We start from the raw sequence: 57,167 nt of genomic DNA, 5'->3' as shown, positions 1-57,167 counted from the left end.
CTGCAGCGCGTCGGCCTGCAACTCAATTGGCTGCGCCAGCGCCTGTCGAATCTGGAGGAAGACAAGTCGCGTTTCCTGCGCCACATCTCGCACGAACTCAAGACCCCGCTGGCGGCGCTGCGCGAAGGCGTTGCCCTGCTGGAAGATGGCGTGGCCGGCGCGTTATCGCCCAATCAGCGCGAAATCGCCGGTATACTGAATCAAAACACGGCGGCGCTGCAGTCGCAGATTGAAGCGCTGCTGCGCTACAACGAAGCCACGTTCGACGCCCACCATCTGCACCTGGAGGCGACCGACCTGTCGGCGCTGCTGGCGCAAGCGATCGACAGCCAGCGCCTGCAATGGCAGGCGGCCAAGCTCACCGTCAACACCGAAGGCACCGCACGGCCGATCATGGTCGACGCCGACAAGATGGCCGTGGCGATCGGCAACCTGCTGTCGAACGCCGTGCGCTTCAGTCCCCAGGGCGGCGTAATCAGTTTCAGGCTCGAAGAACGCAACGACCGGCTGCTGATCGAGTGCGCCGACCAGGGACCTGGCGTGGCGCCGAACGACACGGCGCGCATCTTCGAACCGTTTTACCAGGGCCAACGCCAGCCGCCCGGCGCGCGCCGTGGCAACGGCATCGGCCTGTCGATCGTGCAGGAATACATCGCGGCGCACCATGGCATGTTGCAGTTGCTGCCCACCGAACGGGGTGCCCGCTTCCGAATTGAATTACCTTATTGAAGTCCTGATTGTGAATATGATGCCTTACGCAAAATACTTGTTATCCCGGGCGCCGGCGCACATGCTGTGCGCCCTGCTCAGCCTGACCCTGGCGGCCTGCACCCAGGTCCAGCCCAAGCCGGCGCCGGTGCCGCAGCCGCCACCGCCACCGGTGGTGGTGGAACTGGCGCCACCACCGCAACCGCTCGACGAGATCGGCCCGCTGCTCAATTATCACCAATCGCTGCGGCGCATGAGCCAGGGCGAGCTGCTCAAGGAGCTTAGCGGCCTGACCCAGCAATCGCGCAGCCCGCGTCTGTCGATGCAAATGGGAATGGTGTTGATGCTCACGCGCGGCAGCGGCGACCTGGCGCGCGCGCAGACGCTGTTCGACGCCGTCGGCAATTCCACCGATAGCGAGGCGGCGGCCTTCAAACCGCTGGCGCTGGTACTTTCGAGCAATTGCGCCGAAGCGCGCCGGCTGGCCGAACACGCCGACCGGCTGGCGGCGCAGCAAAAGGAGAGCCAGCGCCGCATCGAGCAGCTCAACGACATGGTGGAGGGCTTGAAAAACATCGAGCGCACCCTGCCGGTCCGCCCGGCCGCCAGCGCGCCGCAGGGGATCATCAAATGAGCGCGGCCGACGACCAACTGGCCGCCGCCGGCGCCGCCCGCAATCCGGCCGGCAAGGGCGCACACTTATTAGTGGTGGACGACGACGCCGACCTGCTGCGCTTGCTATCGATGCGCCTGACCGCCAACGGCTACCGTGTCACCGGCGTGGGCAGCGCCGAGGCGGCGCTGGCGCGCATGTCGATCGAGCTGCCTCGTCTGGTCATCAGCGACATCCGCCTGCCGGACCGCGACGGCATGTCGCTGTTCCAGGAGATCCGCCACAACTACCCGGCCCTGCCCGTCATCCTGCTGACCGCCCACGGCACCATTCCGGACGCGATCGAGGCCACCACCCTGGGCGCGTACGCCTACCTGACCAAGCCGTTCGACGCCAAGCTGTTGCTCGACCGCATCGCCCAGGCCCTGAGCCTGTCGGCGCCGGCCACCAGCCCGTCGACCGGCGACGAGGCCTGGCGGGCCGGGCTGATCAGCCGCAGCCAGTGCATGGACGAACTGCTGGCCGAGGCAAGGCTGGTGGCCGCGTCCGACGCCAGCATCCTGATCCGTGGCGAAAGCGGCACCGGCAAGGAGTTGCTGGCCAACGCCATCCACCGCGCCAGCCGCCGCGCCAAGGCGCCCTTCATCGCCGTCAATTGCGGCGCGATTCCCGAGGCGCTGCTCGAATCGGAGCTGTTCGGCCACGTCAAGGGCGCCTACACCGGCGCCGTCAACGCCCGCGAGGGCCTGGTGCAGGCGGCCGACGGCGGCACGCTATTCCTCGACGAGATCGGCGATATGCCGCTCTTGCTGCAAGTTAAGCTGTTGCGCGTGCTGCAAGAGCGCGTGGTGCGCCAACTGGGCTCGGACATCCCCCGACCGGTGGACGTGCGCATCCTGTCGGCCACCCACCGCGACCTCGACACGGCGATGCTGGAAGGCCAGTTCCGCGAGGACTTGTACTACCGGCTCAACGTCATCACGTTGACCTTGCCGCCGCTATCGCAGCGGCGCGAGGACATCACGCCGATGGCCACGCAGTTCCTGCACACCCTGGCGGCCAAGTACGGCAAGACGGTGCGCGGCTACGCCCCTGACGCGCTGGAGGCGCTGACCACGGCCTCGTGGCCGGGCAATGTGCGGCAACTATATAACGTTGTCGAACACGTATGCGCGCTGGCGACCGCGCCGCTGATTCCGCTGTCTCTCGTGCAGCGGGCGCTGCGCGTGCCGTCGCTGGAGGTGCTCAGCTACACGGAAGCCAAGCAACGCTTTGAGCGCAACTACCTGGTCCAGCTGCTCAAATTGACCGACGGCAATGTGGCCGATGCCGCCCGCCTGGCCGAACGCAACCGGACCGAGTTCTACCGCCTGCTGCAGAAATACGACCTCGACGCCAGCCTTTTCCGCACCGACCCCACCCTTGTCGCCGCTGAGCGACAAGACGATTCCCTTAAAAATCAATGAGTTAGCAAATGGCGGCAATAGCCTGTCGCCATTTCCCGACAAATTCCCTGGAATATGGACGGAAACATCACGATTTGACAATTCTTTTTAAGTAACTCATCCGTAAGCTCATGATTTTAAACGGATTAAATGAGCTGGCACGGCGATTGCTAAGGATAGGGTAACGTCACTGACGTTTCACCTTAACTTGTAAAGGAAAAATCATGATGACTACCAATCTGATCGCCCGCCTGATGGTTGCAGCAACCCTCACCGCTGCCGCCGCTACTGGTACCGCATTCGCTGCGGGTCAGCAAGAAGGTGCTATGGCTGGAGCCGCCAAGACCGGCACCGCCACCAATGACGATGCGATCACCAGCAAGATCAAAGCTTCCCTGGCCGATCAAAAACAAATTGGCGTGACCACCACCGACGGTGTGGTCGTGCTGAGCGGCGCCGTGCCGAGCACTGAAGTTGGCACCAAAGCCATTCAGGTAGCTTCCGCAGTGCCTGGCGTTAAAGAAGTAAAAAGCGAACTGACCGTCGCTTCGAAGTAAGCAGCACCGTAACGATTACGCAGTAATGTGTATCCGCAGTAAAAACCTTGCAGTAGAGTAACCGTAGTACCGTAACACCACCCTAGTAACTGACCCTTTTCCGGGTAGCGTGCGTAGACGCTACCCGGACTTTTTTTGCCTGCAGAGTTGCTAGATAATCAATATTTACCGATTATCCGGCCGCCCCCGCTCCTGTTACTCAGCTCAGGTTTTCGAGGCGAATCTTGGTCACGCTGCCGCACACGGTCGACAGCCCTTCCATCTTGGCGATCGCCGCCGTCACGTTCTTTTCCTGCGTCTGGTGCGTCAGGAAAATGATGTCGGTCTTGGTTTCGCCGTCGGCCGGTTCCTTTTGCAGCATGGCGTCGATCGAGATCGTCGCGTCCGCCAGGATGCGGGTCAGGTCGGCCAGCACGCCAGGCTGGTCGCTGACGTTCATGCGCAGATAGTAGCTGGTGGTGATTTCCGACATCGGCAAAATCTCGATATCGGTCATCGCGTTCGGCTGGAACGCCAAATGGGGCACGCGGTGCTCCGGATCGGCCGTGGCCAGGCGGGTGATGTCGACCAGGTCGGCGATCACGGCCGAGGCGGTCGGTTCGGCGCCGGCGCCTTTGCCATAGTACAAGGTGGCGCCGACGGCGTCGCCCTGCACCAGCACGGCGTTCATCGCGCCTTCGACGTTGGCGATCAGGCGCTTGCTCGGGATCAGCGTCGGATGCACGCGCAGCTCCACGCCTTCCACGCCGTTGACCTTGGCGCGCTTGGCAATGCCCAGCAGTTTGATGCGGTAGCCCAGTTGCTCGGCGTAGCGGATGTCGATCGCGTTGAGCTTGGAGATGCCCTCGACGTGCGCCTTGTCGAACTGAACCGGAATGCCGAAGGCGATCGCCGACATGATGGTGGCCTTGTGCGCCGCGTCCACGCCCTCGATGTCGAAGGTCGGGTCGGCTTCGGCGTAGCCCAGTTCCTGCGCCTGCTTGAGCACCGTGGCGAAGTCCAGGCCCTTGTCGCGCATTTCGGAGAGGATGAAGTTGGTGGTGCCGTTGATGATGCCGGCCAGCCATTCGATGCGGTTGGCGGTCAGGCCTTCGCGCAACGCCTTGATGATCGGAATGCCGCCGGCCACCGCCGCCTCGAACGCGACCATGACACCCTTTTGTTGCGCGGCCGCGAAGATCTCGTTGCCATGCACGGCCAGCAAGGCCTTGTTGGCGGTGACCACGTGCTTGCCGTTGGCGATGGCTTGCAACACCAGCGCCTTCGCTTCGTCGTAGCCGCCGATAAGCTCGACGACGATGTCGATTTCGGGATCGTTGACGATGTCGAACGGGCTGGCGACCACTTTGACCTTGCCGCCGGTGCGCTCCTTGGCGCGCTCGAGGTTGCGGGCCGAGACGGCCACCACTTCGATGCCGCGGCCGGCGCGCCGGCGGATTTCTTCCTGGTTGCGTTCCAACACATTGAACGTTCCGGAGCCGACGTTGCCGACGCCTAACAAGCCTACTTTGATGGGTTTCATATTATCGTTTCTATTGATCTGCGGTTCGGTGGAGCGTGGAGGCTAGAAGCTGGCGCCGTGGCGTTTGCGGTAGCCTTCCATGAATTTGGCGATGCGGCCAAAGGCCTCCGTCATATCGTCCGAGTTCGGCAGGAACACGACGCGGAAGTGATCCGGCGCGATCCAGTTGAAGCCGCTGCCCTGGACGATCAACACTTTCGTTTCTGCCAGCAATTCGTAAGCGAACTGCTGGTCGTCCGCAATCGGATAGATTTTCGGATCGAGACGCGGGAACATGTACAGCGCCGCTTTCGGCTTGACACAAGTGACGCCCGGAATATCGGTCAGCAGCTTGTAGGCCAGATCGCGTTGCTTTAACAGGCGCCCGCCCGGTCCCACCAGGTCTTGTATCGACTGGTAGCCGCCGAGCGCAGTCTGGATCGCAAACTGCCCCGGTGCGTTGGCGCACAAGCGCATCGAGGCCAGCATGTTGAGGCCCTCGATATAGTCTTTCGCATGGGATTTTTCGCCCGACACCACCATCCAGCCGGAACGGTAGCCGCAGGCGCGGTAATTCTTCGACAGGCCGTTGAAGGTGACGAACAGCACGTCGTCCGCCAGCGAGGCGATCGAGACGTGCTCGGCCTCGTCGTAGAGCACCTTGTCGTAAATCTCGTCGGCGTAGATGATCAGCTGGTGCTGGCGCGCCACGTCGATGATCTGTTGCAGCAGCTCCACCGGATACAGCGCGCCGGTCGGGTTGTTCGGGTTGATGACGACAATAGCGCGCGTGTTCGAAGTGATTTTGCGGCGGATGTCTTCAATGTCCGGATACCATTCCTGCTGCTCGTCGCAGATGTAGTGCACCGGCGTGCCGCCGGACAGGCTGACGGCGGCGGTCCACAGCGGATAGTCGGGCGCCGGCACCAGCACTTCGTCGCCGGTGTTGAGCAGCGCGTTCATCGACATGACGATCAGTTCCGACGCGCCGTTGCCGAGGTAAATGTCGTCGATCGACACGCCGGCGATGTTCTTGCCCTGCGTGTAATGCATGACCGCCTTGCGTGGCGCGAACATGCCTTTGGAATCGGTGTAGCCGGCTGCGTTGGACAGGTTGATCTTCATATCCTGGACGATCTCGTCCGGGGGATCGAAACCGAACACGGCCAGGTTGCCGATATTGAGCTTCGTGATCTTGTGGCCTTCCTCCTCCATTTTCCGGGCTTTTTCCGGCACCGGGCCGCGGATTTCGTAGCAGACTTCCGCCAGTTTGTTCGATTTTTGAATCGGTCGCAAAATAAAATCCTGTCTTGGTGAGGCAAACCGCTGTGGCCTGCCAAAAACACGTTGGCGGCCTGTGCTGCAATGCGAAAAGAACCATTCTGCCGAAAGCCACCCGTTTAATCAACCTCTGGCAGGGCTAAACGGCGAAGCGCCCCTTGAAAAAGGCTACAATGTCACCCATACCACGTTATTCCGCGCACCACGTAGACATCTGCGGCCCCGGCCCCGTTGCCCACACGAACGCCATCAAACAGCAAATACCATGAAGCTCCACGCAAGCGATACCAAAAAGTACCAAACCGTCACCGGCTACGATGAGACCGGCGTCGAGATCAACGCCGAGCGCTACAACTACAGCCTGATCGTGTTGCCCGAAACCGAGCCGCGCGCCTGGCCCGCGCCGACCTTCGAATCGATCACCGCCGAGCACTTCGACATCATCGGCGCCGATTCGCCGGACGTTGTCATCCTCGGCACCGGCGCCAAGCAGCGCTTCATCCACCCGCGCCTGACGGCCGCGCTGACGATGCGCCGCATCGGCGTCGAATGCATGGACAGCCAGGCCGCCTGCCGCACCTACAACATCCTGATGGGCGAAGGCCGCAAAGTCACGCTGGCGCTAATCATCGACAACACCGGCAAGGCGGACGCCTGAGCCGGCTGACGGCACAAGGGGCACGGCGATGAACGACCACCCCTACGACGACCCGAACGACCACGACCGCCGGCAACGCGCGGTCGTCTTCGCGCACCAGAACCTCGGCGTGCGCTGCCTGAAGGTGTTGCTGGCCGGCGGCGTCGATGTCGCGCTGGTGGTCACCCACGATGACGACCCTGGCGGCGACCACGACGGCGAATCGGTGCGCTCGCTGTGCCGCGAAGAACGCCTGCCCTGCATCGCCCCCGACGACGCCGAATCGCCCGCGCTGCTGGAACAGGTGCGCGACGCCATGCCCGACCTGCTGTTCAACTTTGACTATCGACACGCGCTATCGGCCGATCTGCTGGCGGTGGCGCCGACCTACAACATGCACGGCTCGCTGCTGCCGGAGTTCCGGGGCGGCGCGCCGGTCGCGTGCGCGGTGCTGCAGGGCGCCACCGTCACCGGCGCCAGCCTGCACGAGCTCACGGCCGAGCCGGACGCAGGCGCCGTGGTCTCGCAGGTGGAGGTCCCCATCCTGCCCGACGACACCGCCTTCGAAGTGGCCGTCAAGGTCACCGTGGCGGCCGAACAAACCTTGTGGCGCGTGCTGCCGTCGCTGCTCGACGGCACCGCGCCGCGCCTTCGCGTCGACGGCCGACCAGGCTCTGGTCCGGACGGACATGCCCGCGCGCCCACGCTCGAGGACGGCCGCATCGACTGGCGCCAGCCGGCGCGGCAGGTCTACAACCTGCACCGCGCCGCCGCGCCGCCCTACGGTGGCGCGTTCACCGACGTCGCCGGCGTGCGTTACGTGATCGAGCGCGCGCGGCTGTCCGGCAATTTCGGCAACGTCGTCGCCCTCGGTTTGCCACCGGGCTTGACCGTAGTGGATAATTGCATCTTTGGCGTGTGCGGCGACGGCCGCATGCTGACGATTTCCAGCCTGACCGCCGACGGCGCGCCCGTCACGGCCGAGCAACTGCAAACGCGGCTGCGGGCGCGGCCCTAGGACGCGTGTCACCGCCAAGATTTACTTTGTGCGCCGTCTTGAAGCGTGAAAACCCGCCCTCATATTGTCGATGTCCATCTCCAGGAGAAAACCAGTGGCTGATAGCCAACCCGTTGTTACCGACTTTTCCGCCCCCATGACCGGCGGCCAGACTTTCCAGCTGTCGGGCCGGCCAGCGCGCCATACCGTGCTGTTTTTCTACCCGAAGGACAATACTCCCGGCTGCACCACCGAGAACATCGCCTTCCGCGATCTGTACGAGCAATTCCAGGCCGCCGGCACCGAGATCTACGGCATCAGCCGCGATTCGCTGCGCTCGCACGAAAGCTTCAAGGCCAAGCTGGGCCTGCCTTTCGAGCTCATTTCCGATCCCGACGAGGCGGTCTGCGCGCAGTTCAACGTCATGAAAATGAAGCAAATGTACGGCAAGACCGTCCGCGGCGTAGAGCGCAGCACGTTTGTCATTGACGCTAACGGCCAATTGGTGAAAGAATGGCGAGGCGTGAAGGTAGCGGGTCACGTCGATGAAGTGCTGGAATTTGTGGCGCGTCAGGCTTAACAGGTTTGCGCGTTGCCTTTCAGAGTTGCTCAACCGTAGCAGAATCATGCGCATCCAGCCATTTTGTTAACCATTTTGAGTCATCACTGTCACTCTTCCCACCCTACATGGTGGCCAGCCGGCCACCACGCGGTACGTTCACCGGGCAAGATGTGCGCCCGTCGGCAGTCTACTATCCTGTTCCACCCAGCATCCACCCCATTCGGCACTAACGCTTCCTCCACCGGAAGCGTGCGCCCGCGCTTGCATGCGGGCCGTCGCCCTGTGGGCGGATTCCTCCAGTTATTTTTCGATTGAGATCCTGATGCCACTGCCAAAATTACCTAGTAAGCCAGCGACTTTACTGTTGGCAAAAGATTATCCAAAAGCGACAGGGCCGCGTCCGGTTTCCGCCATTGCGGCGGTCGCCGACGTAGCGCCCACGCCAGCCTCCGCGCCGAAGAAGGCGGCGCCCGTCAAAGCAGTTCCCGTAGCGAAAACCAAAGCGGCGGCGCCGGTTGCCGCGCAAGTGGCGCCGGCCGCACCAGCCGCCCCAGCGCCAGCGAAAACCACCGCCAAGTCGAAGGCGGTGGCCGCTGTGCTCAAGGCCGCCCCGGCCGTGTTGAAGGCCGCCCAGGCTGCTCCTGCGCCCGCTGCCGCACCAGCGCCTGCGCCTGCGGTGGCCGCCAAGCCGGTCGCCAAAGCCAAGCAAGCCCCGGCCGCGCGCGGCAAGGTCACGCCGATCAGCGCCGAGGCGCCGCATCCGGCCAAGCACAAGAGCAACGAAGTGGGCATCAAGTCGTCGACCAGCCGTCACGCCGACCAGACCGGCACGACCAAGCTGTTCGTGCTTGACACCAACGTGCTGATGCACGATCCATCGTCGTTGTTCCGCTTCGAGGAACACGACGTCTACCTGCCGATGATGACATTGGAGGAGTTGGACAACCACAAGAAGGGCATGACCGAAGTGGCGCGCAACGCCCGCCAGGTGTCGCGCACGCTCGACGCGCTGGTCTCCAACACCGACGACGACGCCATCGAGAACGGCATCCCGCTGGCCAAGTTGGGCAACAAGGACGCCAAGGGTCGCCTGTACTTCCAGACGCGCATGCAAACGGCGGACCTGCCGGTGGGCCTGCCGGTCGGCAAGGCCGATAACCAGATCCTGTCCGTGGTGCGTTCGCTGGAGGCCGAACAGGAAGGCCGTCCGGTGGTGCTGGTGTCGAAGGACATCAACATGCGCATCAAGGCGCGCGCGCTGGGCCTGCCGGCCGAGGACTACTTCAACGACCACGTGATGGAAGATACCGACCTGCTGTACTCGGGTATCGTCCAGCTGCCGGACGACTTCTGGACCAAGCACGGCAAGGATCTGGAATCGTGGCAGGAAAACAAAAACGGACAAAGCGCGACGTTCTACCGCGTCACCGGTCCGTTCGTGCCGTCGCTGCTGGTCAACCAGTTCATCTTCCTGGAGCCGAAGAATGGCGAAGCGCCGTTCTACGGCCAGGTCAAGCAGATCAACGGCAAGACGGCCGTGCTGCAAACCCTGCGCGACTTCAGCCACAACAAGAACAATGTGTGGGGCGTCACGGCCCGCAACCGCGAGCAGAACTTCGCCTTGAACTTGCTGATGAATCCGGAATGCGACTTCGTCACCCTGCTCGGCCAGGCCGGTACAGGCAAGACCTTGCTGGCCTTGGCGGCCGGTCTGGCACAGGTGCTGGAAACCAAGCTCTACAACGAAATCATCGTCACCCGCGTGACGGTGCCGGTCGGTGAGGACATCGGTTTCCTGCCGGGCACCGAGGAAGAGAAGATGTCGCCGTGGATGGGCGCCTTCGACGACAACCTCGAAGTGCTCAACAAGTCCGATTCGGACGGTGGCGAATGGGGCCGTGCGGCAACGCAGGACCTGATCCGCTCGCGCATCAAGATCAAGTCGCTCAACTTCATGCGCGGCCGCACCTTCGTCAACAAGTTCCTGATCATCGACGAAGCGCAGAACTTGACGCCGAAGCAGGTCAAGACCCTGGTCACGCGTGCCGGTCCGGGCACGAAGATCCTCTGCCTGGGCAACATCGCGCAGATCGACACGCCGTACCTGACCGAGGGTTCGAGCGGCCTGACCTATGTGGTCGACCGCTTCAAGGGCTGGTCGCACAGCGGCCACGTGACCCTGGCGCGCGGCGAACGCTCGCGCCTGGCCGATCACGCCAGCGACGTGCTGTAATGTAGTAAAATAAATACGTACCTGTTAGCCCCGCCCGCAGCAATGCCGGCGGGGCTTCTTTTTTTCCGCAAACAGTTTCTGTCATCCAACCTATGCACAAGTAAACGTATTGATCCACGAAAGTTCTTGAATCCTGTGGCATCTTGTATAACACTACCATCCAAGTCATTGATTTCACCCGCCTTTCCGACCCCACAGCTGAGGTAAGACCATGGACATCCCGATCTTGATCCAGAAGCGTGGCGGCAGCCGGTATGGGGTGACCGTCCCGGACATTCCGGGCTGCGTGACCACCGGGGAGACGGTGGACAAAGCGATGAGCAACGCCACCAAGGCCATCTACGGCCACGTCGGCCAATTGGTCGAGCAGGGCAAATCGTTCGAGATCAAACCGTCCGAAGTGGAGTACCTGTCGCGCGAGCCCGACTACGCCGACGGCATCTGGGCCATGGTCAGCCTCGACCTGGCGAGGCTCGATGATCCGCCGGAAGGCTGATCGGCGGTATGCTGCTCGTTTCCCTTGACCTTCCCACGATTGGAAGGCATACAGTATGATCATCGAACCCGTGAAGGAGAAGTCGATGTATCAGCTACAAGTGGAAAACATGAGTTGCGGTCACTGCGTGGGCGCTGTGACGAAGGCGGTGCAGGCGGTCGACGCCACCGCCAAGGTCGATGTCGACCTGGCCACCAAAACCGTCAAAATCGACAGCGCCACCGCGCTGGCGCCATTGAAATCGGCGATCGCCGACGCCGGGTATCCGGTGGTTGGCGGCGCTTAAACCTCCCGTCAATTTCATTCCCCGCTTGCTGCGAGGCGGGGACTCCCTTTACTCCAACTCGGGATAGTGGCGGAAGATGCCGTCCTCGTTGAAGGGGATGCGCCGCTTCGAGCCGACGTAAGCGGCGATGTTGGGACGCGCGGCTACCTTGTCGCGCAAGGCCACCAGCCCGGGATACGACGGCTCGAGCTTGGCCATCGTCTTCGGGAACGCATAGCGCAAACCCTCGATTAGCTGGAACAGCGACAGATCGACATACGACAGCCGCGAGCCCACAGCCCAGCCGCCGCGCCCAGGATTGCGCTGCACCACGCCCTCGAAATAGTCCAGGAACTTCGGTATGCGCGCGGCCCGGAAGTCCTGCGCACGCGCCTTGGCTTCCTTCTTCTGATCTTCGTAGTACTTGTTGGTGGAGATCGGATGATGCGTGTCGTGCGCTTCGGCGACGATGTCGGAGATGGTCAGCTGCAGCTGGTTGGCCCACAATCGGCCCGCTTCCGCGCGCGGCGCCAGCCCGTGCCGTGCGCCGAGGAACATAAGGATATTGGCCGTCTGCCCGATCAGCAGCTCGCCCGCACGCAGCACCGGCGGCGCGAACGACGGGTGGTCGACCTTGTCGCCGTCCAGGCTCGCCATCAACGCCGGCATGCCCTTCTTGCGCCGCGCCACATCGTCGTACGGGATGGCCGCCTCCTCCAGCGCCAGCCGCACAAATTCGCCGCGGCCTTGCAGGCCGTCCCAGTAATAGAGTTGGTATGGTGTCGTCATGCGGATGATCGTAGCACCGCAGGCGCGGACCCGTCGCACGATGCCGCCGCCGGAAAGCTTTTCCGGCCACGGTTATAATCGCTTCCACACCCAACTATATGCTGTCCATGCCGCCCATGCCGCCAGTGCCACCGCTTGAACTACACATCGTCCTGATGGTCGCCGCTGCGGGATTCCTCGCCGGCGTACAAAACGCACTGGCCGGCGGCGGGTCGTTCATCACGTTCCCAGCCCTGCTGCTGGCGGGATTGAATCCGCTGGCCGCCAACATGACGTCGACCATCGCGCTGTTCCCCAGCCAGATCACGTCCGCCTACGCGGGGCGCAAACTGGTGGGCGACGTCGGTCCGCTGACGTTCCGCCAGATGCTGGTCATCAGCGCGATCGGCGGCGTTTTCGGCGCCGTGCTGCTGTTGAATACTCCGGCGTCGTTCTTCGAGCGGCTGGTGCCCTGGCTGGTGCTGTTTGCCACCAGCGTGTTCGCGTGGGGAAGCTTCCGCAAAAAGCCGCTGCACGCCGCCAGCGGCATGCCGCGCTGGGTGCTCGTGCTGGCGCAGGGCTGCATCGCGATCTATGGCGGTTACTTTGGCGGCGGGATCGGGTTTCTGATGCTGGCGGCGTTGACCGTCGCCGGGCAGCAGGTGCGCATGGCGGCAGCCACCAAGAACGTGCTGGCGATGGCCATGAACGCCGTGGCGGCGATGATCTTTGCCACGTCGGGGTTAATCAGCTGGGCGGCGGCGCTGGCGCTGTGCGTGGGCGGCATCGCCGGCGGCTTGTGCGGCGGTTGGTTGATCCACCGTTTGCCGGAGAAGGTGATGCGGGGATTCGTGGTGGTGGTTGGGGCGGCGTTGACGGTTTGGATGTTTGTGCGTTGATGCCATGATTCCGCGCGTAATTCATATCGAGGATCACATAGGGTGGTTACGCTGAATGCCGTAATCGGCCCTACGTGATTCAGATCGACACTTAGTCCAACATCCCGTTCAGCTTCTTCAGCTTCTTTCTGCGGCCAATGTAGCCGGCGCCCACCAACCCTGCGGCCAGCGCCAGCAAAGCCAGCGTCCCTACCGTTTTCTGCGCAGGCGTGAGATTGGCCAGCGTCTGCATTTCAAACCCGCTGACCTTGGCGTCGGCCGGCTCGGTTTTCGCAGACGACGCCGGCGCCGGGTCGGCCGGCTTGGCTTTCGCGCGCGGCGCCGGCACCGGTTGCAACTCCTGCGACTTCGCCTGCAGCACCTGCAAGTCCGCCAGCGCCGCCTGCATCGCGGCGTCGTTGGCCTGCTGCTGCCCCGGCGCGGTGGCCGCCGGCTGCGCGGACGGCGCCGAACCGCCGGCGCGACTCGCCGCAGCCGCGCCGCGCGCGATCGCCGGATTGGAACCGACGTTGGGCACGAACTGACCGGTGAACTCCGGCGCGATCTTCAACGTCGCCTTGCTGCACGAATCGGCGCTGCATGACACGCCGGCCTCCTTGATCGCCCGCGCATTCTGGCGCGTGAGATTGTCGCGCACCGCGTCGCCAGGCTGCCAGTATCCACGCTCGATGGCGCTCAGCATGCGGTCGGTCACCGCCTGGTACGCGCGCAGGTTGCCGCTGGCGGCAAAGCGCTCGCGCACTCTCAGGCCGTGGCGGTCGGCGACATAGGTGTCGTACATGCGCTGCCATTTGCTGCTGTCGACCACCTCTGGCACCGTCACCTGCCACGCCCACAAATAATCGACCACCCGGTTGATGTAGCGCGCGCCGGAATAACCCTCCTTCAGCATGCTGTCGGCCCACTTGGGATTGAGGTAGCGCGACTGCATCTCCTGGCCCATGTACTGCTCCAGCGTTTTGTGGCCCGGCTTGCGCGGATTGGACAGGTCGCTCACCACCACCTCCGGCGTTTTGCCGTCCACGCTGCGGATCGCCATCGCGGTGCCGCCCAGGTACTGGAAGAAGTCGTCGTTGTCCAGGGTCGCGAACAGGTTGCTGGAGCGGCTGTGCAGCGCGATCTTGCTGCCGCTGATGGCCTGCTTGAACAACTCGCGCCGCTGTACCGGATCGGCCTTGTCGTCGCCCCAGTAGCCAGCGCCGAAGGGATGGCTCATGCGGTTGATAAACACATCCGCCACTTCCTTCTCGTTCTTCCAGGCGTTCGTCAGCGGGATCAGCTTTTCGATCTGCGTGCCGTACGCGCCACTCGGCACGCCGAAAATGCGCACCGACGCCATGCGCCGCGCCTCGTCGATGGAGATACCGTTCGCCTGCAATGCCGCCGCCGTCTTGCGGCTATGCTCCTGCATCACGTTGCCCGACGGGCCGGCGTCGGAGGCCGCGCCCAGATCGTCCTGTTGTTGCGCCAGTTGCGCCGCCTTGTCCATCAACGCCAGCAGATTGCCGAACAAATCTCGGAACAAGCCCGACGAAATCAGCGTGACGTCGACACGCGGACGTCCCAACTCTTTGCGTGCGATCGCTTCAACGCCGGTGACGCGGCCGCGCTCATCCCAGGTCGGACGCACGCCCATCAGCGCCATCGCCTGTGCCTCCATGATGCCCTCGTGACGCGAGGTCTCCACGCCCCACAGGTTCATGGTCAATTTGTCCGGATAGACGCCGTGGCGCTTGCGGTAGTCGTCTACCAGTTGCAGCGCGAGTTTGGCGCCCGCCTCGTAGGTGGTCTTGCTGGGAATCCGCGACGGATCGAGGCCGAAGAAATTGCGGCCGGTTGGCAGCGCGTCGGGATTGCGCACCAGGTCCGCGCTGGCGCCGGCCGGAATATAGCGGCCCGACAGCGCCTCCATCAGGCGGTCCAGCTCCAGCGCGGCACTGCGTTCTATATCGTTTTCCAGCTGCGCGACGCGTTTGCTTTTTTGTTCGGCGGTGGCGGCCGTGTCGAGACTGACGACCGCGCGCGCCGTGGCGTTGCGCCGCTCCGCCGTCGGCGCCACGCCGAAGGTATGCAAACCGAAAGGCGTCAGCTTGTTGCCGGTGTCGTCCAGATATTCTTCCAGCGCCTCCATATCGGCTTCGGTCTTGAGCGCGGTCTTCTTCATGTCCTTCAACACGCCGCTCCTGGCCGCGATGCGGTTCAGCGCCACCAGATGGCTGCGCGCCAGCAGCGGGCTTTTTTGCTCGGCCACGCGGTAGTCGTTCAACAGCGCGCCAAGCTCGCGCAGGTCCGGATTGAGGCCGGCGATATCGAACGGTGGCGTCATGTGGTCGATGATGGTGGCCATGCCGCGTCGCTTGGCCTGTATGCCCTCGCCCACATCGTCCATCACATACGGATAGATGTTCGGCATGGCGCCGATCAGCGCCTCGGTCGGATCGTCCTCGGACAAGCCGGCCTCTTTACCGGTCAGCCATTCCTGCGTACCGTGGGTACCGATGTGCATCACCGCATTGGCCTGGAAGCTCTTTTGCAGCCACAGATAGAAGGCGATGTACTCATGGCTCGGCGGCATGCTCACTTCGTTGTGCAGCTTCTCCAGGTTCTGCTCCCACGCGCGGCCGGGCTGCGGCGCCATCAGCACGTTGCCGAAGCGGCGGGCCGGGTAGACGAAGAATTGCGTACCTTTGGCGTCGCGCCACAGCACCGGCGCGTTTTCCGGCTTGCCCCACGACGCCAGGATGGAATCCCGCAGCGCTTGCGGCAGTTTGTCGAACCACGCCTGGTAGTCGGCCAGCGGCACCAGCAAGGCCTGGCCGCTCTCGGCCAGATGCTTCAGGCCCGTCATGTAATCGCCTTTGGACTTGCCGGGATAATTGCCCCACTGCTGGATCTCGCCTTGCAGCTCGGCCTCGCCAGGCGGCAGGGCGTCGCCCGTTTGATAACCGTCGCGTTTCAGCCGCTGGACGATCTGCCACAAACTCTCCGGCAGCACGTTCAGGTACGCCGCGCCGATGGTCTCGGAACCGTGCGGATAATTAAAGTAGATCATGGCGATGCGCTTGTCGCCGTTGGCCTTCTGGCGCAAGGCCAGCCAGGCCGCCACGCGCTCGTTCAGGCGCTCGATGCGCTCTGCGATCGGCGTCTCCTCGACGTAGGCCAATCCGGTCTGCGCATCGCTGATACGCTCACGGCTTGCGACCACGGTCGGCTGTATCAGTCCCGCCATCTCGGCGCCGGCAAGTTGCCAGGTGCGTTCGATGATATCGAGACCGATCTTCGATTCGCGCCATTGGGCCGCCGTGTGCTGGCTCAGGGTGATGGCGTTGATCGCCGGGACGCCGATCTTGTCGAGCAGCGTGCCGGTATTGGCGGTGCCGCCGACCTTCATGCCCAGCGCGACGATCAGCTCGACGCGGCTTTTGCCATTTTCATCGAGCAGAAACCGCAGCGGCACATCATAGGGATAGCCGAACACCGGCAGCACGTTGTAGCCGCTCGCTTCGAGACGGGCGACGATGGCCGCCAGCGGCAAAGTCTGCCCGGCCACCAGGCTGGCGCGGTAGAAAGGCACGGCGATCCACGGCGCGCCGGTCTTGTAGTTGGCATAGCCCTGTAAATAATGCTCGTAGCTGCTGTAGGTGCGGTTGGCCGCGACATCGTACAGACCGACGTCCGGCATCGCGTGCACCGGCGCCACCGTCATGGTCGCGCCGAAATGCTGGCGCAGGATGTAGCGCAGCAGGTTGCCCATGTTCTCGATGCCGCCCTCGCTGTGATACTGCTGGATGGTCTTATCGTCCTGCACACCCATTTCCCGAACGCTGTCGTCGATAGCGCCGCCGACGGCAAACACCGGATGGCGCGATTTTCTCAGCGCCTGCAATTCGTCCTTCAGGCCCGCCATCGCCAGGCGGCTCCTGGCATTGACGACCGCCACATCGGCGATGGCAAGCGCATCGCGGTCGGCCTGCGTCATGCCGCTGTTGGGGATGATGCGGATAACGACGTTGAGCGCCTTGAGCTCCGCCTGCAAACCGCGCACGGCCAGCACCGCCGGGCGCGACTCGACGTCGCCCAGCATCAGCGCCAAGGTGCGCGGCGCCTGCGCCGAATGCACGTAGCCGACGATGAAAAAGGATATCAACAGCAGCAATACGACTTCCAGGGTGCCAAAGCGCTTACTCCGGAACATAAACAACCTTCCCGTCCGGCAGTTGGTAGGCGGTGCCCAGGCGCTTGCCGGAGCCGGACAATGGCTTGTCGCTGACGCGGCTCACCGTAATCTCGGCGCCCTTCTTGGTCAGCACTTCAACCCGGCCGTCCGCGCTCTTCTTGGCGATGGTGACTTCCGAATTCGGGTCCAGCAGGTCCATCATGTTCCAGGCCGAGAACAGCGCCAGCATCATGGCGACGATGAAGACGATGCTAGCGTCGAACAGGTTGGCGACGCCGGCCAGCGGGTCCTCGGTGTGCTCGCCGATGCGGCTGTAGCGGTGGCGGTTCATAAAGCGCATTGCCATATCAAGCCTCCACGCGGGTAAGATGCGGCTTGTGCGCGTGCGTCGCCAGCAAGCTTTCGGCGGCGTAGGCGATGTCGGTCAGGTCGCTGCGCAGCCAGTGCTCACGCACCAGGCTCAGAAGATAGGCGCACACGCTGCACGCCAGGCCGACCACGGTGGCGGTGAAGGCGGTGGTCATCGATTCGGCCATCTTCGGTAGATTGCCCTGCGCCAGACCGGCCAGCGAGATCCCCATCGGGATCAAGGTGCCCATCAGGCCGAGCGCGGGGCCGACCCGCACCACGAAGCGCACGCCGTCCAAGCGGCGCACGCCGGCGGCGTCGGCGCGCTGCACGACGCGTTCGAGGCGCGCATCGAGTCCGGGCTCGCCTTCCTGCGCGGTCAGCGCGGCGGCCATGTCGTGACGGGCGGTGGCGACCAGCATGCGCACGCCGCGCCGGCGCTCTATCCATTCGGCGCCGAAGGTGCCGAAGCACACCAGCATGTACAACGTGAGCGCGGCGATCCCCAGCAGCACGGGCAGATACAGCACATTGGAAATGGAATACAGCAGCGTCTCGATCGAGCGGATGGCCGCGTCGGCAGGCAGGTTAGGCATTGAAATGATCCAGCGACAGAAGCAAGCCACTCACCTCCCCGTGAGCAGCTTGAAAGGAAGCGCCTGGGCGCTTCCACCTCTTTGGCCGGTATCCGGGCTCGCAAGCAAATCCACCTGACCTTCCCATGCAAAAGCACAGTGGCACAGCGAGGCGGATAGTCGTCGGCGACGACGCTTGTTTACCGTTGCGGGGGCAGCACATGTTGGCTGGCTGGGCCAGCGCCATGTTTCCCGTTTAACTGCGCATCCAGACGGACGCGCGAGCACCAAAACCCGGCGATTATACGTGGTTCCGCCGCCGCCGGGCAGATCGGCCGGCGACACAGGGCTTACTTCGGATCGGCGAGACTTTGAAGGATGGGGCAATCGGGCCTGTCGTTGCCTTTGCAGCACTGCGCCAGGGTTTGCAGCGTATCGCGCATTTCCGTCAGTTCGGCGATACGCTGGTTCAGCTCATCGACATGGCCAAGCGCGATCGTTTTGACATCGGCGCTGGCGCGCTGCTTGTTCTGCCACAGCGACAGCAGGTCGCGGATCTGGTCAAGCGAAAAGCCGAGCGTGCGTGCGCGCTTGACGAAGCGCAGCGCGTGCAGGTCGTTGTCGCTGTAGATGCGGTAGCCCGATTCGCTGCGCCGCCCCGGCGGAATCAGCGCGATGCTCTCGTAGTAGCGGATCATCTTGGCCGAGACGCCGGAGGCGCTGGCCGCTTGCCCGATATTCATGGCTTCCCTCCTGCACTAGGGGCCTGCGGCTTCCACCGGCGCAGCAGCAGCGCGTTGCTGATCACGCTGACGGAACTGAGCGCCATCGCCGCCCCCGCGACCATGGGGTTGAGCAGGCCAAAGGCGGCCAGCGGAATGCCAACCAGGTTATAGATAAATGCCCAAAACAGATTCTGGCGGATCTTGCTGTAGCTGCGACGCGAGATCGAGATGGCGGCGGCCACCAGCGCCGGGTCGCCGCGCATCAGCGTGACGCCGGCGGCGTGCATGGCGACGTCGGTGCCGCTGGACATGGCGATGCCGACATCGGCGGCGGCCAGCGCCGGCGCGTCGTTGATGCCGTCGCCGACCATCGCGATGCATTTGTCCGACTGCTTCATGGCGCCGATGGCGGCGGCTTTATCGGCCGGCAGCATGTTGGCGACCACCCTGCCGATGCCGAGCGCCGCGCCGACGTGAACGGCGCTGCCCTGATTGTCCCCGGTCAGCAGCACGGTCTCGATGTTCAACGCATGCAGCGCTTCGATGGCGGCACGGGCGTTTGATTTGACACGGTCGCCAAAGGCCAGCAAGCCAAGCAAGCGCGCAGGTTGCGTAGACTGCTCGGCAAGCCACGACACGGTCAGGCCTTGTTGTTCCAGTTCGGCGGCGCGCGCAGCGAGCGTGGTGAGCGCGACACCCTGCTCTTGCATCAAGCGCGTGCTGCCGAGGATCAGCCGCATGCCATCGACCATCGCGGCGACACCGCGTCCGGGCAAGGCCGTGATGTCGGCGCCGACCAGCGCGCCGGCCGATCCGTCCCCGGCGGCCTGCTGCACCGCGCGGGCCAGCGCATGCTCGCTGCCACGTTGTACGGCCGCCGCCAGTTGAAGCAGGCGCGCCTTGTCGACGGCCCCTGGCGCCGGCTCGCACGCTGTTAGCGACGGCTTGCCTTCCGTGAGCGTGCCGGTTTTATCGAAGGCCACCGTGGTGATGCGGTGCGCCAGTTCCAGCGCCTCCGCATCCTTGATCAAAATGCCGTAACGCGCCGCCACGCCGGTGCCGGCCATGATGGCGGCCGGCGTCGCCAGTCCCAGCGCGCACGGACAGGCGATCACCAGCACCGCCACCGCGTTGATGATGGCCGTCTCGCCATCGCCTGACGCCAGCCACCAGCCCACCAATGTCAACAGCGCCAGCACCAGCACCACAGGCACGAATACCGCGCTGACGCGGTCCACCAGATGCTGCACCGGCGCCTTGGCCGCCTGGGCGTCCTCCACCAGGCGGATGATGCGCGCCAGCGTGCTCTCGGCGCCAACCGCCGTCACGCGCACCAGCAGCATGCCCTCGCCGTTGATCGCGCCCCCGGTCACCCGCTCGCCCACGTGGCGCGCCACCGGCAGGCTTTCGCCGGTGATCAGCGCTTCGTCCACGTGGCTGGCGCCCTCCACCACCACGCCGTCGACGGCGATGCGTTCGCCCGGCCGCACCACCACCATGTCGCCGGGTAGCACCTGGCCGATCGGCACCTCGACATCCTGGTCGCCGCGACGCACGCGCGCGGATTCCGGCCGCAGCACCTGCAGCGCGCGGATCGCGGACGTGGTCTGACGTTTGGCGCGCGCTTCCAGCCATTTGCCCAGCAATACCAGGGTGATAACGACGGCGGACGCCTCGAAGTACAGGTGCGGCGTAGCCGACGTGGCGGTCAGCAGCTGGTACACGCTCAGACCATAGGCGGCGCTGGTGCCGATCGCCACCAGCAGATCCATATTGCCGCTGCGGGCGCGCGCGGCCAGCCAGCCGGCCCGATAGAAACGCGCGCCGAGCCAGAACTGCACCGGCGTCGCCAGTAGAAATTGAAGGCGGCCGTCGAGCATCCAGTGGACGCCGGCCAGCTCGAGCAGCATCGGCAGGATCAGCGGCAGCGACAGCATCGCCGCCAACAGCACGGCGTAGCCGCTGGCGCCAGGGGCGATCACCGCCGGGGCGACGGGGGCGAAAGTCGCCGGCGCGGGCGTAGCCTGGTAGCCGGCCTTGTCGATCGCCTGTCGCAGCACGTCGAAGTCGATCGGCAGCGCCGATTCCACGCGCGCCATCTCGGTCGCCAGATTGACGCTGACCTGTTTGACGCCATCGACGCCGGCGAGCACGCGCTCGACGCGTCCGACGCAGGATGCGCAGCTCATGCCTTCGATCTTGATCGATTGCAATACGGGTTTTTCAGGGACAGTGCTCATTATGGGAACTCGAAGTAACAGCGAATGCCGATAGCTTCAAGTATCCCACGATTGGAAGGTCAAGCGTTTTTTCGCAGGCGGATCAGCGGACTTCGCAGTCAACCGCTGCCGCTTTGGGCGCGGCGCTGCCCGCAGTAGAGGTGGTCGTGCTGCTGGTGAACGCAGGCGGGGGCGCGAACTTCAATCCCGGGTTGTTCGGCACGGTCACCGGCGGCATCGTATTATTTCGCGTGTAGCCGAACTGGCCCGCGCTGAAGTTCAGCGAACCGCCCGTGTTGGTGACGTTGATCATGCCGTCGATAACATGCACATACAAGCCGGGCGGCAGCGTGGCGCTCGTCGGCGCCGCCGGACCCTGCGCCAGCATCAACGGCTTCAACGGCGCTGTCAGTGGATCCAGCGACGCGGTACTGGCCATCAGATAGGCTTCGCGCGCGGCAGCGGCCACGGCAACTTCCTCGGCTGACGGCTCGACCAGATCGGCGATGAAGGTGGTGCCGCGGATGCCGATGGTGGCGCTCGGCGTCTTCATCGAGAACTTTTCCTTGTTGCGCTTGCCCAGCAGGCCGGTGACCGAGCGCAATCCTCCTTTGACCAGGCTGAACGATGCCTGGTCACCGTCGGGCTTGCCGGCGTCGAAGGCGAAATTCTCGACCTTGAACGTGGTGCCAGGCTTGAGCGTGATCTCGCTGTTGTCGATGAACTTGACCAGCGCATAAGTGTTCTTTTCCGTCACCAGCGTGTCGCCGCTTTCCACTTCCGATCGCAGCGACAGGACGCGCACGCCGCCGTCGGATTTTTTGGCGAGCAACGGGCCGCTCAGCTGCGTGATGGTGCCGGCCACCTGCGCCGCCCAGCTCGCGCTGACCGCACCGCAGAACACCAGCAGCATCAGCCCCTGGAGCAGGTGCTTGGTTGCAACATACCTAGTTGCAGTAGGTTTTCTTAGGAAGGACATTTTCTTTTCCGGTTTTTTCGGTGGTGGTGGGGCTGCCGCTTTGTGACTTCGGCTCGCTCGACAGTGGCTCGTCGGCTTTGTCGCCGGCCACCTGGGACGGGTTGGCACTGCCGTGCGCGACGGTTTTGATGACTTCGTTACTTGCCAGCAGCACCGGCTTGACCGGCTCGCTCGCTGTGGGTGGCGACAGGACCTGGCAGAGCGCGGAGTTCGGCGCGACGACGCAGATGTCCGCCGACACCGGCGCCGGTGTCGGTGCGGGCGTCGGTGTTGGCACCGGCGTCGGCGTCGGGGCGGGCGCCGGTGTTGGCACCGGCGTCGGTGCCGGCGCTGGCGTAGGTGTTGGCGCCGGCGTCGGCTCCGGTGTGGGTGTTGGCGCCGGGTTTGGCGCTGGGGTTGGGGTCGGCGTCGGCGTCGGCGTTGGAGCTGGTTCCGGAGTTGGGGTTGGGGTCGGCGTTGGAGTCGTCGGTTCCGGCGCCGGGGTCGGCGTCGGCGTTGGCGTCGGGGTCGGCGTCGGCGTAGGCGTAGGCGTAGGCGTTGGTGCCGGGTCCGGCGCCGGTTCTGGAGTCGGCGTAGGCGTCGGCGTCGGCGTTGGCGTCGGCGCCGCCAGCGTGATTTGCTTGTAGCCATTCGAGCCGACGACAGTACTATCAGCGTCCAAGTCGAAACCGCTCGCCGTCATCGTCACGGCGCCCTCGCTCGAAGTCACGCTAGAACCGCTGCCGAAAGTCATCGTGTTATCCGGATCATAACTATTACCGGCCACCAGGCTGATGTCGCCAGAGTAGGAACGCACCACCCCCTCGATCGTCAGTGGGCCCTGGGCTCGTAGCGTGATGGCACCCGTATTGCTGATCACGCCATACTCGCCATCGTCCGGCAGCGGCGACGGCGCGGCGGCGATCAGCATCGCGCCGTTGTTGTCGATGGTGATCGCACCGTTGTTGTCGCCGCCGACGGAAATCTGCTGCGCTTTTGTCACCGTCAAATTGTCCGCATACGCCGTGTTGTTGACGTTGGCGATACGAATCGGGGCCCGGCTGCCTCCACCTGCGCGGTTGACCGCCGACAAGTACGAAACCTTGGTCAACAACGGCGATAAGATCGAGCCGATGCCGTCCGTGGCGTACATGGTCAGATGTTTGGCGGTGATGGGCGTGCCAAAGATGCCGCCGGCCGTGGTGATGGCGCCGTCGACGTCGAGTGTCACGTCGCCATCGCTATCGATGCCGCTGATCTTGTACACGTCACCGCCGGCCAGCGTCGCGATAGCCGTATTGAAGCTGTTCTTGAACGCAAAGTCGTGACCGGCGCCCTGCTGCGACACCGCCAGATTGACCACCCGGTTGCCGGCGTTGTTAAGCGTGATGGCGCCCGCGTTGGCGACGGCCAGATTCTCCACGTTGATGGCGCCGGTTTGGGTGATGCTGCCACCACTACTCAACAACGCGATGCTGGTGGTGCCCGGATCCCGCTGTGCCCCCTGGGATCCCGAGTGGGAGATGCCCGCGACGGCGATGCCGACCACATTGTGCGCCGGGTCCTGGCTGCCGATCACGACAGTGGACGCCTTGAAGGCGCGGAGATCGCCGATCAGCAGACAGTTGACGGAATTGGCGCACGCGTCGGCGCCCAGTTCAATATGATAGCCGCCGGAGGCCGGCCGGATGCTGGCCAGATCGGCCGTCACCTTGGCGTCCAGCACCAGCGAGTTGGCCGCGATCGCCACCGTGTCGGCGCGCGCCGCCGCGCTGACGTTCACCGCCAGCGCGTCCAACGTCAGCGTACCGTTGATCCTTGTCGAGGCGTCGATCAGCACGTTAGCCGTGCCGCCGGAACCCAGCGTCAGGTTGCGCACGTAGCCGCTGGAACCGGTCAGGTCGAGCGAACTGGTCACAGCGACCGTGCCGCTGGCGCTGCCACTGGCGATGGTGACGTCCGCGTTGTCGATTTTCTTGAGCATGTCCGCGGTCACGGCCATCTGATTGGCCCGGTTCACGACAACGCCGTCGCCGACATCGACGTCGCCGGCAGCCGTGATCACCACCTTGGCCCCGCTGCCCTGGCCGCTGATGCGGCCACCGGCGCCAAGCACCAGGGTTTTGGCGTCGATGCCGATTGCATCGCCTGCGCCGACCTTGCCGTTGATGTTGACGGCGTTGCCGGACAGCGCCAGCGTATTGCCCCGGGTGTCGAGCGTAGTGGCGCTACCCAGCGAGGCGATGGTCAACGTGCCGCTCCCGGTGGCGGTGCCGCCGTCGTTGTCGTTGGCCGACAAGCGGATCGCGCCGTTCATCGCCAGGGCGGCGTTGACGTTGATGTTATTGCCCGCCTGCGCCGTCAGACTGACGCCGCTGTTGACGTTGTGGACCGCCGCGCCGAAGGTGATATCGTGGCGCGCCTGCAGCACCACGTTGGCGGTGGCGCCACTCAACACGCCGGAATCGACCTCGGTCACGCGGTTGTCCACCTGGTCGAACGACGCCAGCTCGGACAGCGGCGTATCGAGATGGGAATCCTTGATGACGGAGATGTCGTAGGGATCGAGCAGCCAGGTGCCATGCTTGCCGCCCAGCCCGGTGACGGCGCCGGCATCCACACGCGCGCCGGCCACGTCCAGATAATGGCCGGAGGTTTCGATCAGGCCGCCATTGCCGCCCCCCGCCCCGCCGCGCGCCGACAAGGCGCCGTGCATGCGGGTGGCCTCGTCGCTCCATACCACCAGCTTGCCGCCGTCGCCACTGGCGCCGGCGTCCGCGCTGATCGTCACGTCGCGGCCGACAAAGGTTTGCCGGGCGGTCGGCAGCGCGGCGGCCTTGCCGTCGCCCTTGCCCTGATAATCGCCGCCCACCAGCACCGTGCCGCCGCCCGTCGCGCCGCTGGCGTCGACCACGGCGTTGCCGGTCAGGCCGACCCGCTCGCCCAGCAGTGCGATATCCCCGCCAGTGTTGATATTGGCGCCGCGCGCGCTGGTGACGCTGCCCGCCTCCAACAAGGTCGTGCCGGCCGCTTTTAAAATGATTTGGCCGCGCTCGCCGAGCACCGCGCTGTCGGCGTTGATCGTGCCGCGCTGGTTGACCAGCGCGCCGTACACGCCAACGCGTCCGCCCCGGGCCACAATGCTGCCCAGGTTGAGCACCTGGTCGGCCGGCGCCGACACCACCACCTGCACGTTCGGGTCGCTGGAATCGAACAGCTGCACGCTGTGGCCCGCCGCCAGCACAACGTCGCCGTTGGGCGACGAAATGACGCCGCTGTTTTCCACCGCCGGCGCGATCAGGAAGATCTGGCCGCCACCTGGCGTGGTCAGCGTGCCCTGGTTGACGACCTTGCCCGCGCCGGCGTCGCCGGCGAAGTTATTTTTACCGGCCAGGAAGTCGGCGTTGGAGATGGCCAGGCTGGAGGCCACCAGGCCGCTGACATCGACCCGCGAGCCGGCGCCGAACAGCACGCCGTTCGGATTGATCAGGAACACCTTGCCGTTCGATTGCAGCGAACCGAGAATGCGGCTCGGGTCCTGTCCGGTGATGCGGTTCAGGACCTTGCTGTCGGCGCTCTGCTGGATGAAGCGGGTGACCTCGCCCGCGTTCACCGAAAAACTGCGCCAGTCGATGATGGTGTTGGGCGTATTGGTGATCGAATACAGATTGCCCTGCTGGGTGAAGCTGGCCGCGCCGTGCACCACGGTCGGCGCCACCGGATTGGCCATGGCCGTGCCGAAGGCCGCCGCCACCAACACGGCCAGTACCTTGCGGCGCAGCTTCGCGGACGGCGGCTGGCGGCGGATAAGATGGCTGGGATCGGTGTGGTGGTTGTTCATGGTGGTTTTCCAGAATGTTTAATAAGCCAGACCCACGCGCAGGTGCAGGCGGTTGGCGTCGGCGTGGCCGGTAGCGCCGGCGCGCAGCACATGGCCATAGTCGAGTTGCAGGTTGACATAGGTCGACAGCAGCACGCGCACGCCGACGCCGGCGCTGCCGATGGAGGTGCTTTCCAGTTCACCCGGCAGCGCGTGGTTGCGCTTGATGTAGGCGTTGTCGAAGAAACCGAGCAGGCGGCAATTCCACGCCTGGCGGCTGCACAGGTTGGGGGTGTATGCCTCCAGGTTGACGGCGACGCCGCTGTCGTTGGAAATTTCGCGTTCGACGAAGCCGCGCACCGAGGTGGCGCCGCCGGCGCCGAACTGCTCGCCCGGAATCAGCGCGTCGCGGCTGTACTGGCCGTTGGCGATGGCGCGCAGCTGCCAGTCGCTGGCCAGCGCGCGCGTCACGCTGCCGCCCAGGCGCAGCACGGTGTAGTCGGCCTTGGCGCCGTTGCGCGCCAGCGTGAAGTCGCTCTGACCACCCTTGGAGCCGCCGGAGATGTTGCGCAGCAGCGTGATCTGGCCGCCGATCTCGCCCGCCTTCAACGGCAGGCTGCCCGTGTAGGCGATGCTGAGCGGATGGACGGTGACGTCGTTGCCGAGGTTGCCCAATTGCTGGCCCACCAGCTCGACGTTGTTCTTGAACGCCTTGACGTCGACGCCATAGGTCAGGCGCGCGTCGTAGTCGCCGCGCTTGGCCAGCGACTGGTTGTAGCGCGCGCCATAGACGGCGCCCCGGCCGCTGACGGCCAGGTTGAACAACCCGGCCGAAACGGTGCCGGAATCGACGTTGGAATAGCTGGCGAAAAAGTCCAGCGAATCGCCCAGCGCGTAAAGCGGAATGTGGTAGCCGGCGCCGTACACCTTGACCCGGCCCGGCTCCTCGGCCGAGGTGGTGTACTGCAGCGAGGCGACGTGGTCGAGGCCGAACAGGTTGGCGTTCTGCAGCACAAAGCCCAGATGGGTCTTGCCGGTCTGCTCGGTGCCGGTGTTGTCGACGTTGGCCATCGCCTTCCAGATACTTTCGTCCTTAACCTCCAGCACGGCGTCGACCTCGTCGTCCTTCTCACCGGCCTGCAGCTTGAGCGTGATCTGCCTGGACGGATTCTCGTTGCCTTGCTTGAGATTGGCCGAGACAGCCTTCAGGTTCGGCGTGCGCCCCTCCTGCAGCGCGGGCAGGCTGCGGCGGATATTGGCTTCATCGAAGTAGCGGTTATTCTTGACGGCGACCCGGCCGATTTTGGTTTCCACCACGCGCAGCAGCACCACGCCACGGTTGAGTTCCTGCTCGGGCAGTTCGACGGTGACGACGTTGTAGCCTTGCGCGTGGTAGGCCGCCTCGAGCGCCTCGAGCGCGCGCTGGACGTCGCCGAAGTCGCGCGTGGTGCCCGTGAATGGCGCCAGCAGTTGCGCGATCTGACCCGCCGGCAGCAGCGTGTTGCCTTTGACTTCGAAACGGGCGATGTCGAAGCGGATGGCGGCGCTGTCGGCCGCAGCAGGCGCACCGGCCCACGCCGGCGACACGGCGACGGCAAGGATGGAGCCAACCAGCAGGCGGGGGACATGATCAATCATTATCAACTCTACAAACTTTCACTTCTATCATCTTTTGGAAATGTTAATTGTTCGGCACAACGAGACGCACTGACTCCTCCGATGCTAACATGTTTCGCATAAGAATGATGCCCTATTGCAATTATCAATTGTTAAATCGCCGTGCCCGGTGTTGGATTTCGGGCCGTTTTCCGACGCTATTTGGTTTCAAATGTCGTGACGCCATCCCAGTTGTCGCCGGGCGGATGGGCACGGTAGTAGGCGATGCGTTCCGTGTATAAGGAATACAGTCGATCATCGGGCGCGAAATCATGCAACTGGGCAATTAGCGACATGGCGCTATCCCACTGTTGCGCCCTGACGGCGGCCAGCGCCTCGTGCCAGCGCGACAGCGCGTCCAACGCGGCCGTGTCCAGCGTTCCGGCCGGCGCCAGCGGCTCGAAGATGGCGACCGGCTCGCGCTTGCCCTTGACCCGCACCAGATCCAGCTCGCGGTAGGCGAACTCCGGCGCCGCCGCGCGGGTGGCCGCGCCGACCGCGATGCCGACGCCGTAGACCTTGGTGATGCCCTCGAGCCGCGAACCGAGGTTGACCGCGTCGCCCATGACGGTATAGGCGCGGCGGATCTTCGAGCCCATGTCGCCCACGTGCATCAGGCCGGTGTTGAGGCCGATGCCGATCTTTAGCGGCGGCCAGCCGCGCGCGATGAAGTCGGCGTTGAGCCGTTGCGCGCTGGCCTGCATCAGCAGCGACGTGGCGACGGCGCGGCTGGCGTGGTCGGCAAAGGCCACCGGGGCGCCCCAGAACGCCATGACGGCGTCGCCGATGTACTTGTCGAGCGTGCCGCGATGGCTGTCGCGGATGTCCTCCGACATCGCCGTCAGGTACAGGTTGATGTATTCGCGCAGCGCCTTCGGCGTCAGGCCCTCGGAAATGGTGGTGAAGCCGCGCACGTCGACGAACAGCACCGTCAGCTCGCGGCTTTCGCCGTCCATATTGTATTGCTCGGGATTGGCGGCCATCTCGGCCACCAGCTCCGGGGCGACGTATTCGCCAAAGCGCGACACCAGCGCCCTGCCCTTGCGCACCTCGAAGAAGTAGCCCCACGCCACGTTGAACACGAAGATGGTGACGATGACGATCAACTGCATCGCCAGGTGCAGCAGCAGGTCGCGCTCGCTGTACAGGTAATAGTTGAAAGCGATGCTGGCACCCAGCGCGGCGGCACCCAGCAAGATCGCCTGCAACGGCGCCAACGCCGGCAGCGCGAAGGTCAGCAGCAGGCCGGCCAGCAGGATCAGGCCGGCCTCGGCGGCGATCGCGGTGTCCGGGCGGGCCTTGAAATGGCCGTCGAGGATGGACTTGATGATGTTGGCGTGGATTTCGACACCGGGAAACTCGGGGTTGACGGGCGTGGCGCGCAGGTCGACCAGTCCCGGCGCGGTGGTGCCGATCAGCACCACCGCGCCCTGCAGCAGTCCGGCCGGCGCGCGCCCGGTCAGCACGTCGGCCGCCGACACGTAGCGGAAGGCGCCGCCGCGCGGCCCGCCGCCGCCACGGAACTGGATCACCGTCGTCATCGCCTCGCCCACCGGGATCAGGCGCTGGCCGCCGGGCAGGAACAGCGACAGGAAATCGTAGCCGCCGCTGTCCTGCTGGTTTTGCGACATGCGGTCCACCGAGCGGTCGAGGTAGGGTTTGATGGCGCGTGCCTTCAGGTACACGCCGGCCGTGGCCAGCGACAGCGACGGGTAGTAACCGGCGCCGACCTGCTGGATCAGGCCGGCGGTGCGGACGATGCCGTCCGGATCGGTGACCACCGAGAAGCTGCCGGCGCCGGCGGCAGCGCGTGCCAGCGGCGCGACGTTGGCCTCGTAGCCGTCGGCCGAATAGGCCAGCAGTTCGCGTCCGTTCAGCTCCTGTTCGGTGAACAGCGGCGCCGGCAGCGCGCCCTTGACCTGGTCCGGCGACAAATTAAAGCCGAGCACCACCGGCTGGCCTTGCAGCGCGGCGGCGAACAGTCCGTCGTAGTCCATCGCCGGACGCAGTTGCGCGAGCCGTTCGCGCAGCGCCGGCACGTCTTTGAGTTCGCCGGTCGACAGTTTTTCCAGCACGCCGTAGCCGGAACTGGTGTCCGGCTCGGGGAACGAGATATCGTAGCCGACCGCGCCCACCCCGTAGTGCCGGGTCAGCTGCGAGACCAGCCGCGCCTGGATGTCGCGGCTCCACGGGAAGCGGCCGAACTCGGTCAGCGCCTTGCCGTCGATGTCGACGATGACGATGCGCGGATCGAGCACCGGCGGCTGCAGCTTCATGCGCTCGCCGGCGATCAGGCTGTCGAGGCGGGCGACGGTGCCGTTGTCGTAGAAACCCAGTGCGTAGGCCGCGCCGAGCGCGGTGACGAGCAAGCCCAGCAGCCAGCGCGGGCCGGACTTGAGCAGCGTTTTGGCCCACCGTCTCCACTGTGACAAGGGCGCTCCTTACGGCGTGTAGCCGGGAATCTGCGATTCGTCGATGACGTCGATCTGCCGCTCGTCCATGTTCTTGCGGGCGAATTCCAGATAGATCTTGCTGCGGATGAAGATGTCGAACAGGTCCGGGTCGATGTGGCCGTTGAGCGAGAAGTGGCCGAGGATGCGCAGCGATTCCGACAGCATCTTGCCCTTCTTGTACGGGCGGTCCTTGGCCGTGAGCGCCTCGAAGATGTCGGCGATCGCCATCAGTCGCGCCTGCACCGACATCTGCTCGCCGGTCAGGCCGCGCGGGTAGCCCTTGCCGTCCATGCGCTCGTGGTGGCCGCCGGCGTACTCGGGCACGTTCTTCAGGTGCTTGGGCCACGGCAGCGCCTCGAGCATGCGGATCGTCACCACGATGTGGTTGTTGATGATCTTGCGTTCGGCCTCGGTCAGCGTGCCGGAGCGGATGGTCAGGTTCAATACCTCGGCGGCGTCGAGGAAGTCGGCCTCGGCGCCGTCCGGCCCGGTCCAGCGGCGCGCGGCGATCTCGCGCACGCGCTGCTGGTGCTCGGCCGACATGGTCTCGGCGCCGATGTTGGCAAAGCGGATGAAGTCGCGCTCGTCGCGCAGCGTGGCCTGCTGTCGCGCCAGCGCGGCGTCGGTGGCGGCCAGCCGTGCGGGGTCGCCGCCGGCCGCCAGCTTGTCCTTGAGGGCGGCGATCTCGGCGTCGCGCAGCAGCACCTCGAAGCGGGTGTCGATGGTGTCGATGCGGTCGCTGATGGTCTCGAGCTTGGTGGCCTTGTCGACCACGTGCACCGGCGTGGTGATCTTTCCGCAATCGTGCAGCAGACCAGCCAGCCACAGCTCCTTGCGGTCGGCGTCGGTCATGCGGAAGCCGGCCATCGGACCGGTTTCGGTGGCGTGCACCGCCTCGGCCAGCATCATCGTCAGCTCCGGCACGAACTGGCAATGGCGCCCGGTGTACGGCGACTTTTCGTCGATGCCGATGTTGATCAGGTTGACCAGCGACTCGAGCAGCTCCTCGAGCTGGCGGATCAGGCGCTGGTGCGTCAGCGCCACCGCCGCCTGCGCGGCCAGCGCCTCGATGAAGCGCTGGTCGGTCGACGAGAACGCGCGGATGGCGCCGCTCTCGGCGTCGATGGCGTTGATCAGTTGCAGCACGCCGACCAGCTCGCCTTCGTGGTCGCTCATCGGCACCGTCAGGAACGATTGCGAATGGTAGTTGCGCTGGCGGTCGAAATCGACCATGCCGGAGAAATTGAAGACGTCGGCCTGGTAGACATCCTCGATATTGACCGAGACGCCGAAATGGGCCGCGTACGCCGCCACCGAAGCCAGGTTCTTGCCGCCGCCGGCGTCGTACAGCGCGATCGGCGGCGCGGTGACCGGCACGCCGTTGGCGCCGCCCTGGCGCATGCCCAAGGTATCGTTCCACAGGATATTGAACTCGAGGGCGCGCTTGTCCGCGCTGGGACGGTACAAGGTGCCGCCGTCGGCGTTGGTGATGCTCTTGGCGACGATCAGTATCCGTTCCAGCAACGAATCGGTATCGTGGCTGGCGCCCAGCTCCACACTGAGCTCCGTCAACTGGTCGAGACGCTGGGCAATCTGCGATGGATTCAACTCTAGCATGATTGTTTTTTTGTTACCGTTGGAGGGAAGTGACTGGCATCGTCGCAGTGTCGAGTGTAGCCGCAGTGCAAGCTGTTGTACATCCAGAAATGTGCAGTGCGGCAAAATTGCGCGCCACGACGCGGTTTCTTGTTCTGTTTCGCCCCCTGTGGTGGAAAAAAAAGCTATCATCGGGCCGTTGCTGACGAGTCAAAAAAAACCCGTCTTCAAGAGCGAAAATGACAAGAAAATCACTAGGGATAGAGCATGAAATTCAGATTTTGGGGCGTGCGCGGCTCCATCCCCTCGCCGGGGCCGCGCACCGCGCGCTACGGCGGCAACACCACCTGCATTGAAGTGCGCACCGATGATGACACGCTCATCATCATCGATGGCGGCACCGGCCTGTTTTCGCTGGCGCAGTCGTTGATCCAGAATAAAGCCGGCGCCATCCACGCCAATATTTTCATCACCCACAGCCACTGGGACCATATCCACGGGCTGCCGTTCTTTACGCCGCTGTTCGTGCGCGACAGCCGGGTGCGCCTGCACGGGGTCACCGACCCGGTCACCGGCAACGGCATCGAGCACGTGATGGGCGTGCAGTTGCAAAATAGTTATTTCCCGGTCAGCGAAACCCAGATGGACGCCACCATCGAGTACCACACGCTGACCGTGGGCGAGGCGATCTCGGTGGGCGACGCCACCGTCAACAACGTGGTGATGAACCATCCGGTGACGGACCTGGGCTACCGCATCGATTGCAACGGCAAGTCGCTATTTTTCACGGGCGACCATGAGCCCTTTTACAATATCCATGCGGAAGACGCCCCCGAATACGCCACCTACGAACACTGGATGCGCGAGCGCAGCGCCGCCATCGACGCCATGGCAAAGGGCGTCGATGCGCTGATCGTCGATTGTTCGTACACGCGGGAAGAGTATCCCGCCAAGCGGGGTTGGGGACATGGCACGTTCGACTCCGCGTTCGCGCTGGCGCTGCGCACCGGCGCCGGCACCCTGTATTGCACCCATCACGAGCCGACGCGCGGCGACGACGAGCTGGAAGCGGCGTTTGCCGACGTGATGGCGCGCCACGCATCGCTGCTTGGCGGCCTCAAGGTGGTGCTGGCGTACGAGGGGCTGGAGGTCGAGCTAGCCCGGGGTACTTAGGCGGCGACGGCCGGACGTGCCGTCAAACGGCGGTCCGCCAGCGCGCGCAGCCGGGCCACGGCGGCGGGCAGGTTGAAGGCGCGGCCGGCGCGCAATGCGCTGACCATTTGGGTGGCGATGCGCAGCGCCGGCGCGGCGGCGTTCTTGGCCGCGTACGGCAGCACCAGACGGTAACGCCCTTGCATGCGCGGCACCACGCCGACGAACCCCACCGTCACTTCATTGAGCGCCAGGCGGCGCAATTCCAGCGCCACCTGCTGCACCACGCGCACGATCTGCGGCACGTCGTCGCCGCGCATGCCGACCAGGCCGGACTGGCTGCGCACGCCGGGCAGCATCGCCAGCAAACGCTGGTCGAGCGACGCCAGCGCGGCCGGCGTGGCCGACGTGTCGTCCACTTCGAGGATGCTCAGCAAGCAAGGTTGGGTGGAGTAGCGGTTGTCGCTGGAGAGGTAACGCTGATCGATGATACGCATGGTTTTTTCTAGCCTTTGATAAAACAGGCCATATTGTGAATGCGATCACGGCCATACGGAAGCGGAGACCGGAGCTTCCTCTTGTAAGACGAAACTTACACGTAAGCGTTTCCTAAGCCGCCGTTGCTAGGCTCCGGGCAGTTGTTTCTCAAAGCAAACGGCCAGCGGATTGCCGATGTATTTACCATAGTTGGGTATGCGGGCGTAACCGCGCGCCGTGTAAAAATCGACCGCGCGGCGGTTGACCAGCCGGGTCTCGAGCCAGATCGCCTGATAGCCCAGCGCCGCCGCCTCGCGCTCCAGGTAGGTCAGCACGGCGCTGCCGATGCCGCTGCTGTGGCGGCGCGCGTACATGCGCTTGATCTCGGCCACGCCCGGCTCCAGCGGCCGGAAGGCGCCACAACCCTGGGCCACGCCGGCGGCGTCGCGCGCGAGCACGAAACACGCCATCGGGCCACGCACATCATCGGCGTCGAACGAGGCCTTGCCGCTGCTGCCGGTGATCTCCTCGAGCACCGTCGACAGCTCCGCCATCAACGCCAGGCAATCGGCGGCGCCGGGATCTTGCGGCGTGAGCAAAAGGGGTGGAATGGGCTTGTTCATACAACAGATTATTGCACAGTGCAGATCACCAATTCCGGATCGGCGTTGATGCGCACGGGGATACCGCTGCAACCCACGCCACGGCTGACGATCAGCGCGCCGTTGCCGGGCACCGGGAAGCGCCCATAGTGATAGGGACGCGACAGCGGCCCGCGCGGCATCACCAGCGGCGTGCCGTCGCCGGTGGCGATTTGCCCGCCATGGGTGTGGCCGGCGAAACCGACGTCGAAACGGTGGCCGTCGAGCCGCAGCAGGCCGTCCGGCGCATGCATCAGCAGCACACGCGTCGGGCCGGCGCCGGCAAAGGTGGCGTCGCCGTCGGGGGCGCCGGTCCACGGATCGTCCATGCCGCACACCGACACGCTGTCGAACGGCGCCGGCAAGGCGAGCGCGCGGTTGACCAGCATCTCCACCCCGGCGCGCGCGAACAGGCGCTCGATCAGCCCGTGATCGGTGATCAGGTCGTGGTTGCCGAACACTGCCAGCTTGCCCAGCGGCGGACGGCAGGCGCCCAGCGCCTCGCATAGCGCGCCGGCGTAACGCGCCGGGCCGTGGACGTAATCGCCGCCGAGCAGCAGCAGGTCGGGCCGCTCGGCGTCGATGCGCGCGAACAGCTCATCGAAGAGGCCGGCGTGGGTCGGCGGACCGGCGTGGAAGTCGGACGCGAAGGCGATCGTGAGCGGACGTGGCAGGCGGCGTTCGGGCGCCAGTGCCACGCTGTAGCGCGTGACGCCGAGCCGGCCATGCAACCCGAGACGGTAGCTCAGCGACGCCACCAGGCCGCCCAGCAATGCGGCATTCATGAGCGTTTCGGTGTAGTGCCGGAACCGGGAGTGGCGCACCCCGCGCCGGACCGTGCCCGAAGGTAATGTCATTGATGCCTGAGGGAATCGGGAAAAGGCGGCATCATAGCGCATTTGCGACATCGCGGCCCCGGCGGTGGTAAGCTTGAGACAACGCTTGAGACAACGCTTGAGACAGCATTAGGCATTCAGCATCGCTGGCGCGGTTTGAGTTGCGCGCCGTCCGCCCATTCCCTTCCGAGATTGCTCGATGACCATTGAAACCATTATCGCAGGCACAGACGCCGCGCTCGACACCAACATCGCCACCGTGCAGGCCGCACTGGCCAGGCGCGGCTTCCAGCTGACCGAAGCGCCGCCTTTGCACGCGCTCGACGGCACCTGGTCGGCGCACCTGACGGACAGCGACTGCCCGCTGCTGTTCGCCAACGGCACAGGCGCCAGCGAGCTGGCCGCGCGCGCCAGCGCCTACGCCGGATTCGCCGCGCGTCTCGGCACGCACGACTTCTGGGCCCGTTACCACTTGGGCACGCGGCGCGCCAACGCCGCGTTCGTCCACTCCGCGCGGGAGCAATGGTTCGCGCCGACGGCCGACGGCGCGTGGCCGTCCGAGCTGCTCGACCCGGAGCTGCACGCTTTCTACAATCCACAGGGCGACATCGGCGCCGGCGTGCTGGTCGAACTCAACTCCGGCAACGGCGAGCGCGGCATTTGCGCCCTGCCCTACCAGCGCCTGCGCGACGGCGCCACCGCCTACTTTCCGGTCAACCTCATCAACAACCTCTATGCCAGCAACGGCATCGCCGCGGGCAGCACCGTCAACGCGGCGCGCGTGCAGGCGCTGTCGGAGATCTTCGCGCGCGCCATCCAGTACCGCATCATCGCCGAGGGCATGTGCCTGCCGGAAGTGCCCGACGACGTCATCGCCCGCTTCCCCGCCATCGAAGCAGGCATCGCCGGGCTGCGCGCGGCCGGTTTTGGCGTGCTGGTCAAGGATGCTTCGCTGGGCGGCAAATACCCGGTCATGAACGTCACGCTGATCCATCCGAAGGACCAAGGCGTGATCACCAGCTTTGGCGCCCATCCGCGCCTGGAGATCGCGCTGGCCCTGGCGCTGAACGGACTGCCGCACGGCCGCTCGCTTGACGCGCTCGAAGGCTATCCGCAGCCGAGCTTTGACGCCAGCGAAATCGACTCCTTCACCAACCGGGAGGCCCACTTGCTCGAGGCGCGCGGCGTGGTCGCGTGGGAATTCCTCAGCGACACGTCGGACTATCCGTTCGTCGACTGGAACTTCAGCGCCAATGCGGACGAGGACTACCGATGGCTGGTCGATGCGCTGCACGCCGAGGGCAAGGACATCTACGTGGCCGACTTCGACGAGCAAGGCGTGTACAGCTGTCGCATCCTGGTGCCGGGCTTTTCGGAAGTCTATCCGGTCGAGGACCTGGAATGGGAGAACGACAGCGTCGGCAACGCGCTGCGGCCGCTGCTGGTGCGCCTGCAGGATCTCAGCGTGCGGGAATGCGCCGCCTTGCTGGTGGAGCTGCAGACCTCGAACCTGAACGACGAGCGGCCGCTGTGGGAAATCCTCGGCTTGGCGGTGCCGGCAGGCACGCCATGGAACCAGCTGCGCATAGGCGAGCTGAAGGCCCTGCTGGCGCTGGTGGTGGGCGACGAGGAGGCGGTGCTGGAGGGCTGCAACTGGGTCCACCATTATGGCGACCTGCCCGAGCCGCGCCGGCTGGTGTACCGCTGCATCGAAAGCATCGTCAGGCTGGACGAGCCGGAGAACTTCCGCCCCGCGCTGGAGTTGCTCTACGGCGCCGAGACCCTGGCAATGGCGGAGGCGCTGCTCGACGGCTCGGAGCGGTTCTTCGGCCTGGAGCCGCTGGGCCCGAACTTCGAAGGCAGCGCCACGCACCAGAGCCTGCTGACCGCTTACGACAAGTTGCTGGCGCCGGAAGCGGCCTGACGCCAGCGTTGAGCCTAAACACATTTTTTCAATCAACTGGACAAACTGATCGCCTCACATGCGCGCTCATTGGAAGTTGTGCTCGTCACCAACAACATAAAAGACTTTGCGGCCTATCCTGGTGTCAAGTTGGAGAAGTGGCTTGAGGCGAGCAGCCTCGCCTGAGGGGTCAGACTATTTGACACGAACACGTATTGTTACGGCGCGTCCGCTAGCAATTCGGGCTGCAATGCTCGAATGCGTAACTCCGTGAAATATCCGCCGGCTTCGTTGTAGCGAAGATAGTTGCGGCCACAGTTCATGCATCGCGCCACCGTGCAGCGGTTGTAGGGATAGTAGCGAGGCGCGATCGGCGCTTCCGCGCTGTCGTAGCGTGTGCCGTCCGGATGGAACTCGACAAAGGTCGGTTCGTCGTACGGGTCGTCCATCAACGTGCCGACGTCTTCGAAGCGCTCAAGTTCAAGGGTCATCGGCAACGCCTGCCAGGCTGCCAGCGATGTCTGGTTGCAGCTACACGGCACGCCCACGGCGGCTGAGGCGTGCGCCAAGCGCGTCAACGCCGCGAAATCAATCTTTTGCATGCTCGGTCCATTCGGGAAAGTATCCGATTCTACTGCAACGGACGACATCCGAAGCGAATGCAAAGATTGATCGCGACGTTCAAAGAATCGGCAACTAGCGCCGCGTCTTAGAAGTAATAGCTGAACAGCACGCCAGCATGGCTGCCATCGACCTTGGCGCCGCCATTGTCCGGCTTGAACTCCTCTTTGACATAGCGCAGCTTGAGGCCCATGTGCGGCGTGAACAGGTATTCGCCCTCAACCACCAGTCCCACAGCGTTGTCGTACTTTTGGCCGATGCCGCTGGCCCAGCCGGTGCCCTTCAACTCCGGCTTGGCGACCAGCTGCGCGCCGGCGCCGATGCGCATATTCGCGAAAGGCGCCGCGAGCGGTGCTTTGTTACATGATGTGCTGCCCCACCCACCAGGCGATCGCGGCGACGAAGGCCGACGCCGGAATCGTGAAGATCCACGCCCAGACGATGTTGCCGGCCACGCCCCAACGCACCGCCGACATCTTTTGCGCGGAGCCGACGCCGACGATGGCGCCGGTGATGGTGTGCGTGGTCGACACCGGCACGCCGAGGGCGGTGGCGGTGAACAGGGTGATCGCGCCGCCGGTCTCGGCGCAGAAACCGCCCACCGGTTTGAGCTTGGTGATCTTCTGGCCCATGGTCTTGACGATGCGCCAGCCGCCGAACAAGGTGCCGAACGAGATCGCCGTGTAGCACGAGACGATCACCCACAGCGGCGGCTCGGCATCGCCGGCCTGCGAGTAGCCGGCGGCGATCAGCAGCATCCAGATGATGCCGATGGTCTTTTGCGCGTCGTTGCCGCCGTGGCCGAGGCTGTACGAGGCGGCCGACAGCAGCTGCAGGCGGCGGAACCATTTGTCGACCCGGCGCGGCGTCGAGCGCACGAATATCCACGACACCAGCAACATCATCAGCGAGCCGAAGATGAAGCCGAGCAGCGGCGACAGCACGATGAAGGCGACGGTCTTGATCAGACCGGCCGAGATCAGCGCGCCGGTGCCGCTCTTGGCCACGGCAGCGCCGACCAGGCCGCCGATCAGCGCGTGCGACGACGACGACGGAATGCCGTAGTACCAGGTGACGATGTTCCAGACGATGGCGCCGACCAGCGCGCCAAAGATCACATACTGGTCGACCACGCTCGGATCGATGGTGCCCTTGCCCACCGTGGCGGCCACGGTCAGCTGGTGGAACACGAAGATGGCGATGAAATTGAAGCAAGCGGCCATCGCCACGGCCGTTTGCGGTTTCAGCACACCGGTCGAGACGACGGTGGCGATCGCGTTGGCGGCATCATGAAAGCCGTTCATGAAATCGAACACCAGGGCCAGCGCGATCAGCACGCCCAGCACGTAGATGCTTATTGTTATGGTATTCATAAACTGATCTTTTTGTAATTATGCGTTTTCGACGATGATGCCTTCGATGATGTTGGCCACATCCTCGCAACGGTCGGTGACGGTTTCCAGAATCTCGTAGATGGCCTTCATTTTGATCAGGTTGCGCACGTCCGGTTCGTCGCGGAACAGTTTGGACATGGCCGCGCGCATCACATGGTCGGCGTCCGACTCGAGGCGGTCGATCTCTTCGCAGATGGCGACGATCTGGCGCGAGTTGTCCATGTTGTGCAGCAGGGACACGGCTTCCTTGACCTTCTCGGTGCAGGCGAGCACCAGTTCGGCCAGGCGCTTGGCTTCCGGCGTGACCGAGTGCAGGTCGTACAGCGAGACGGTCTGGGCGGCGTCCTCGAGCAGGTCGAGGATGTCGTCCTGGCGCGTGATGAGCTTGTGGATATCGTCGCGGTCGATCGGCGTGATGAAGGTCTTGTGCAGCAGGTCGACGGTGGCGTAGGTGATCTTGTCGGCCTGTTTCTCGATGCTCTCGATGGCGTGCACGCGGTTTTCCAGGTCGTCGAAGTTGGACATCAACCCCAGCATCTCTTTTGCACCTTTGACGCACAGGTCGGCGTGTTGATTGAACAGGTCAAAAAATTTGCCCTCGGTGGGCATCAAGCGTCCAAACATGTCTTTCTCCGTTTCATAGTCGTGATTACTGCTACAGACCGCCATCCGGGCCAGGCCGGCGGCGTCAGGATGGGCCGCCCTGTTTGCTGTGGCGGGCCCAGTGGTGTTGCCGGTCTTAGTCGCCTTGGTACAGCGCCAGGTTACCGGCGTAATTGCCGAACTTGGTGTATTGGCCGATCCAGGTCAGGCGCACCGAGCCGATCGGGCCGTTACGCTGCTTACCGATGATGATCTCGGCCGTTCCCTTATCGGGCGAGTCCGGGTTGTAGACTTCGTCGCGATACAGGAAGATGATGACGTCCGCGTCCTGCTCGATAGCGCCCGATTCGCGCAGGTCGGACATGACGGGACGTTTGTTGGGGCGTTGCTCCAGCGAGCGGTTCAGCTGCGACAGCGCGATCACCGGGCACTGCAGTTCCTTGGCCAGGCCCTTGAGCGAGCGCGAGATTTCCGAGATTTCGGAGGCGCGGTTGTCGCCCTGGGTCGAGCCGGTCATCAGCTGCAGGTAGTCGACCACGATCAATCCGAGCTTACCGCACTGGCGCGACAGGCGGCGCGCGCGGGCCCGCATCTCGATCGGGTTCAGCGCCGGGGTCTCGTCGATGTAGACCTGGGCGTCGTTCATTTTCTGGATGGCGTGCGTCAGGCGCGGCCAGTCCTCGTCGTTGAGCTTGCCGGTACGCAGGCGGTGCTGGTCGAGCTGGCCGACCGAGCCGAGCATACGCATGGCCAGCTGCACGCCGCCCATCTCCATCGAGAACACGGCCACCGGCAGGCCCTCTTCGACCGCCACGTTCTCTGCGATGTTCATCGAGAACGCGGTCTTGCCCATCGACGGGCGGCCGGCGACGACCACCATGTCGCCCGGCTGCAGGCCGGAGGTCATGCGGTCGAGGTCGATCCAGCCGGTCGGCACGCCGGTGATCTCGGACTGGTTGTCACGTGAATATAATTCATCGATGCGCTCGACCACCTGGGTCAGCAGCGGCTGCACAGGGATCCAGCCGGCCGCGCCGCGGGCGCCCTGCTCGGCGATGGCGAAGATCTTCGACTCGGCCTCGTCGAGCATCTGCTTGACTTCCTTGCCCTGGGGCGTGAACGCCTGGCCGGAAATCTCGTCGGCCACGGTGATCAGCTGGCGCAGGATGGAACGGTCGCGCACGATTTCGGCGTAGCGCCGGATGTTGGCCGCCGACGGCGTGTTTTGCGCCATCGCGTTCAGGTAGGCCAGGCCGCCGACGTCCTCGGCCTTGCCCATCTGCGTCAACGTCTCGAACACCGTGATGACGTCGGCCGGCTTGGAGCCGTTGATCATCTTGACGATCTGTTCGAAGATGATGCGGTGGTCATAACGGTAGAAGTCCTCCGAATGCATCATGTCCGCGATACGGTCGAACGCCTGGTTATCGCGCAGCAGGCCACCGATGACGGACTGTTCTGCTTCGATGGAATGCGGCGGGACGCGGAGTGAATCGAGTTGCGGATCGGAGGGGGTGTTCATGGCGCGAATTATACCTGCTTAGCGCAGTTGCCAAGGCGATGCTGAGAAAAAATTGGCGAGAAAAAAGCCGGGCAAGCCCGGCTTTTTTCATTTCTTGCCATGATTACTAGCATAACAGGCATTGCTGCCCGTGCAAGTAATTTAGGCTGCTTCGCCGACGACGGCGACGGTCACTTCGACCACCACGTCGGTGTGCAGAGCAACGCTCACTGGGTGCTCGCCAACGGTCTTCAGAGGACCGGTAGGCATGCGCACAGCAGCTTTTTCTACAGCGAAACCAGCTTTGGTCAGCGCCTCAGCGATGTCGAAGTTGGTGACCGAACCGAACAGACGGCCGTCAACACCAGCTTTTTGCGAAACGTTCACGGTCATGCCGTTCAGTTTCTCGCCTTGGGCTTGCGCGGCGGCCAGTTTGGCGGCAGCAGCTTTTTCCAGTTCGGCGCGCTTGACTTCGAATTCAGCAACAGCCGACGCGGTAGCGCGACGGGCCATTTTTTGCGGAATCAGGAAGTTACGTGCGTAACCGTCTTTAACTTTAACGACTTCACCCAGGTTGCCCAGGTTGACGACTTTTTCTAACAGAATGATTTGCATAGTTTTTCTCCAGGATTGCTACGCAATTAAGCGTGGTGCAGATCGGTGTAAGGCAGCAGCGCGAGGTAGCGGGCGCGTTTGATGGCGGTGTCAACTTGACGCTGGTAGTGCGCCTTGGTGCCGGTCAGACGTGCTGGCATGATCTTGCCGTTTTCCTGGACGAAGTCCTTCAGGGTATCAACGTCTTTGTAGTCAACCTGCTCAACGCCAGCGGCGGTGAAGCGGCAGAACTTCTTGCGCTTGAACAGTGGATTTTGTTGCTTGCGCTTTTCTTTAAGCTTGAGCTTGTTTTTGTCGAACTTTTTACCGAATGCCATTTGAGGCTCCTGTATCTAAATTGAGCTGTCTGGGACAGCACTAAAATCAATGATGTGAAACACCAGGCTTTTGCTGTTGCGTGTCTTCTTGTTGATAAAACCGGTGAACTGATACACCCCGCCCAGTGGCGCCTGACTGAAGCGTCCCGAGATCTCACCCGCGGCAACCGCGGAAATCTCGAATTCGCTCAACCGGGCAATGCCCGCCTCCATCTGCTGCGACCGGTGCTGGAGTACAGCGTTCACGATCGGCATGCCGGCCGGGGTATAGCGCAAGGCGTCCCGTTCGGCGATCAAGGCAATGAATTGGCTTTGATTCACTGGAGCTGTGTCAGCTCGGTTTTGCAACAATTAGGCCGCAGGAGCGGCGGCAACAGGAGCTGCTGGGGCTTCGGTGCGATGCGATTTCGCTGCATCTTCACGTTGTACCGACTTCATCATCGGCGAAGGAGCGGTTTCCGCTTTCTTCATCTTGACGGTCAGGTGACGCAGCACGGCATCATTGAATTTGAAGGCGGTTTCCAGCTCGACCAGGGTCTCGTTGTCGCATTCGATGTTCAGGCAGATGTAGTGTGCTTTAGCCAGTTTCTGGATCGAGTAAGCCATTTGACGACGGCCCCAATCTTCAACACGGTGCACGGCGCCGCCGCGGGTCGTTACAGTGGTTTTGTAACGTTCGATCATGGCGGGCACTTGCTCGCTCTGGTCCGGATGGACGATAAATACTATTTCATAGTGACGCATGCAAACTCCCTTAAGGACTGTGAAAATATAGCCCACCCTGGCGTCAAGACAGGTGTGGGAAGAGGTAAGCCCGCGACTATAGCAGCTTTTGGCACGGAAATCTACCCCTTCGCCGCCCCACGACAGTGATAACATCTTGTAAAACCAACAGGATTTCAATATGCCACCTACCCGTGCGTTGTCCCCTTTGCTGTTTTCGTTGTTCATCGCTGCCTCCGCCCTGGCCGCCGAGGCGCCCGCCCCCGCCGCCGCCAAACCCAGCCATCCCGACATCGCCACCAAGGCGTACAGCACTAAACAGTTCCTGCTGGCGCTGCGCACGGACACCCAAACCCTGGCCCGGCTCGCTCCCATCGCCGACCCCGGCTTCGACTTCACGCCCGGTCCGAGGGAAGCCGAGCGCCAGTACGACGGCTACGCCCACATCGGCGACCTCAACCTGCGCCTGCGCAGCGGCGGCGCCGGTGCGTGGCAGGAATTCTCGTCGTCTGCAGCGCGGCAACCGATCAAGCCGCTCCCGGCCGGCGGCAAGATCCTGGCGGGGGCCGACATCACCGCCAGCCTGGGCAAGGACTTGCCGCTGACCGTCGAACGGCGCTGGCTCAACGAAGGCGGCGCGCTGGTGCTGCGCTTCACCTTGATCAACAATTCCAACGCGCCGGTGGAGATCGGCGGCCTCAGCATGCCGATGGTGTTCGACAACATCATCACCGACCGCACGCTGGAGCAGGCCCACGCCAACGCCAGTTTCGCCGATCCTTATATAGGGCGCGACGCCGGCTATGTGCAAGTGACGCGCCTGAACGGCCAGGGCCCGGCGCTGATCGTCACGCCGGACGGACGCACGCCGCTGGAAGCGTGGCGCCCGCTGACCGACCGCAGCCCGCGCGCGCAAACGTCGGAAGGCTTCTACGACTGGACCGTCGCCAGCAAGGCCTACGCCGAGAACGAATGGAAAAACGCCGGCGAGCAATGGAACGCGCCGACCAGCATCACCCTGGAAGCGGGCGCGCGGCGCGACATCGGCGTGCGCTTCGCGACGGCGCCGTCGATCCGCGCCATCGAAACCGCATTGATCGCGCAAAAGCGCCCGGTCGCGGTGGGCATCCCGGGCTACGTGGTACCGACCGATCTGGAGGCGACCTTGTTCCTCAACAGCCCGCAGAAAGTCGTCGGCATCACCAGCTCGCCGGAGAACGCGCTGGCGGTGACGCCGGTCAAGTCCGGCGCCAAGGGCTGGACGCGCTACACGGTGCGCGGTAACGGCTGGGGACCGGCGCGCCTGTCGGTCGCCTACGCCGACGGCAGCATGCAGACGGTCAGCTATTTCATCACGAAGCCGCTGGAGCAGACCGTGGCCGACCTCGGCAAGTTCTCCACCACGCAGCAATGGTTCGACGACAAGAAAGATCCGTTCAAGCGCGCGCCTGCCATCCTGACTTACGACCGCGACGCCAAGCGCATCGTCACCGACGACCCGCGCGTGTGGATCTCCGGCATGAGCGACGAGGGCGGCGGCGGCAGCTGGGTGGCGGCCATCAGCAAGCAACTGGACAATCCGGACGCCGCCGAAGTGGCCAAGCTGGAACGGCTGGTCAACGAGACAGTGGTCGGCAAATTGCAGGTGGCAGACGGACCGCAGGCCGGCGCAGTGCGCAAGAGCCTGTTCTATTACGACCCGAAAGCTTTCCCGAACTACTACAACCAGAAAGCGAACTGGGGCACTTGGGCCTCATGGCCGAAAAAGGACGCGGACGACCTCGGCCGCGCTTACAACTATCCGCACGTGGCCACTGGCCATTGGGTGCTGTACCGGCTGGCGCGCAACCACGTCGGCCTGGTCACCGCGCACGACTGGCGCTGGTATCTGCAAAAAGCCTATCAGACCACCGTGGCGATGGTGCGCGACGCGCCCGAGTACGCGCAGTTCGGCCTGATGGAAGGCGACGTCTTCGTCGACATATTAAAAGACCTGCAGCGCGAAGGCATGAAGGCCGAGGCGGCCGACATGGAAAGCATGATGAAGCGGCGCGCCGACCACTGGCGCACGCTCGCCTACCCGTTCGGCAGCGAAATGGCATGGGACTCTACCGGCCAGGCCGAAGTCTACGCGTGGATGCGCCACTTCGGCTACACCAAGCAGGCCGACATCACGCGCGAAGTGATCCTGGGCTACGATCCGGCGATCCCGAGCTGGGGCTACAACGGCAACGCCCGCCGCTACTGGGACTTCCTGTACGGCGGCAAGACCGCGCGCATCGAGCGCCAGATCCACCACTACGGCTCGACCTTGAACGCGGTGCCGCTGTTCGACGCCTACCGCGCCAACCCGTCCGATCTGCACCTGCTGCGGGTGGCCTACGGTGGCCTGCTGGGCGGGATCACCAACATCGACCGCGACGGCTTCTCGTCGGCCGCTTTCCACGCGTGGCCGGACATGATGCGCTGGGACGCCTACAGCGGCGACTACGGCATGGGCTTCTACGGCCACGCCTACGCCAGCGCCACGTATGTGGTCAAAGACCCGACCTTCGGCTGGCTCAGCTTCGGCGGCAATATGAAAGTGGCTAATAATGGCGTGGTCCAGATCACGCCCAAGGACAGCGCCCGCACGCGCCTGTTCGTAGCGCCGGCGCGCGCATGGATCACCTTGGAGGCCGGCAAGATCGACAGCGCCACCTACGATCCGAAAACCCGCGCGATCACGCTTGAGCTGGCGCCGGCCACCAGCGCCACGCCGTCGGCCAGGCTGCTGGTCGACAGCCCGGGCGGCAAAGTCAGGCCGCAAGGTCTGGTGGCCGAACGTGGCGGATACCAGATTCCGCTGGCCGCCACGACCAAACGGGTGCTGCTGACGCCACGATGACCGCCGTTGAGCGAACTTTTTTCATTTTATTTCGCTCAACACAACAAAATTCCTTGCATTGCGGGCCATACTGTACAAAAATACAGACTGTCTATATACACAGGCCCAACAGCACTCATGATCAAGCTCACCGCACGTCAGGAACAAATTCTCAATCTGATCAAAGATGCCATCGAAAACACCGGCTTCCCGCCGACGCGCGCCGAGATCGCCAACGAACTGGGCTTCAAATCCGCCAATGCGGCCGAGGAGCACTTGCAGGCGCTGGCGCGCAAAGGCGCCATCGAGATCGCCGCCGGCACCTCGCGCGGCATCCGCTTGCTGGGTGTGCACGCCGAACCGGCCACGCCGAAGGTGCCGGTGTCGTTGATGATGTCGTTGCCGTTGATCGGCCGCGTGGCCGCCGGCTCGCCGATCCTGGCGCAGGAAAACCTGGAAGCGAGCTACAGCGTCGACCCGGCGATGTTCTCGTCGAAGCCGGATTACCTGCTCAAGGTGCGCGGCGAATCGATGCGCGACGCCGGCATCATGGATGGAGATTTGCTGGCGGTGAAGAAAGTCGACAGCGCCAAGAACGGCCAGATCGTCGTCGCGCGGATCGGCAACGAGGTCACGGTCAAGCGCTACCGCAAGACAGGCAGCCTGGTCGAGCTGCTGCCGGAAAATTCGGACTTCAAGATCATCAAGGTCGATCCCGAAGCGGACGAGTTCGCATTGGAAGGCCTGGCGGTCGGCCTGATGCGCAGCTGGCACTAAGCCAGGCTTTTACATCGCCATCGGCTTGGGGACGATGATCGGGAAGGCGCCGTTGAGCGCCCTTCGCGCGATGTCGTCCGAGCCCATGTGCGAGTTCGACATCAGCACCACACCGCGCCGGGTGACCTCGTCAAAACCAATATACGTGCGGTAGCCGGCCGTGCCGCCGTTGTGCCAGACGATACGCGAGCCGTTCTGTTCCAGCACATGCCACCCCAGCGCGATCGATTGTCCCGGCTTGCCCTCCAGCGCGTGACGCGCATGGTGCGCCGCCTGCATCGCGCCGTATAGCGGCGACTTCCCCAGTCCCATATTCGCGCCCAGGAACTTGAGCATATCCGCCGTCGTCGAACGCAGCGCGCCCATGCCCGCCAGCACCGGCATGTCCCAATTGGCAGCCGGCATGCCGGGCATGCCGTAGCCGACCGCCAGATGCCGGCGCATGACCGGCGTCAGCAAGATCGCCGTATCGTTCATGCCCAGCGGGCCGGTGATGCGCTGGCGCACCAGCGTTTCGTAGTCGGTTTTCGCGCGCAGCGTCAGTATATGGCCCAACAAGCCGACGCCGGCGTTGGAATACTCGTACTTCTCGCCGGCGGGCCGCGTCGGCGTGAAGCCCGATACAAACTCGTAGAGCTGCGGCACCGTGTAATCGGCAAACGGGTTGTTGTCATCCTTCGGCGCCAAGTTGGTCGGGATGCTCGGAATGCCGGACAACTGCGACGACAAATCGGCCAGCGTGATCTGCCGCTCGCCGACGGCGGGCAGCTTCACCGGCAAATAACGCGCGGCGGGGTCGTCGAGACCGATCTCGCTGCTGCGTGCCATATCGCTCAGCAAGGTGGCGGTGAACACCTTCGTGATGGAACCGATCTCGTACACGGAATCCGCATCCACCGGCGCGCCGCCTTCGCGCAGCTTCCCGTACGCCAGCACCCGGCTACCCTGCGCGTCGATAATGCCGACCACCATGCCGGTACCGGCGTGGTCGACCTCGACACGGGTCTTGATCATGGCCATGATCTCGACGTCGGTGGCCGGGGCGTCGGCATGAACGACAGCGCAAACCGACAACAACGCGGCAACGACAACGCTAAAACGCGAAATTCTCATATGATCCCGGAGTTGGTTTAGCAGCCTTCCAGCGCACAGGCGAAGTCGTCGAGCAGGTCATCGGTGTCTTCGATGCCGACCGAGACCCGTATCAGCGATTCGGCGATGCCCATCGAGGCGCGACGCTCGGCGCCCATCTCGTAGAAAATCGTGTGCGCGACCGGAATCACCAGGGTGCGTGTGTCGCCCAGGTTCGATGCCGGGATCGCCAGCTTCAGACGATTCAGGAAGTCGAAGCAGTCGATGCCATCTTTCAGTTCAAAGCTTAACAACGAGCCGTGGCGGCGGAACAGCTCGCTCGAGATGCCGTGCTGCGGATGCGATGCCAAGCCAGGATAATGGACGGCGGCCACGCGCTCGTCCGCCTCCAGCATCTCGGCCAGCGCCAGCGCGTTGGCACTGGTGCGCTCCATGCGCAGCGCCAAGGTTTCCGCGCCGACGGCGATGTGGTGCGCCGCCTCCGGTCCCAGCGAGGCGCCGAAGTCGCGCAGGCCTTTGGCGCGAATCTGCGCCAGCCCCCACTGCAGCGGCGCCGCCTTTTTGTAGTTCTCGTAGATGTTCGGGAATTTGGTCCAGTCGTATTCGCCGGTGTCGGTCAGGCTGCCGCCCAGCGCGTTGCCGTGGCCGCCGATCGACTTGGTCAGCGCGTTGACGACAATCCCCGCGCCGACCGACTTCGGCCGGAACAGGTAAGGCGTGGTCATCGTGTTGTCGACGATGTAGAGGATGCCGCGCGCCTTGCACAGCTCGCCGATGCGCTTGAGGTCCGCCACCTGCGTGCGCGGATTGGCGATGGTTTCGACAAACACCAGGCGGGTCTGCTCGGTGATGGCCGACTCGACGTTGGCGACGTCGGTGGCGTCGACAAACGAGACGCCAACGCCCTGCGCCATCGTGGTCTGCCACAGGCTGTTGGTATTACCGAACAGGAAGGCCGAGGAGACGACATGGTCGCCCGCGCGCAGCAGCGACTGGAACACGGCGCCGATCGCGCCCATGCCGGTGGCGAAGCACAAGGTGCCCACGCCCTGCTCCATCTTGTTGACCTTGTCCTCGAGCGCGGAGATGGTCGGGTTGCCCTGGCGGCCGTAGCGGAAGCCCGGCTCCTTACCCTGGAACACCGACGCCAGCTGGCGCGCGTCGCTGTAACCGAAGGCGACCGAGGTATGGATCGGCTTGTGCAGCGAGCCGTGCTCGATGCCCTTGAGGCGGTCGTTGTGCAAGATGGTGGTGGTGAAACCGTAGTTCTTCTTATCGTTCATATGCTTGGAATGGTCAAAAAAAAAGCCCGGTACGGCGAACCGTACCGGGCGCGACATCAGCCTTCGGCGGTCGCGAGATTCAGGTTCAGCTGCGAGCGGCCGGCGTCTTCATGCGTGGTCTTGGCCTTCGGGTTGTGGCGCGCGTACTCGAGCTTGTCGAGGTACTCTTTCGACACGTCGCCGGTCACGTAGATGCCGTCGAAGCACGACGCTTCGAAGTTCTTCAGCTCCGGGTTCACGTCGGAGATGGCGCGCTTCAACGATTCGATGTCCTGGTACACCAGGTGGTCGGCGGTGATTTCGCGGCACACTTCCTCGGTGGTGCGGCCGTAGGCGATCAGCTCGTCGCGGGTCGGCATGTCGATGCCGTACACGTTCGGGTAGATCACCGGCGGCGCGGCCGAGGCGAAGATCACTTTCTTCGCGCCCGCTTCGCGCGCCATCTGCACGATCTCGCGGCTGGTGGTGCCGCGCACGATCGAGTCATCGACCAGCAGCACGACCTTGTCCTTGAATTCGGAGGCGATCGCGTTGAGCTTCTGGCGCACCGATTTCTTGCGCGCGGCCTGGCCCGGCATGATGAAGGTGCGGCCGATGTAGCGGTTTTTGATGAAGCCTTCACGGTACTCGACGTTGAGCGCCAGCGCCAGTTGGATCGCGGCGGGACGCGACGAATCCGGAATCGGCATGACGACGTCGATTTCGCCGTCCTTGAATTCGCGCTTGATCTTTTCGGCCAGGTACTCGCCCATTTTCAGGCGGGTGGCGTAGACCGAGGCGCCATCGATGACGGAGTCCGGACGGGCCAGGTAGACGAATTCGAACACGCACGGGTTCAGCGAAGGATTGTCGGCGCACTGGCGGCTGTGCAGTTGCATGTCGGCGTCGACAAAGACGCATTCGCCCGGCGCGATGTCGCGCAGGAAGCGGAAACCCATGCCTTCGAGGGCGACGGACTCGGAGGCGACCAGGTATTCGGCGCCCTGCTCGGTCTCGTTGATGCCCAGGCACAGCGGACGGATGCCGAACGGGTCGCGGAAGGCCAGCAGGCCGACGCCGGCGATCTGCGCCACGGCCGCGTAACCGCCGCGCACACGGCGGTGCAGCACGGTGACGGCGTCGAAGATGGTGTCGGCGTCAATCGAGATGCCGGTGGTGGCCTTCTGGATTTCATGGGCCAGCACGTTCAGCAACACTTCCGAATCGGAGTCGGTGTTGATGTGACGGCGGTCGTTCTTGAACATCTCTTGCTTGAGCTGTTCCCAGTTGGTCAGGTTGCCGTTGTGCGCCAGGGTGATGCCGAACGGGGCGTTGACGTAAAACGGTTGCGCCTCTTCCTCGCTCGACGAGCCGGCGGTCGGATAGCGGCAGTGGCCGATGCCCGAGTTGCCTTGCAGGGTACGCATATTGCGGGTACGGAAAACGTCACGCACCAGGCCATTGGCCTTGTGCATGGCGAACATGCTGCTGTGATTGGTCGCGATACCCGCTGCATCCTGGCCGCGATGCTGCAACAGCAACAATGCGTCATACAGCAGTTGATTGACAGGTTGATGGGAAACGACGCCGACGATGCCACACATGATGGTGCTCCTGGACTGGGTACTACAGATTAAAGACGCAGACTAAAAACGGTGTTGCTGGAAATTCAAACGCAATCAAAAGTTCACATGCTGCGCCATCGCAGCGGGAAGGAAGGTCTTGACGAGCCGGGCGCCGGTCTCGGCATACGGACTGAGCAACGCCTCCTTCCAGAAATCCTGTTGTGGGAGCGACGTCATCCCACACAAGATGACGGCGGTCAGCACGATTACAAGGCCACGGCCGACGCCGAACACGGCGCCGAGCGCGCGGTCGAACAGGCTGAGGCCACCGGCGTCGAGCAAGGCGCCCAGCGCCATCGACAGCAGGCCCATCAAAATGCGCACGCCGATGAACAGGGCGATGAAGGCCAGGATCAGGCGCAACACCTCGCCCGGCACCACCGCCGGCAACATCACGGCCAGCGCGGCGGCGTAGGCGTTGGCCACCACGAAGGCGACCACCCAGCCGGCCAGCGACAGCACTTCCTTGACCAGCCCGCGCAGCATGCTGATGATGACCGAGGTGACCATCACGAAGATCACCAGATAATCGAAAATCGTCACGTCAGGCGGCCTGGATCAAACCGTTTCCAGGCGGCCGCTCAGGCCCATGCCGCTCAGCTTGGCGCGCACTTTTTCCGCTTCTTCCTTGTTAGTGAACGGCCCCACGCGCACGCGGGTGATCTCGCCGGAAGGCGTTTTCTGGGTGAAGGAGCTGATGCCGGCCTCCTTCAGTTTCTTGCGCAGCTCGTCGACCTTGCCCTGGTCGCTCAGCGCGGCCACTTGCAGCACGAATTTCTGACCGGACTCAGCTACGGCGGCGGCCGGCTTGGCGGCGGCCTTGCCTTCCAAGATCGCCAGCGCGCGCGCATCTTCGGATGCCTTGTCGGACGCCGGCTTGGCCGCCGCTTTCGTTTCGGCCAGCTTGCGCTCGGCGTCGGCCTTGGCCTTGGCTTCGGCTTTCGCCTCGGCCAGCTTGCGCTCGCCTTCGCGCTTGCGCTCGGCGTCCAGCTTGGCCTTGGCCTCGGTCTCGGCGCGGGCCTTGGACTCGTGTTCGGCCTTGGCTTTGGCCAGCGCCTCTGCCTTGGCCGCCGCGTTGGCCTTGGCTTCGGCCTTCAGATCGGCCTGGGCTTCGGCTTCCTGGCGGGCGTTGTCGGCCTTGATGACTTCCTCGGCGGACGGCGCGGCGGCGGCCTTGGCCTTGGCCGGCTTGACGTCGTCGACGATTTCTTCCTTGCTGTCGAGCGCGGCGCTGGCCGGCACGGCGGCGGCGGCCGGCGCACGCGCGGCCGATGCCTCGGCGGCCTTATCCTTGGCGGGAATCTTGATGTCGATGTCGGACGCGAGCGGACGAGGCTCGGAATCGAGCACCATCGGCAGGCCGACGGCTACCGCCAGCGCCAGCGCAATGGCGCCGACCAGACGGCGGCGCGCACGTTTCTTTTCCGGCAACACCGGATCGTCCGCCTCGCGATCCTTGGCGCGGCGCGCGTTGGCCGGCGCGTTGGCCGACGAGGCGCGCTTGGAGCGCGCGCGCTCGGTTGCGGCCTGATCATCCGCGCTGGTGTAATAGCCGCTGTCCTGACCGGCGGTCTCTTGCTTGTTTTTACCGAATTTCGAGAACAAGCCCATGCGTGATTTCAGTCCTGTGCGTTCAATGGAGTGAGGATTTTCTCGCCGCCATGACGCCTGCGACCGTGAGGAAAGATCCAAAGACCACAATTCTATCATTCTCCCCGGCCCGGCTCATCGCATTTGCATAGGCGGTGGCCGGATCGTCGAAGATATTGATGGTGCGTTCGGATTTTTCGGGTTGCACAATTTGCACCTTCGCGGCCAGTTCCGAGGCGCTGGCCGCGCGCGGCGACGGCAGATTCGTCAGGCACCAATGGTCGACATGCTCGGACATGGCGGCGATGACGCCATCGATATCCTTGTCGTGCATGGAGCCGAACACGGCGTAGGTGTACGGGTGGAAGCCCATATTGCCCAGGTTCTGGTTCAGCGCCGAGGCCGCGTGTGGATTGTGGGCGACGTCGAGGATCACCGTCGGCCGGCCCGGCAACACCTGGAAGCGGCCCGGCAGCTCCACCGTGACCAGGCCGGTGCGCACTTCCTGCGCGCCGACCGGCAATTCCAGCTTGAGCGCCTCCAGCGCGGCCAGCACGGCGGACGCATTGAGGATCTGGTTGGCGCCGCGCAGGCTCGGATAGGCCAGCGAATTGCGGCGCTGCGAGCGGCCGCCATAATTCCACTGCTGCTTGTCGCCGGAGTAATTGAAATCGCGGCCCATCAGCCATAGGTCGGCGCCGATGGCCTCGGCGTGGTCGATCAGCGACTGCGGCGGCACCGGGTCGGAGCAGATTGCCGTCTTGCCGGCGCGGAAGATGCCGGCTTTCTCGAAACCGATCTTCTCGCGCGTGTCGCCCAGGTAGTCGGTGTGGTCGATATCGACGCTGGTGACGATGGCGACGTCGGCGTCGACGATGTTGACGGCGTCCAGACGCCCGCCGAGGCCGACTTCCAGGATGACGACATCCATGCCCGCGTCCGCCAGCAGCTTCATGATGGCCAGCGTGGTGAATTCAAAATAGGTCAGCGGGGTGTCGCCGCGCGCGGCCTCGACGGTGTTGAAAGCGTCGACCAGCACCTCGTCGCTGGCCAGGTCGCCGTTGATCCGCGCGCGCTCGTTGAAGTCGAGGAAGTGCGGCTTGATATACAGGCCGACCTTGTAGCCGGCGCGCAGCAGCACCGATTCCAGCATGGCGCAGGTCGAACCCTTGCCGTTGGTGCCGGCCACCATGACGACCGGGCAGCTAAAGCTCAGCTGCAAGCGTTCCTTGACGGCCAGGACGCGGTCCAGGCCCATGTTGATGACGGTTTCGGCGTGGCGCGATTCGATCAGCGCAAGCCAGGCGGGCAAAGTGGTTGGGAGGTTCGACATGATAAGACTCTGAAAATGGCAACGGCGCGCAGGCCGGATGATATCCGATTGCGCGCCGTTGTGCCGGGCATTGAAACTGCAATATTGGCTATGCGATAAGGTTACGCAATAACCTCGGCCGGCTGGTTTTGCAGCAAGGCCATCAGACGGGCGATTTCTTCGCGCATCTTGCGGCGGTCGACGATCATGTCGACGGCGCCCTTGGTGACCAGGAACTCGGAGCGCTGGAAACCTTCCGGCAGCTTCTCGCGCACGGTGTTTTCGATCACGCGCGGGCCGGCGAAGCCGATCAGCGCCTTCGGCTCGGCGATGACGACGTCGCCCATGAAGGCGAACGAGGCGGACACGCCGCCCATGGTCGGATCGGTCAGCACGCTGATGAACGGCAGCTTCTTCTCGGACAGCTTGGTCAGCATGGCGGTGGTTTTCGCCATTTGCATCAGCGACAGCAGGCCCTCTTGCATGCGGGCGCCGCCGGTGGCGGTGATGCAGATGAACGGCACTTTCTGTTCCAGGGCCACTTGCGCGCCGCGCACGAAGCGCTCGCCGACCACCGAGCCCATGGAGCCGCCCATGAATTCGAATTCGAAGCAGGCCACGACGACGGGCATGCTCATGATGGCGCCGCCCATGACGATCATGGCGTCGGTCTCGCCGGTCGCTTCCATCGCCTGCTTGAGGCGGTCAGGGTATTTCTTGCTGTCTTTAAACTTCAGCGTATCGACCGGCAGCGTGTCCATGCCGATTTCATAACGTCCGCCGGCGTCGAACAGGCTGTCGAGGCGTTCGCGGGCGCGGATGCGCATGTGGTGGTCGCATTTAGGGCAAACATGCAGGTTCGATTCCAGATCGGTGCGGTACAGGACGGCTTCGCACGATGGGCATTTGACCCACAGGCCCTCTGGCATCGTCTTGCGGGCGGCAACGTCGGAACGCTGGATTCTTGGGGGCAGCAGTTTTTCCAACCAACTCATAAATTCTCCTTGCAGCTAACTTGTGGCCGAAGTGTAGCCGTTTCTTGTACGCCTGTCGAACATTGCAATACAATAATTTTTAGCTTTCGTCATGGAATTCAGCGGGATTTAGAGGGAATCCCCTACTGCCGTCGCCTCTGTTTCGTCGTCGGTGGCAGGCATCTCTATCGTCACTTTGTACTTCGCGCGAGCGATATGACGCAGATATGTTTCAATTACACGTTCAAGCGGTAGTCCAACCTCATCTCCAATTTGCTTGAAATAATTAATGGCATCGTTAGACAAACCGATCGTCAGCTCGCGTCCGATCTGCCGGGCAAAGTGGTTGGCAACAGGAACGCTTTTTGACAAATCTAACTCATCGTTACACATAGTTTCCTCATTGATAAATTTTCAGTTCAGCTTTGTTAGCCTTACGAGCTGATATGAGGCGTACGACATCAGCGCCTCGATAACAATGACTTACCAACAACAGCCGCCCTCGGTAACTTATTTTGCGAAGGTTGGATTTGGCCTTCTGCTCATCCCATTCAAAGCGCACGACCGCTCCCCTTCAACATAGTCAGTACTTAACTATGTATCAAGGTGAGCGGTCGTAATTTGATGACGGCCAAGCGGCCGGAGGGTGTTACGGTCTTCTAAAACCGGTCAGGCGTCGAGGGCGCTGCGGATGTCGCTGACGAAGGCTTGCACGGCCGCGACGGAACCTTCCTTGCCGTGCTTTTCGATCTCCTGCACGATGCGGCTGCCGATGACGACCGCGTCGGCCACCTCGGCCACGGCGCGCGCGGTGGCGCCGTCGCGGATGCCGAAGCCGACGCCGATCGGCAAGCTGACGTGCTTGCGGATTTCCGTCAGGCGCTCGGCCACCTGCACCGTATCGATATTACCGGCACCGGTGACACCCTTGAGCGAGACGTAATAGCTGAAGCCGCCGCCGACCTTGGCCACCTGCTGGATGCGTGCCTCGGTCGATGTCGGCGCCAGCAGGAAGATCAGGTCGAGCTCGGCCGCGCGCATGGCGGCGGCGAACTCTTCGCACTCCTCGGGCGGATAGTCGACCACGATGGCGCCGTCGGCGCCCACTTCCTTCGATCTGGCGATGAAGGCGGCGGCGCCGATGCGCTCGATCGGATTCGCGTAGCCCATCAGCACCACCGGCGTGGTCTGGTTGGTCTTGCGGAATTCGGCAACGTACTCGAACACGTCGCGGATGCCGACGCCGAACGCCAGCGCCCGCTCGCAGGCGCGCTGGATGACCGGACCTTCGGCCATCGGATCGGAAAACGGCACGCCGAGTTCGAGGATGTCGGCGCCGCCCGCGACCAGCGCGTGCATCAGTGGAACGGTGTGCTCGGGACCGGGGTCGCCGGCGGTGATGAAGGTGACGAGCGCGGTTTTATTGGCCGCCTTCAGGGCGGCGAAGGTTGGTGCGATTCTGGACATGGTTTTCCTTGGTAGAGTTATTGGATGGATTAGTTGAAGTTCAAACCCATCCGCTCCGCCACGGTGTGCATGTCCTTGTCGCCACGGCCCGACAGGTTGGCCAGAATGATCTGGTCCTTCGGCAAGGTGGCCGCCAGCTTCACCGCGTACGCCAGCGCGTGCGACGATTCCAGCGCCGGAATGATGCCCTCGATATGACAACAATCGTGGAAGGCCTTGAGCGCCTCCTCGTCGGTGATCGAGACATACTCGGCGCGGCCGATATCCTTCAGATACGCGTGCTCCGGCCCCACGCCCGGATAATCCAGGCCGGCCGAAACCGAATGGGTCTCGATGATCTGGCCGTTCTCGTCCTGCAGCAGGTAGGTGCGGTTGCCGTGCAATACGCCCGGATAGCCCTTCGTCAGCGAGGCCGCGTGCTTGACGCCGTCCAGCCCCTCGCCCGCCGCCTCGACGCCGATCAGGCGCACCTGCTTCTGGTCGATGTACGGGTAGAAAATGCCCATCGCGTTCGAACCGCCGCCGATGCAGGCCATCACGTAGTCCGGCTGGCGGCCGGTCATTTCCGGCATCTGCACCAGGCATTCCTCGCCGATCACCGACTGGAAGTCGCGCACCAGCATCGGATAAGGATGCGGGCCGGCCACGGTGCCGATGATGTAGAAGGTGTTTTCGATGTTGGTGACCCAGTCGCGCATGGCCTCGTTGAGCGCGTCCTTGAGCGTCTTGGAGCCGGACTCGACCGGCACGACCGTCGCGCCCAGCAGCTTCATGCGGTAGACGTTCTGCGCCTGGCGCTTGACGTCCTCGCTGCCCATGTAGACCACGCACTCGAGGCCGAAACGGGCGCAAATGGTGGCGGTAGCCACGCCGTGCTGGCCCGCACCGGTCTCGGCGATGACGCGCGGCTTGCCCATGCGCTTGGCCAGCAAGGCCTGGCCGATGACGTTGTTGATCTTGTGGGCGCCGGTATGATTCAGGTCTTCGCGCTTGAAGTAGATCTGCGCGCCGCCGGCCAGCTCGGACCAGCGCTTGGCGTGATAGATCGGCGACGGACGGCCGACGAAGTGCTTCAGTTCATAGCGGAATTCCTCAAGGAACTCCGGGTCTTTGCTGTAGCGCTCGTACGACTCGTTCAGCTCGGCCAGCGCGTAGGTCAGCGTTTCGGCGACGAACGAGCCGCCGTATGGGCCGAAATGGCCGCTGGCGTTGGGCAGTTCGTAGTCTTTGGCGTGGAACAGGGGCGCGGCTGCGCCGATCTCAGGTAGTGCTTTCATGGTGGGTTTCGCTTTCAATCATGTCATCTCCTGCCCGCACCGCCGCGACGAAGCCGGCGATCTTGCGGGCATCCTTGATCCCCTTGGACGCTTCGACACCACTGCTGATGTCGACGGCGTAGGGGCGTACACCGACCACCGCGTCAGTCGCGCTGTGTACGCTCAAGCCACCACTTAAAACGACCCGAGGCGCGAGATCTTTTTGAATGAGAGACCAATCAAAACCCTTTCCTGCGCCACCGTAGGCATCCACATATGTATCCAGCAACAAACTGGTGAACAAGGGACTGGCGGCGCGGCATAGTTGTTCGTATTCTAGCAAATCGGACGGCAAGGTGTCGGGTTTGACGCGAAACACGCGCATGAACTGCCGGCCGCAGGCTTCGGCAATGGCTGCGGACTGCTCCACCGTCTCGTCGCCGTGCAGCTGGATCAGCGAAATAGGCGCCACCTTGACGATAGCCGCCACCTCCTCTGGCGTGGCGTTGACGAACAGCCCGGTGCAGGTGATGAACGGCGGCACGGCGGCGATCAGCGCGGCGGCCTGCTCCGGCGTGACGTAGCGCGGGCTTTTCGGATAGAACACGAAGCCGATCGCATCGACGCCGGCAGCCACTGCGGCTTGTACGTCTTCCACGCGGGTCAAACCGCAG

The 57,167-nt window shown here is 63.9% G+C and carries 51 protein-coding genes and 1 riboswitch (2 of these 52 only partly in view); of the genes, 15 read left to right on the top strand and 36 right to left on the bottom strand.

All coding sequences use genetic code 11. The annotated features are described in order from the left end of the window. From ACZ0BA_RS01250 to ACZ0BA_RS01235, 4 genes are all read left to right on the top strand, one after another. Positions 1–729, top strand: partial view of a sensor histidine kinase gene (locus ACZ0BA_RS01250; RefSeq protein ID WP_463449554.1) — the 3' portion only. Its footprint begins 690 nt before the window's first position; 729 of the gene's 1,419 nt are visible here — the last part of the coding sequence; its start codon lies beyond the left edge, outside the window; the stop codon is at positions 727–729. Between the two features lie 16 nt (positions 730–745). Then, entirely contained in the window at positions 746–1,342 is a 597-nt protein-coding gene (locus ACZ0BA_RS01245) for a hypothetical protein (protein ID WP_463449553.1), read from the top strand. Beyond that, the gene (locus ACZ0BA_RS01240; RefSeq protein ID WP_463449552.1) at positions 1,339–2,787 is read left to right on the top strand and encodes a sigma 54-interacting transcriptional regulator; all 1,449 of its coding nucleotides are present in this window, start codon (positions 1,339–1,341) and stop codon (positions 2,785–2,787) included. Before ACZ0BA_RS01245 ends, ACZ0BA_RS01240 begins: the two co-directional genes overlap by 4 nt. Before the next feature lie 203 nt (positions 2,788–2,990). Next, positions 2,991–3,323 (top strand): BON domain-containing protein, encoded by a 333-nt coding sequence (locus ACZ0BA_RS01235; RefSeq protein ID WP_090314725.1) that lies wholly within the window; start codon positions 2,991–2,993, stop codon positions 3,321–3,323. A 199-nt stretch (positions 3,324–3,522) separates the two neighbouring features. Here the strand turns inward: ACZ0BA_RS01235 and ACZ0BA_RS01230 are convergent, their stop codons facing one another. After that, positions 3,523–4,845, bottom strand: coding sequence for a homoserine dehydrogenase (locus ACZ0BA_RS01230; RefSeq protein WP_463449551.1), 1,323 nt, complete (start codon positions 4,843–4,845; stop codon positions 3,523–3,525). Positions 4,846–4,887: 42 nt separating this feature from the next. After that, positions 4,888–6,120: a pyridoxal phosphate-dependent aminotransferase gene (locus ACZ0BA_RS01225; RefSeq protein ID WP_463449550.1), complete on the bottom strand. Its 1,233-nt coding sequence runs from the start codon at positions 6,118–6,120 to the stop codon at positions 4,888–4,890. Positions 6,121–6,370: 250 nt separating this feature from the next. Between ACZ0BA_RS01225 and ACZ0BA_RS01220 the strand changes: the two genes are divergently transcribed. The 6 genes from ACZ0BA_RS01220 to ACZ0BA_RS01195 all read left to right on the top strand — a co-directional run bounded on the left by ACZ0BA_RS01220 (position 6,371) and on the right by ACZ0BA_RS01195 (position 11,316). After that, positions 6,371–6,763: an Mth938-like domain-containing protein gene (locus tag ACZ0BA_RS01220; RefSeq protein WP_463449549.1), complete on the top strand. Its 393-nt coding sequence runs from the start codon at positions 6,371–6,373 to the stop codon at positions 6,761–6,763. A gap of 28 nt (positions 6,764–6,791) precedes the next feature. After that, positions 6,792–7,760, top strand: coding sequence for a formyltransferase (locus tag ACZ0BA_RS01215; protein WP_463449548.1), 969 nt, complete (start codon positions 6,792–6,794; stop codon positions 7,758–7,760). Positions 7,761–7,854: 94 nt separating this feature from the next. After that, positions 7,855–8,319: a peroxiredoxin gene (locus ACZ0BA_RS01210; RefSeq protein ID WP_463449547.1), complete on the top strand. Its 465-nt coding sequence runs from the start codon at positions 7,855–7,857 to the stop codon at positions 8,317–8,319. Between the two features lie 304 nt (positions 8,320–8,623). After that, on the top strand, positions 8,624–10,534 hold the full coding sequence (locus tag ACZ0BA_RS01205) for a PhoH family protein (RefSeq protein WP_463449546.1): 1,911 nt from the start codon (positions 8,624–8,626) through the stop codon (positions 10,532–10,534). Between the two features lie 211 nt (positions 10,535–10,745). Beyond that, positions 10,746–11,030, top strand: coding sequence for a type II toxin-antitoxin system HicB family antitoxin (locus tag ACZ0BA_RS01200; protein ID WP_463449545.1), 285 nt, complete (start codon positions 10,746–10,748; stop codon positions 11,028–11,030). A gap of 85 nt (positions 11,031–11,115) precedes the next feature. Then, positions 11,116–11,316, top strand: coding sequence for a heavy-metal-associated domain-containing protein (locus ACZ0BA_RS01195; protein WP_463454689.1), 201 nt, complete (start codon positions 11,116–11,118; stop codon positions 11,314–11,316). Positions 11,317–11,364: 48 nt separating this feature from the next. Here the strand turns inward: ACZ0BA_RS01195 and ACZ0BA_RS01190 are convergent, their stop codons facing one another. Next, positions 11,365–12,084: a glutathione S-transferase gene (locus ACZ0BA_RS01190; protein WP_463449544.1), complete on the bottom strand. Its 720-nt coding sequence runs from the start codon at positions 12,082–12,084 to the stop codon at positions 11,365–11,367. A 116-nt stretch (positions 12,085–12,200) separates the two neighbouring features. Between ACZ0BA_RS01190 and ACZ0BA_RS01185 the strand changes: the two genes are divergently transcribed. After that, complete coding sequence (locus tag ACZ0BA_RS01185; RefSeq protein ID WP_463449543.1) at positions 12,201–12,962, top strand: sulfite exporter TauE/SafE family protein; 762 nt, start codon at positions 12,201–12,203, stop codon at positions 12,960–12,962. A 91-nt stretch (positions 12,963–13,053) separates the two neighbouring features. Here the strand turns inward: ACZ0BA_RS01185 and ACZ0BA_RS01180 are convergent, their stop codons facing one another. From ACZ0BA_RS01180 to ACZ0BA_RS01135, 10 genes are all read right to left on the bottom strand, one after another. Continuing rightward, a complete protein-coding gene (locus ACZ0BA_RS01180; RefSeq protein WP_463449542.1) occupies positions 13,054–17,157 on the bottom strand; it encodes a cobaltochelatase subunit CobN in 4,104 nt (1,367 codons plus the stop codon). Further along, positions 17,144–17,485 (bottom strand): DUF2149 domain-containing protein, encoded by a 342-nt coding sequence (locus ACZ0BA_RS01175; protein ID WP_229210296.1) that lies wholly within the window; start codon positions 17,483–17,485, stop codon positions 17,144–17,146. Before ACZ0BA_RS01175 ends, ACZ0BA_RS01180 begins: the two co-directional genes overlap by 14 nt. Before the next feature lies 1 nt (position 17,486). Then, positions 17,487–18,083, bottom strand: a complete 597-nt coding sequence (locus ACZ0BA_RS01170) for a MotA/TolQ/ExbB proton channel family protein (protein WP_463449541.1) — start codon at positions 18,081–18,083, stop codon at positions 17,487–17,489. A 66-nt stretch (positions 18,084–18,149) separates the two neighbouring features. After that, a riboswitch (cobalamin riboswitch) is annotated at positions 18,150–18,369 on the bottom strand. Positions 18,370–18,412: 43 nt separating this feature from the next. Further along, the gene (cueR, locus tag ACZ0BA_RS01165) at positions 18,413–18,805 is read right to left on the bottom strand and encodes a Cu(I)-responsive transcriptional regulator (RefSeq protein ID WP_463449540.1); all 393 of its coding nucleotides are present in this window, start codon (positions 18,803–18,805) and stop codon (positions 18,413–18,415) included. Next, the gene (locus ACZ0BA_RS01160; protein WP_463449539.1) at positions 18,802–21,027 is read right to left on the bottom strand and encodes a heavy metal translocating P-type ATPase; all 2,226 of its coding nucleotides are present in this window, start codon (positions 21,025–21,027) and stop codon (positions 18,802–18,804) included. The genes cueR and ACZ0BA_RS01160 overlap by 4 nt, the downstream gene beginning before the upstream one ends. Positions 21,028–21,109: 82 nt before the next feature. After that, positions 21,110–21,985: a FecR family protein gene (locus ACZ0BA_RS01155; RefSeq protein WP_463449538.1), complete on the bottom strand. Its 876-nt coding sequence runs from the start codon at positions 21,983–21,985 to the stop codon at positions 21,110–21,112. Beyond that, a complete protein-coding gene (locus ACZ0BA_RS01150; protein WP_463449537.1) occupies positions 21,954–25,805 on the bottom strand; it encodes a two-partner secretion domain-containing protein in 3,852 nt (1,283 codons plus the stop codon). Before ACZ0BA_RS01150 ends, ACZ0BA_RS01155 begins: the two co-directional genes overlap by 32 nt. Positions 25,806–25,823: 18 nt before the next feature. Beyond that, positions 25,824–27,422 (bottom strand): ShlB/FhaC/HecB family hemolysin secretion/activation protein, encoded by a 1,599-nt coding sequence (locus ACZ0BA_RS01145; protein WP_463449536.1) that lies wholly within the window; start codon positions 27,420–27,422, stop codon positions 25,824–25,826. 176 nt (positions 27,423–27,598) lie between these two features. Next, complete coding sequence (locus ACZ0BA_RS01140; protein ID WP_463449535.1) at positions 27,599–29,872, bottom strand: CHASE2 domain-containing protein; 2,274 nt, start codon at positions 29,870–29,872, stop codon at positions 27,599–27,601. 9 nt (positions 29,873–29,881) lie between these two features. Further along, a complete protein-coding gene (locus ACZ0BA_RS01135; protein WP_463449534.1) occupies positions 29,882–31,510 on the bottom strand; it encodes an HD domain-containing phosphohydrolase in 1,629 nt (542 codons plus the stop codon). A gap of 246 nt (positions 31,511–31,756) precedes the next feature. On the opposite strand from ACZ0BA_RS01135, the gene ACZ0BA_RS01130 reads away from it, so the two are divergent. Further along, entirely contained in the window at positions 31,757–32,662 is a 906-nt protein-coding gene (locus tag ACZ0BA_RS01130; RefSeq protein WP_463449533.1) for an MBL fold metallo-hydrolase, read from the top strand. Here ACZ0BA_RS01130 and ACZ0BA_RS01125 read toward each other — a convergent pair. The 3 genes from ACZ0BA_RS01125 to ACZ0BA_RS01115 all read right to left on the bottom strand — a co-directional run bounded on the left by ACZ0BA_RS01125 (position 32,659) and on the right by ACZ0BA_RS01115 (position 34,544). Then, on the bottom strand, positions 32,659–33,138 hold the full coding sequence (locus ACZ0BA_RS01125; protein WP_463449532.1) for a cyanophycin synthetase family protein: 480 nt from the start codon (positions 33,136–33,138) through the stop codon (positions 32,659–32,661). The two genes, ACZ0BA_RS01130 and ACZ0BA_RS01125, sit on opposite strands and share 4 nt — an antisense overlap. Positions 33,139–33,264: 126 nt before the next feature. Next, positions 33,265–33,741 carry a GNAT family N-acetyltransferase gene (locus ACZ0BA_RS01120; RefSeq protein WP_463449531.1) on the bottom strand — a complete coding sequence of 159 codons (477 nt, stop codon included), beginning with the start codon at positions 33,739–33,741 and terminating at the stop codon, positions 33,265–33,267. A gap of 8 nt (positions 33,742–33,749) precedes the next feature. Next, complete coding sequence (locus tag ACZ0BA_RS01115; RefSeq protein WP_463449530.1) at positions 33,750–34,544, bottom strand: metallophosphoesterase; 795 nt, start codon at positions 34,542–34,544, stop codon at positions 33,750–33,752. A 250-nt stretch (positions 34,545–34,794) separates the two neighbouring features. On the opposite strand from ACZ0BA_RS01115, the gene ycaO reads away from it, so the two are divergent. Continuing rightward, the gene (gene ycaO, locus ACZ0BA_RS01110) at positions 34,795–36,519 is read left to right on the top strand and encodes a 30S ribosomal protein S12 methylthiotransferase accessory factor YcaO (RefSeq protein WP_463449529.1); all 1,725 of its coding nucleotides are present in this window, start codon (positions 34,795–34,797) and stop codon (positions 36,517–36,519) included. A 197-nt stretch (positions 36,520–36,716) separates the two neighbouring features. On the opposite strand, the gene ACZ0BA_RS01105 is transcribed toward ycaO, so the two are convergent. The 9 genes from ACZ0BA_RS01105 to rpsF form a co-directional block, all read right to left on the bottom strand. Next, on the bottom strand, positions 36,717–37,100 hold the full coding sequence (locus ACZ0BA_RS01105; protein ID WP_463449528.1) for a hypothetical protein: 384 nt from the start codon (positions 37,098–37,100) through the stop codon (positions 36,717–36,719). 107 nt (positions 37,101–37,207) lie between these two features. After that, positions 37,208–37,447 (bottom strand): hypothetical protein, encoded by a 240-nt coding sequence (locus ACZ0BA_RS01100; RefSeq protein WP_463449527.1) that lies wholly within the window; start codon positions 37,445–37,447, stop codon positions 37,208–37,210. A gap of 31 nt (positions 37,448–37,478) precedes the next feature. Then, positions 37,479–38,492: an anion permease gene (locus ACZ0BA_RS01095; RefSeq protein WP_463449526.1), complete on the bottom strand. Its 1,014-nt coding sequence runs from the start codon at positions 38,490–38,492 to the stop codon at positions 37,479–37,481. 18 nt (positions 38,493–38,510) lie between these two features. Then, the gene (locus ACZ0BA_RS01090; RefSeq protein ID WP_315219292.1) at positions 38,511–39,137 is read right to left on the bottom strand and encodes a DUF47 domain-containing protein; all 627 of its coding nucleotides are present in this window, start codon (positions 39,135–39,137) and stop codon (positions 38,511–38,513) included. Between the two features lie 115 nt (positions 39,138–39,252). Continuing rightward, on the bottom strand, positions 39,253–40,638 hold the full coding sequence (locus ACZ0BA_RS01085) for a replicative DNA helicase (RefSeq protein ID WP_463449525.1): 1,386 nt from the start codon (positions 40,636–40,638) through the stop codon (positions 39,253–39,255). A 141-nt stretch (positions 40,639–40,779) separates the two neighbouring features. Further along, positions 40,780–41,232 carry a 50S ribosomal protein L9 gene (gene rplI, locus ACZ0BA_RS01080; RefSeq protein ID WP_090314782.1) on the bottom strand — a complete coding sequence of 151 codons (453 nt, stop codon included), beginning with the start codon at positions 41,230–41,232 and terminating at the stop codon, positions 40,780–40,782. A gap of 26 nt (positions 41,233–41,258) precedes the next feature. Further along, positions 41,259–41,549, bottom strand: a complete 291-nt coding sequence (rpsR, locus tag ACZ0BA_RS01075) for a 30S ribosomal protein S18 (RefSeq protein ID WP_019922639.1) — start codon at positions 41,547–41,549, stop codon at positions 41,259–41,261. A gap of 15 nt (positions 41,550–41,564) precedes the next feature. Then, complete coding sequence (gene priB / locus ACZ0BA_RS01070; RefSeq protein ID WP_090314785.1) at positions 41,565–41,870, bottom strand: primosomal replication protein N; 306 nt, start codon at positions 41,868–41,870, stop codon at positions 41,565–41,567. 30 nt (positions 41,871–41,900) lie between these two features. Further along, positions 41,901–42,293 carry a 30S ribosomal protein S6 gene (rpsF, locus tag ACZ0BA_RS01065; RefSeq protein ID WP_090314787.1) on the bottom strand — a complete coding sequence of 131 codons (393 nt, stop codon included), beginning with the start codon at positions 42,291–42,293 and terminating at the stop codon, positions 41,901–41,903. 160 nt (positions 42,294–42,453) lie between these two features. On the opposite strand from rpsF, the gene ACZ0BA_RS01060 reads away from it, so the two are divergent. Next, a complete protein-coding gene (locus tag ACZ0BA_RS01060; RefSeq protein ID WP_463449524.1) occupies positions 42,454–45,159 on the top strand; it encodes a DUF5695 domain-containing protein in 2,706 nt (901 codons plus the stop codon). Positions 45,160–45,276: 117 nt separating this feature from the next. Continuing rightward, a complete protein-coding gene (gene lexA / locus ACZ0BA_RS01055) occupies positions 45,277–45,915 on the top strand; it encodes a transcriptional repressor LexA (RefSeq protein ID WP_463449523.1) in 639 nt (212 codons plus the stop codon). A gap of 9 nt (positions 45,916–45,924) precedes the next feature. Here lexA and ACZ0BA_RS01050 read toward each other — a convergent pair whose 3' ends face one another. The 11 genes from ACZ0BA_RS01050 to ACZ0BA_RS01000 form a co-directional block, all read right to left on the bottom strand. Then, on the bottom strand, positions 45,925–47,028 hold the full coding sequence (locus tag ACZ0BA_RS01050; protein ID WP_463449522.1) for a serine hydrolase domain-containing protein: 1,104 nt from the start codon (positions 47,026–47,028) through the stop codon (positions 45,925–45,927). 17 nt (positions 47,029–47,045) lie between these two features. Further along, a complete protein-coding gene (locus tag ACZ0BA_RS01045; protein ID WP_463449521.1) occupies positions 47,046–48,290 on the bottom strand; it encodes a cystathionine gamma-synthase family protein in 1,245 nt (414 codons plus the stop codon). Between the two features lie 56 nt (positions 48,291–48,346). Beyond that, positions 48,347–49,873 carry an amidophosphoribosyltransferase gene (gene purF, locus ACZ0BA_RS01040; RefSeq protein WP_463449520.1) on the bottom strand — a complete coding sequence of 509 codons (1,527 nt, stop codon included), beginning with the start codon at positions 49,871–49,873 and terminating at the stop codon, positions 48,347–48,349. Between the two features lie 75 nt (positions 49,874–49,948). Next, positions 49,949–50,437: a CvpA family protein gene (locus ACZ0BA_RS01035; RefSeq protein WP_463449519.1), complete on the bottom strand. Its 489-nt coding sequence runs from the start codon at positions 50,435–50,437 to the stop codon at positions 49,949–49,951. Positions 50,438–50,452: 15 nt separating this feature from the next. Then, positions 50,453–51,505, bottom strand: a complete 1,053-nt coding sequence (locus ACZ0BA_RS01030) for an SPOR domain-containing protein (RefSeq protein ID WP_463449518.1) — start codon at positions 51,503–51,505, stop codon at positions 50,453–50,455. A gap of 22 nt (positions 51,506–51,527) precedes the next feature. After that, the gene (folC, locus tag ACZ0BA_RS01025) at positions 51,528–52,817 is read right to left on the bottom strand and encodes a bifunctional tetrahydrofolate synthase/dihydrofolate synthase (RefSeq protein WP_463449517.1); all 1,290 of its coding nucleotides are present in this window, start codon (positions 52,815–52,817) and stop codon (positions 51,528–51,530) included. 101 nt (positions 52,818–52,918) lie between these two features. Continuing rightward, the gene (gene accD, locus ACZ0BA_RS01020) at positions 52,919–53,791 is read right to left on the bottom strand and encodes an acetyl-CoA carboxylase, carboxyltransferase subunit beta (RefSeq protein WP_090314808.1); all 873 of its coding nucleotides are present in this window, start codon (positions 53,789–53,791) and stop codon (positions 52,919–52,921) included. A 108-nt stretch (positions 53,792–53,899) separates the two neighbouring features. Then, entirely contained in the window at positions 53,900–54,163 is a 264-nt protein-coding gene (locus tag ACZ0BA_RS01015; protein WP_463449516.1) for a hypothetical protein, read from the bottom strand. Positions 54,164–54,439: 276 nt separating this feature from the next. After that, entirely contained in the window at positions 54,440–55,237 is a 798-nt protein-coding gene (gene trpA, locus ACZ0BA_RS01010) for a tryptophan synthase subunit alpha (RefSeq protein WP_463449515.1), read from the bottom strand. 29 nt (positions 55,238–55,266) lie between these two features. Further along, positions 55,267–56,514 (bottom strand): tryptophan synthase subunit beta, encoded by a 1,248-nt coding sequence (gene trpB, locus ACZ0BA_RS01005; protein WP_463449514.1) that lies wholly within the window; start codon positions 56,512–56,514, stop codon positions 55,267–55,269. Beyond that, a protein-coding gene (locus tag ACZ0BA_RS01000) for a phosphoribosylanthranilate isomerase (RefSeq protein WP_463449513.1) crosses the window boundary here: on the bottom strand, positions 56,498–57,167 show its 3' portion. 23 nt of this gene lie beyond the right edge of the window; only the last 670 of its 693 coding nucleotides appear in the window; the start codon falls outside the window, past its right edge — the gene reads right to left on this strand; its stop codon occupies positions 56,498–56,500. The genes trpB and ACZ0BA_RS01000 overlap by 17 nt, the downstream gene beginning before the upstream one ends.

This window comes from Duganella sp. AC917, assembly GCF_979258245.1.
Note: the sequence above shows the minus strand (reverse complement) of the source record. Positions and strands in the feature narration are given on the sequence as shown.

Excerpts from the sequence above, each read along its gene's own strand:
- ACZ0BA_RS01095 (WP_463449526.1), bottom strand. The coding sequence starts at position 38,492 with ATGAATACCATAACAATAAGCATCTACGTGCTGGGCGTGCTGATCGCG.
- ACZ0BA_RS01215 (WP_463449548.1), top strand. The coding sequence starts at position 6,792 with ATGAACGACCACCCCTACGACGACCCGAACGACCACGACCGCCGGCAA.
- accD (WP_090314808.1), bottom strand. The coding sequence starts at position 53,791 with ATGAGTTGGTTGGAAAAACTGCTGCCCCCAAGAATCCAGCGTTCCGAC.
- ACZ0BA_RS01160 (WP_463449539.1), bottom strand. The coding sequence starts at position 21,027 with ATGAGCACTGTCCCTGAAAAACCCGTATTGCAATCGATCAAGATCGAA.
- rplI (WP_090314782.1), bottom strand. The coding sequence starts at position 41,232 with ATGCAAATCATTCTGTTAGAAAAAGTCGTCAACCTGGGCAACCTGGGT.
- ACZ0BA_RS01185 (WP_463449543.1), top strand. The coding sequence starts at position 12,201 with ATGCCGCCAGTGCCACCGCTTGAACTACACATCGTCCTGATGGTCGCC.
- folC (WP_463449517.1), bottom strand. The coding sequence starts at position 52,817 with ATGTCGAACCTCCCAACCACTTTGCCCGCCTGGCTTGCGCTGATCGAA.
- ACZ0BA_RS01170 (WP_463449541.1), bottom strand. The coding sequence starts at position 18,083 with ATGCCTAACCTGCCTGCCGACGCGGCCATCCGCTCGATCGAGACGCTG.
- ACZ0BA_RS01220 (WP_463449549.1), top strand. The coding sequence starts at position 6,371 with ATGAAGCTCCACGCAAGCGATACCAAAAAGTACCAAACCGTCACCGGC.
- ACZ0BA_RS01050 (WP_463449522.1), bottom strand. The coding sequence starts at position 47,028 with ATGAGAATTTCGCGTTTTAGCGTTGTCGTTGCCGCGTTGTTGTCGGTT.
- trpB (WP_463449514.1), bottom strand. The coding sequence starts at position 56,514 with ATGAAAGCACTACCTGAGATCGGCGCAGCCGCGCCCCTGTTCCACGCC.
- ACZ0BA_RS01200 (WP_463449545.1), top strand. The coding sequence starts at position 10,746 with ATGGACATCCCGATCTTGATCCAGAAGCGTGGCGGCAGCCGGTATGGG.
- ACZ0BA_RS01150 (WP_463449537.1), bottom strand. The coding sequence starts at position 25,805 with ATGAACAACCACCACACCGATCCCAGCCATCTTATCCGCCGCCAGCCG.
- cueR (WP_463449540.1), bottom strand. The coding sequence starts at position 18,805 with ATGAATATCGGGCAAGCGGCCAGCGCCTCCGGCGTCTCGGCCAAGATG.
- ACZ0BA_RS01085 (WP_463449525.1), bottom strand. The coding sequence starts at position 40,638 with ATGAACACCCCCTCCGATCCGCAACTCGATTCACTCCGCGTCCCGCCG.
- ACZ0BA_RS01175 (WP_229210296.1), bottom strand. The coding sequence starts at position 17,485 with ATGGCAATGCGCTTTATGAACCGCCACCGCTACAGCCGCATCGGCGAG.
- rpsR (WP_019922639.1), bottom strand. The coding sequence starts at position 41,549 with ATGGCATTCGGTAAAAAGTTCGACAAAAACAAGCTCAAGCTTAAAGAA.
- ACZ0BA_RS01205 (WP_463449546.1), top strand. The coding sequence starts at position 8,624 with ATGCCACTGCCAAAATTACCTAGTAAGCCAGCGACTTTACTGTTGGCA.
- ACZ0BA_RS01235 (WP_090314725.1), top strand. The coding sequence starts at position 2,991 with ATGATGACTACCAATCTGATCGCCCGCCTGATGGTTGCAGCAACCCTC.
- ACZ0BA_RS01230 (WP_463449551.1), bottom strand. The coding sequence starts at position 4,845 with ATGAAACCCATCAAAGTAGGCTTGTTAGGCGTCGGCAACGTCGGCTCC.
- ACZ0BA_RS01105 (WP_463449528.1), bottom strand. The coding sequence starts at position 37,100 with ATGCAAAAGATTGATTTCGCGGCGTTGACGCGCTTGGCGCACGCCTCA.
- lexA (WP_463449523.1), top strand. The coding sequence starts at position 45,277 with ATGATCAAGCTCACCGCACGTCAGGAACAAATTCTCAATCTGATCAAA.
- ACZ0BA_RS01135 (WP_463449534.1), bottom strand. The coding sequence starts at position 31,510 with ATGCTAGAGTTGAATCCATCGCAGATTGCCCAGCGTCTCGACCAGTTG.
- ACZ0BA_RS01100 (WP_463449527.1), bottom strand. The coding sequence starts at position 37,447 with ATGCGCATCGGCGCCGGCGCGCAGCTGGTCGCCAAGCCGGAGTTGAAG.
- ACZ0BA_RS01045 (WP_463449521.1), bottom strand. The coding sequence starts at position 48,290 with ATGAACGATAAGAAGAACTACGGTTTCACCACCACCATCTTGCACAAC.
- trpA (WP_463449515.1), bottom strand. The coding sequence starts at position 55,237 with ATGTCCAGAATCGCACCAACCTTCGCCGCCCTGAAGGCGGCCAATAAA.
- ACZ0BA_RS01090 (WP_315219292.1), bottom strand. The coding sequence starts at position 39,137 with ATGTTTGGACGCTTGATGCCCACCGAGGGCAAATTTTTTGACCTGTTC.
- ACZ0BA_RS01145 (WP_463449536.1), bottom strand. The coding sequence starts at position 27,422 with ATGATTGATCATGTCCCCCGCCTGCTGGTTGGCTCCATCCTTGCCGTC.
- ycaO (WP_463449529.1), top strand. The coding sequence starts at position 34,795 with ATGACCATTGAAACCATTATCGCAGGCACAGACGCCGCGCTCGACACC.
- ACZ0BA_RS01115 (WP_463449530.1), bottom strand. The coding sequence starts at position 34,544 with ATGAATGCCGCATTGCTGGGCGGCCTGGTGGCGTCGCTGAGCTACCGT.
- ACZ0BA_RS01120 (WP_463449531.1), bottom strand. The coding sequence starts at position 33,741 with ATGAACAAGCCCATTCCACCCCTTTTGCTCACGCCGCAAGATCCCGGC.
- ACZ0BA_RS01180 (WP_463449542.1), bottom strand. The coding sequence starts at position 17,157 with ATGTTCCGGAGTAAGCGCTTTGGCACCCTGGAAGTCGTATTGCTGCTG.
- ACZ0BA_RS01245 (WP_463449553.1), top strand. The coding sequence starts at position 746 with ATGATGCCTTACGCAAAATACTTGTTATCCCGGGCGCCGGCGCACATG.
- ACZ0BA_RS01240 (WP_463449552.1), top strand. The coding sequence starts at position 1,339 with ATGAGCGCGGCCGACGACCAACTGGCCGCCGCCGGCGCCGCCCGCAAT.
- rpsF (WP_090314787.1), bottom strand. The coding sequence starts at position 42,293 with ATGCGTCACTATGAAATAGTATTTATCGTCCATCCGGACCAGAGCGAG.
- ACZ0BA_RS01060 (WP_463449524.1), top strand. The coding sequence starts at position 42,454 with ATGCCACCTACCCGTGCGTTGTCCCCTTTGCTGTTTTCGTTGTTCATC.
- ACZ0BA_RS01190 (WP_463449544.1), bottom strand. The coding sequence starts at position 12,084 with ATGACGACACCATACCAACTCTATTACTGGGACGGCCTGCAAGGCCGC.
- ACZ0BA_RS01125 (WP_463449532.1), bottom strand. The coding sequence starts at position 33,138 with ATGCGTATCATCGATCAGCGTTACCTCTCCAGCGACAACCGCTACTCC.
- ACZ0BA_RS01195 (WP_463454689.1), top strand. The coding sequence starts at position 11,116 with ATGTATCAGCTACAAGTGGAAAACATGAGTTGCGGTCACTGCGTGGGC.
- ACZ0BA_RS01015 (WP_463449516.1), bottom strand. The coding sequence starts at position 54,163 with ATGTGTAACGATGAGTTAGATTTGTCAAAAAGCGTTCCTGTTGCCAAC.
- ACZ0BA_RS01030 (WP_463449518.1), bottom strand. The coding sequence starts at position 51,505 with ATGGGCTTGTTCTCGAAATTCGGTAAAAACAAGCAAGAGACCGCCGGT.
- ACZ0BA_RS01155 (WP_463449538.1), bottom strand. The coding sequence starts at position 21,985 with ATGTCCTTCCTAAGAAAACCTACTGCAACTAGGTATGTTGCAACCAAG.
- purF (WP_463449520.1), bottom strand. The coding sequence starts at position 49,873 with ATGTGTGGCATCGTCGGCGTCGTTTCCCATCAACCTGTCAATCAACTG.
- ACZ0BA_RS01130 (WP_463449533.1), top strand. The coding sequence starts at position 31,757 with ATGAAATTCAGATTTTGGGGCGTGCGCGGCTCCATCCCCTCGCCGGGG.